Origin of the sequence: Aquabacterium sp., assembly GCF_044226965.1 — a bacterium.
Taxonomy (GTDB): Bacteria; Pseudomonadota; Gammaproteobacteria; order Burkholderiales; family Burkholderiaceae_C; genus Pseudaquabacterium.
Genome location: NZ_JBGAGA010000023.1, coordinates 1 through 56400, shown reverse-complemented (window position 1 = coordinate 56400; position 56400 = coordinate 1). Strand labels below are relative to the sequence as shown.

55 protein-coding genes (1 of these 55 only partly in view) are annotated in these 56400 nt (G+C 70.4%); 34 read left to right on the top strand and 21 right to left on the bottom strand.

Annotation, left to right across the window (positions count from 1 at the left end):
• The 5 genes from ACILR4_RS12710 to ACILR4_RS12690 all read right to left on the bottom strand — a co-directional run.
• Window positions 1-5036: the 5' portion of a PLxRFG domain-containing protein gene (locus ACILR4_RS12710; RefSeq protein WP_395701228.1), read on the bottom strand. The gene continues 4759 nt to the left of window position 1, outside the view; the window shows 5036 of its 9795 coding nt (coding positions 1-5036); it begins with the start codon at window positions 5034-5036; its stop codon lies beyond the left edge, outside the window.
• On the bottom strand, window positions 5036-6295 hold the full coding sequence (locus ACILR4_RS12705) for a hypothetical protein (protein WP_395701227.1): 1260 nt from the start codon (window positions 6293-6295) through the stop codon (window positions 5036-5038). The genes ACILR4_RS12710 and ACILR4_RS12705 overlap by 1 nt, the downstream gene beginning before the upstream one ends.
• The gene (locus tag ACILR4_RS12700; protein WP_395701226.1) at window positions 6292-6894 is read right to left on the bottom strand and encodes a hypothetical protein; all 603 of its coding nucleotides are present in this window, start codon (window positions 6892-6894) and stop codon (window positions 6292-6294) included. The genes ACILR4_RS12705 and ACILR4_RS12700 overlap by 4 nt, the downstream gene beginning before the upstream one ends.
• A gap of 1 nt (window position 6895) precedes the next feature.
• Window positions 6896-7996: a hypothetical protein gene (locus tag ACILR4_RS12695; protein ID WP_395701225.1), complete on the bottom strand. Its 1101-nt coding sequence runs from the start codon at window positions 7994-7996 to the stop codon at window positions 6896-6898.
• A gap of 168 nt (window positions 7997-8164) precedes the next feature.
• On the bottom strand, window positions 8165-8965 hold the full coding sequence (locus ACILR4_RS12690; protein WP_395701224.1) for a hypothetical protein: 801 nt from the start codon (window positions 8963-8965) through the stop codon (window positions 8165-8167).
• 145 nt (window positions 8966-9110) lie between these two features.
• On the opposite strand from ACILR4_RS12690, the gene ACILR4_RS12685 reads away from it, so the two are divergent.
• Window positions 9111-9374, top strand: coding sequence for a hypothetical protein (locus tag ACILR4_RS12685; RefSeq protein ID WP_395701223.1), 264 nt, complete (start codon window positions 9111-9113; stop codon window positions 9372-9374).
• A gap of 404 nt (window positions 9375-9778) precedes the next feature.
• On the opposite strand, the gene ACILR4_RS12680 is transcribed toward ACILR4_RS12685, so the two are convergent.
• The 13 genes from ACILR4_RS12680 to ACILR4_RS12620 all read right to left on the bottom strand — a co-directional run bounded on the left by ACILR4_RS12680 (window position 9779) and on the right by ACILR4_RS12620 (window position 20320).
• On the bottom strand, window positions 9779-10108 hold the full coding sequence (locus tag ACILR4_RS12680) for a hypothetical protein (protein WP_395701222.1): 330 nt from the start codon (window positions 10106-10108) through the stop codon (window positions 9779-9781).
• A 71-nt stretch (window positions 10109-10179) separates the two neighbouring features.
• Complete coding sequence (locus ACILR4_RS12675) at window positions 10180-10407, bottom strand: hypothetical protein (protein WP_395701221.1); 228 nt, start codon at window positions 10405-10407, stop codon at window positions 10180-10182.
• A gap of 208 nt (window positions 10408-10615) precedes the next feature.
• Window positions 10616-11233: a KilA-N domain-containing protein gene (locus tag ACILR4_RS12670; RefSeq protein WP_395701220.1), complete on the bottom strand. Its 618-nt coding sequence runs from the start codon at window positions 11231-11233 to the stop codon at window positions 10616-10618.
• Window positions 11234-11238: 5 nt separating this feature from the next.
• Window positions 11239-11979: a hypothetical protein gene (locus ACILR4_RS12665; RefSeq protein ID WP_395701219.1), complete on the bottom strand. Its 741-nt coding sequence runs from the start codon at window positions 11977-11979 to the stop codon at window positions 11239-11241.
• Window positions 11972-12943 carry a helix-turn-helix domain-containing protein gene (locus ACILR4_RS12660; RefSeq protein WP_395701218.1) on the bottom strand — a complete coding sequence of 324 codons (972 nt, stop codon included), beginning with the start codon at window positions 12941-12943 and terminating at the stop codon, window positions 11972-11974. Before ACILR4_RS12660 ends, ACILR4_RS12665 begins: the two co-directional genes overlap by 8 nt.
• On the bottom strand, window positions 12940-13149 hold the full coding sequence (locus ACILR4_RS12655) for a hypothetical protein (protein ID WP_395701217.1): 210 nt from the start codon (window positions 13147-13149) through the stop codon (window positions 12940-12942). Before ACILR4_RS12655 ends, ACILR4_RS12660 begins: the two co-directional genes overlap by 4 nt.
• Window positions 13146-13475 carry a hypothetical protein gene (locus tag ACILR4_RS12650; protein WP_395701216.1) on the bottom strand — a complete coding sequence of 110 codons (330 nt, stop codon included), beginning with the start codon at window positions 13473-13475 and terminating at the stop codon, window positions 13146-13148. The genes ACILR4_RS12655 and ACILR4_RS12650 overlap by 4 nt, the downstream gene beginning before the upstream one ends.
• A 2-nt stretch (window positions 13476-13477) precedes the next feature.
• Entirely contained in the window at window positions 13478-13846 is a 369-nt protein-coding gene (locus tag ACILR4_RS12645) for a hypothetical protein (RefSeq protein ID WP_395701215.1), read from the bottom strand.
• Complete coding sequence (locus tag ACILR4_RS12640) at window positions 13846-14085, bottom strand: hypothetical protein (protein ID WP_395701214.1); 240 nt, start codon at window positions 14083-14085, stop codon at window positions 13846-13848. Before ACILR4_RS12640 ends, ACILR4_RS12645 begins: the two co-directional genes overlap by 1 nt.
• A 148-nt stretch (window positions 14086-14233) precedes the next feature.
• Complete coding sequence (locus tag ACILR4_RS12635) at window positions 14234-15076, bottom strand: hypothetical protein (RefSeq protein ID WP_395701213.1); 843 nt, start codon at window positions 15074-15076, stop codon at window positions 14234-14236.
• 346 nt (window positions 15077-15422) lie between these two features.
• Window positions 15423-16817, bottom strand: a complete 1395-nt coding sequence (locus ACILR4_RS12630) for a tyrosine-type recombinase/integrase (protein WP_395701212.1) — start codon at window positions 16815-16817, stop codon at window positions 15423-15425.
• Window positions 16818-17142: 325 nt separating this feature from the next.
• Window positions 17143-18528 carry a sigma-54-dependent transcriptional regulator gene (locus tag ACILR4_RS12625; protein WP_395701211.1) on the bottom strand — a complete coding sequence of 462 codons (1386 nt, stop codon included), beginning with the start codon at window positions 18526-18528 and terminating at the stop codon, window positions 17143-17145.
• A 10-nt stretch (window positions 18529-18538) separates the two neighbouring features.
• Entirely contained in the window at window positions 18539-20320 is a 1782-nt protein-coding gene (locus ACILR4_RS12620; protein ID WP_395701210.1) for an ATP-binding protein, read from the bottom strand.
• An 83-nt stretch (window positions 20321-20403) separates the two neighbouring features.
• Here ACILR4_RS12620 and ACILR4_RS12615 point away from each other — a divergent pair, with 83 nt between their 5' ends.
• The 31 genes from ACILR4_RS12615 to ACILR4_RS12465 all read left to right on the top strand — a co-directional run bounded on the left by ACILR4_RS12615 (window position 20404) and on the right by ACILR4_RS12465 (window position 53464).
• On the top strand, window positions 20404-21540 hold the full coding sequence (locus ACILR4_RS12615) for a hypothetical protein (protein ID WP_395701209.1): 1137 nt from the start codon (window positions 20404-20406) through the stop codon (window positions 21538-21540).
• Window positions 21525-21986, top strand: coding sequence for a hypothetical protein (locus ACILR4_RS12610; protein WP_395701208.1), 462 nt, complete (start codon window positions 21525-21527; stop codon window positions 21984-21986). Before ACILR4_RS12615 ends, ACILR4_RS12610 begins: the two co-directional genes overlap by 16 nt.
• 244 nt (window positions 21987-22230) lie before the next feature.
• A complete protein-coding gene (locus tag ACILR4_RS12605) occupies window positions 22231-22458 on the top strand; it encodes a DUF4266 domain-containing protein (RefSeq protein ID WP_395701207.1) in 228 nt (75 codons plus the stop codon).
• On the top strand, window positions 22445-23587 hold the full coding sequence (locus ACILR4_RS12600; RefSeq protein ID WP_395701206.1) for a DUF3570 domain-containing protein: 1143 nt from the start codon (window positions 22445-22447) through the stop codon (window positions 23585-23587). Before ACILR4_RS12605 ends, ACILR4_RS12600 begins: the two co-directional genes overlap by 14 nt.
• Window positions 23588-23612: 25 nt before the next feature.
• Window positions 23613-24815, top strand: coding sequence for an Ig-like domain-containing protein (locus ACILR4_RS12595; protein WP_395701205.1), 1203 nt, complete (start codon window positions 23613-23615; stop codon window positions 24813-24815).
• 39 nt (window positions 24816-24854) lie between these two features.
• Entirely contained in the window at window positions 24855-25391 is a 537-nt protein-coding gene (locus tag ACILR4_RS12590; RefSeq protein ID WP_395701204.1) for a TlpA family protein disulfide reductase, read from the top strand.
• A complete protein-coding gene (gene dsbD, locus ACILR4_RS12585; RefSeq protein ID WP_395701203.1) occupies window positions 25388-27100 on the top strand; it encodes a protein-disulfide reductase DsbD in 1713 nt (570 codons plus the stop codon). The genes ACILR4_RS12590 and dsbD overlap by 4 nt, the downstream gene beginning before the upstream one ends.
• A gap of 242 nt (window positions 27101-27342) precedes the next feature.
• Complete coding sequence (locus ACILR4_RS12580) at window positions 27343-29346, top strand: proton-conducting transporter membrane subunit (protein WP_395701202.1); 2004 nt, start codon at window positions 27343-27345, stop codon at window positions 29344-29346.
• Window positions 29343-30269, top strand: coding sequence for a respiratory chain complex I subunit 1 family protein (locus tag ACILR4_RS12575; RefSeq protein WP_395701201.1), 927 nt, complete (start codon window positions 29343-29345; stop codon window positions 30267-30269). The genes ACILR4_RS12580 and ACILR4_RS12575 overlap by 4 nt, the downstream gene beginning before the upstream one ends.
• A complete protein-coding gene (locus ACILR4_RS12570; protein WP_395701200.1) occupies window positions 30266-30877 on the top strand; it encodes a hypothetical protein in 612 nt (203 codons plus the stop codon). The genes ACILR4_RS12575 and ACILR4_RS12570 overlap by 4 nt, the downstream gene beginning before the upstream one ends.
• Window positions 30874-32307, top strand: coding sequence for a complex I subunit 5 family protein (locus tag ACILR4_RS12565; protein ID WP_395701199.1), 1434 nt, complete (start codon window positions 30874-30876; stop codon window positions 32305-32307). Before ACILR4_RS12570 ends, ACILR4_RS12565 begins: the two co-directional genes overlap by 4 nt.
• Window positions 32304-33794, top strand: coding sequence for a hypothetical protein (locus ACILR4_RS12560; protein WP_395701198.1), 1491 nt, complete (start codon window positions 32304-32306; stop codon window positions 33792-33794). Before ACILR4_RS12565 ends, ACILR4_RS12560 begins: the two co-directional genes overlap by 4 nt.
• An 8-nt stretch (window positions 33795-33802) precedes the next feature.
• Complete coding sequence (locus tag ACILR4_RS12555) at window positions 33803-34552, top strand: 4Fe-4S binding protein (RefSeq protein WP_395701197.1); 750 nt, start codon at window positions 33803-33805, stop codon at window positions 34550-34552.
• Between the two features lie 24 nt (window positions 34553-34576).
• Window positions 34577-35332, top strand: a complete 756-nt coding sequence (locus ACILR4_RS12550) for a transferase (RefSeq protein ID WP_395701196.1) — start codon at window positions 34577-34579, stop codon at window positions 35330-35332.
• 88 nt (window positions 35333-35420) lie between these two features.
• The gene (locus ACILR4_RS12545) at window positions 35421-35657 is read left to right on the top strand and encodes a CopG family transcriptional regulator (protein WP_395701195.1); all 237 of its coding nucleotides are present in this window, start codon (window positions 35421-35423) and stop codon (window positions 35655-35657) included.
• Between the two features lie 51 nt (window positions 35658-35708).
• Entirely contained in the window at window positions 35709-37685 is a 1977-nt protein-coding gene (gene hyfB / locus ACILR4_RS12540; RefSeq protein WP_395701251.1) for a hydrogenase 4 subunit B, read from the top strand.
• On the top strand, window positions 37682-38632 hold the full coding sequence (locus tag ACILR4_RS12535) for a respiratory chain complex I subunit 1 family protein (RefSeq protein ID WP_395701194.1): 951 nt from the start codon (window positions 37682-37684) through the stop codon (window positions 38630-38632). The genes hyfB and ACILR4_RS12535 overlap by 4 nt, the downstream gene beginning before the upstream one ends.
• A 9-nt stretch (window positions 38633-38641) precedes the next feature.
• Window positions 38642-39301, top strand: coding sequence for a formate hydrogenlyase (locus ACILR4_RS12530; RefSeq protein WP_395701193.1), 660 nt, complete (start codon window positions 38642-38644; stop codon window positions 39299-39301).
• Window positions 39294-40775, top strand: coding sequence for a hydrogenase 4 subunit F (locus ACILR4_RS12525; protein WP_395701192.1), 1482 nt, complete (start codon window positions 39294-39296; stop codon window positions 40773-40775). Before ACILR4_RS12530 ends, ACILR4_RS12525 begins: the two co-directional genes overlap by 8 nt.
• 4 nt (window positions 40776-40779) lie before the next feature.
• Window positions 40780-42354 carry a Ni,Fe-hydrogenase III large subunit gene (locus ACILR4_RS12520; RefSeq protein ID WP_395701191.1) on the top strand — a complete coding sequence of 525 codons (1575 nt, stop codon included), beginning with the start codon at window positions 40780-40782 and terminating at the stop codon, window positions 42352-42354.
• Window positions 42355-42361: 7 nt separating this feature from the next.
• Window positions 42362-42889 carry an NADH-quinone oxidoreductase subunit B family protein gene (locus tag ACILR4_RS12515; RefSeq protein WP_395701190.1) on the top strand — a complete coding sequence of 176 codons (528 nt, stop codon included), beginning with the start codon at window positions 42362-42364 and terminating at the stop codon, window positions 42887-42889.
• Between the two features lie 113 nt (window positions 42890-43002).
• On the top strand, window positions 43003-43716 hold the full coding sequence (locus ACILR4_RS12510; RefSeq protein WP_395701189.1) for a carboxypeptidase-like regulatory domain-containing protein: 714 nt from the start codon (window positions 43003-43005) through the stop codon (window positions 43714-43716).
• Window positions 43716-44267: a hypothetical protein gene (locus ACILR4_RS12505; RefSeq protein ID WP_395701188.1), complete on the top strand. Its 552-nt coding sequence runs from the start codon at window positions 43716-43718 to the stop codon at window positions 44265-44267. The genes ACILR4_RS12510 and ACILR4_RS12505 overlap by 1 nt, the downstream gene beginning before the upstream one ends.
• 28 nt (window positions 44268-44295) lie before the next feature.
• Window positions 44296-45504 carry a hypothetical protein gene (locus ACILR4_RS12500; protein ID WP_395701187.1) on the top strand — a complete coding sequence of 403 codons (1209 nt, stop codon included), beginning with the start codon at window positions 44296-44298 and terminating at the stop codon, window positions 45502-45504.
• A gap of 3 nt (window positions 45505-45507) precedes the next feature.
• A complete protein-coding gene (locus ACILR4_RS12495) occupies window positions 45508-46803 on the top strand; it encodes a PepSY domain-containing protein (RefSeq protein ID WP_395701186.1) in 1296 nt (431 codons plus the stop codon).
• A 212-nt stretch (window positions 46804-47015) separates the two neighbouring features.
• Window positions 47016-48806 (top strand): peptide ABC transporter substrate-binding protein, encoded by a 1791-nt coding sequence (locus tag ACILR4_RS12490; RefSeq protein ID WP_395701185.1) that lies wholly within the window; start codon window positions 47016-47018, stop codon window positions 48804-48806.
• A 105-nt stretch (window positions 48807-48911) separates the two neighbouring features.
• The gene (locus tag ACILR4_RS12485; protein ID WP_395701184.1) at window positions 48912-49871 is read left to right on the top strand and encodes an ABC transporter permease; all 960 of its coding nucleotides are present in this window, start codon (window positions 48912-48914) and stop codon (window positions 49869-49871) included.
• A complete protein-coding gene (locus ACILR4_RS12480) occupies window positions 49837-50769 on the top strand; it encodes an ABC transporter permease (RefSeq protein WP_395701183.1) in 933 nt (310 codons plus the stop codon). The genes ACILR4_RS12485 and ACILR4_RS12480 overlap by 35 nt, the downstream gene beginning before the upstream one ends.
• Complete coding sequence (locus ACILR4_RS12475; protein WP_395701182.1) at window positions 50769-51746, top strand: ABC transporter ATP-binding protein; 978 nt, start codon at window positions 50769-50771, stop codon at window positions 51744-51746. The genes ACILR4_RS12480 and ACILR4_RS12475 overlap by 1 nt, the downstream gene beginning before the upstream one ends.
• Before the next feature lie 4 nt (window positions 51747-51750).
• The gene (locus tag ACILR4_RS12470; RefSeq protein WP_395701181.1) at window positions 51751-52728 is read left to right on the top strand and encodes an ABC transporter ATP-binding protein; all 978 of its coding nucleotides are present in this window, start codon (window positions 51751-51753) and stop codon (window positions 52726-52728) included.
• 85 nt (window positions 52729-52813) lie between these two features.
• Window positions 52814-53464 carry a PEP-CTERM sorting domain-containing protein gene (locus ACILR4_RS12465; RefSeq protein WP_395701180.1) on the top strand — a complete coding sequence of 217 codons (651 nt, stop codon included), beginning with the start codon at window positions 52814-52816 and terminating at the stop codon, window positions 53462-53464.
• Here the strand turns inward: ACILR4_RS12465 and ACILR4_RS12460 are convergent.
• The 3 genes from ACILR4_RS12460 to ACILR4_RS12450 form a co-directional block, all read right to left on the bottom strand.
• Window positions 53427-54140, bottom strand: a complete 714-nt coding sequence (locus ACILR4_RS12460) for an alpha/beta fold hydrolase (RefSeq protein ID WP_395701179.1) — start codon at window positions 54138-54140, stop codon at window positions 53427-53429. The genes ACILR4_RS12465 and ACILR4_RS12460 overlap by 38 nt on opposite strands.
• Window positions 54141-54156: 16 nt before the next feature.
• A complete protein-coding gene (locus ACILR4_RS12455) occupies window positions 54157-54570 on the bottom strand; it encodes a hypothetical protein (protein ID WP_395701178.1) in 414 nt (137 codons plus the stop codon).
• Window positions 54571-54653: 83 nt separating this feature from the next.
• Window positions 54654-55103: a CopD family protein gene (locus tag ACILR4_RS12450; protein ID WP_395701177.1), complete on the bottom strand. Its 450-nt coding sequence runs from the start codon at window positions 55101-55103 to the stop codon at window positions 54654-54656.
• Window positions 55104-55203: 100 nt separating this feature from the next.
• Here ACILR4_RS12450 and ACILR4_RS12445 point away from each other — a divergent pair, with 100 nt between their 5' ends.
• Window positions 55204-55878, top strand: a complete 675-nt coding sequence (locus ACILR4_RS12445) for an Asp/Glu/hydantoin racemase (RefSeq protein WP_395701176.1) — start codon at window positions 55204-55206, stop codon at window positions 55876-55878.
• Window positions 55879-55927: 49 nt separating this feature from the next.
• On the top strand, window positions 55928-56400 hold a 473-nt coding region (locus ACILR4_RS12440; RefSeq protein WP_395701175.1), incomplete at its 3' end, for a LysR family transcriptional regulator.

Genomic DNA, 56400 nt, shown 5'->3' with positions numbered 1-56400 from the left:
TAGCTTTCGAAGGCCCGGGCCCACATCTCGGTCGGACGCAGCCAGTAGCCATCGGCGCTCTTGCCCGAGAGCTTCTGCGCCTGCTGCGCGTAGTCGGACTTGCCGCGGGGGTAGGTCGTGTCGTCTGGCGCCGCCTTCACCTCGGCAATCCGGCGCTGCTGCTGCGCCAGCGAGTCGGTGTACACGGCCTTCAGCTTGGGGTCCGTCTCGCGCGCGGCCAGCGCCTGCGTGCGCTCGTGCTGCGCCTGCAAGTCGGCCAGCATCGTCGGCTTGTCGATCGTGCCCTCGAACAGCCGGCGCATCACCCGGTCGATGGCGCTGGCCAGCTCTGGGCGCAGGTTTGCCGGCGCGTCGCGGCCGGTGTAGGAGCGCTGGCCATACCATCCGCTGGCGCCGCGCGCCTTGCCCTGGTAGGCGTCGCTGCGCTCGATCTCGCCCAGGTAGTGGTCCAGCGCGTGGGCCCACTCGTGCGCCAGGCTGCCGGCGCCGCGCAGCTTGGTCATGTTGATCACCAGCTTGCCGGGCTCGTAGTGCGCCGCGAACCGGCCGCCACCGCGGGCCCCGAAAGCCATGCCCAGCGTGCCGTTCAGGCTCAGGGCCTTGCGCGGCACGTTCATGATCTTGGCCAAGTCCGACAGCGCGTCATAGGCCAGGTTCAGGATGCGCTGGCGCTCGTCCTGCGCGCTCCAGTTGCCCCACTCGACCCCGCGGAACCCGAAGGTGTCCAGCAGGTCCTGCGGCGTGGCATCGCGGTCGATCGCCTGGTCCATGCCCTCGCGCACGATCTTGTCCAGGTGCGGGCGCTCGGGTTCGGCCTTCTCGCTGCCCTTGCCCTTGGTCGCTTCGTACAGGGCTTTCGCGGCCTGCTCGGCGTCCGCGCGAGTCGGCAGGTAGGCCTGCGCGCGGCCGGCCTTGTCGCGCACCTCGAAGTAGCCGGCGTGGATCTGCTCGGCCGTCAGCGGCGTGCCGGAAGCGGCCGCGTCGCGCTGGATCAGCTCCAGTCCGCGGTCCGTCACGCCAGCGCCGTCCAATGCACGGATCACGAAGCGCCGCGTCCACGGCTCGATCGAACCGGGGAATCCGTCCTGCACCAGGGCCTTCGCGCGCTGCAGCTCGTTGTAGCCGTACACGAAGGGGTCGCTGCGGCCCTTGTAGACCGAGAACAGCGCGCGGCGCGCGGCCTTCTGGTCCTCAGACAGCTCGCTCAGCCCCATGCGAACGGCGGGAACACCGAGCTCCGCGCGCAGTCGCTGATAGGCGTCCTTGGCCTCCTGCACCGACCTCACCGCGCCGTACACCTTGCGCACCGCCTGCATCGCGCGCACGTAGTCGCGGCGGCCCTGCGGCGTGTTCTGGCGCGGTTTGGCCGCCAGCGAGTCGTACACCACCTTGACCATCGCCGCGGTCACCGGCTCGGCCTGGGCCGCGATGGCCTGGTAGTCCGGCTTCCACACGTTGGCCTTGGTGGCCAACTCGGCGCCCTCTCCTTCGGCCATTGCATCGAGGTCGCTCACGTCGAGACCGCGCTCGGCCCAGCGGTCCTTGCGGGCGCCGCCGATCTTCTCGCCCGCGTCTTCGATCTTCGAAGCGGCGGGCGGCGTCGATTCAGGTTCGCCCGCCTTCTCATCGGCCGCCGACGGGTCGACCTTCACCAGCTCCGCGCGCATCGCGTCGATGCGCTCGGCCACCGCCTGCTTGGCCGCGGCGCTCGCGACACCGGTCTGCAAGGTGCGCGCGAGTTCGGTCCGCAGTTCCGCGGCGCGGCGCATGATGGCGCTGCGGTCGTCCGGCGTCAGATCGACTCGGCCGAGCGAGGTCGTCATCGACCGGCCCGCATTGAGCTCGGCGGCGATGGCCCGGTGCCGATCCAGGCGCTGCCGCAGCGCAGCCGCATCGTTGGCCGGGCTGGCCGATGAGCGCCGCGGGCGACTGGCATCGGCCTGCCGCGGCGGCTCCGCATCAGGCACCGGCGCGCGGTCCTTCTCGCGCAGGAAGTCGGCCAGCTTCGCGGCAGCATCGGCCGGCTCGCCCGCGCTGCGCGCGCTGCTGATCGCCTCCATGGCTTCGGCCGCCGTGATGCGGCCAGCGGCGCGCAGTTCGCGCACGCGGGCCAGGCCCATGTCGACCTCCTGCTGCACCAAGCGGCCCCGCACGCGCTTCGCGGCCCGATCGGGCGCTGCCTTTGTCGTGGGTGCAACCGTGCCGGTGGCCTCGGTTGGAGCGTGCTCCGCTTGGGGCTGTGGTGCCGTCTCGGCTGCGTTGGTGTTCGGCACTGGCGCAGGTTCAGCGCGCGCTGCAGCGGCTGGTGCGGCAGACTCTGGTGCCGCTGGCGCGACGGCGGGCGCAGGCTTCGGCCGCTCGCGCGCCACCTGCAACGCGCGGTCCAGCATCTGGTCGGCCTTGGCTTGGCCGTGCTTCTGCACGAAGCTGACGTACTGCGCTGCCACGTCCTCGCGGCTGCGCTGAGTCAGCTTGACCAGCTCGGCGAGCTTGGCCTTCGGCAGCAGGCCGCCTTGCTCGCCGGCGGCACCGTTCGATGGCCGGCGCGTGGCTTCGACGCGGCGCTGCAGGTCCGTGGCCAGGGGCTTGGTCGTGTCTCCGTCCGCCAGCCACTCCTTGAAGCGGTCGAGTGACATGCGGGTCATTGCCCCCAGGCCTTGCCAGTCCCTGTCGTAGTTCGCCCGGTAGATCGCCTCGGCTTCCTCGCGGGTCTTCGCGCCGAGCACTACCTTGTGTTCATCGTGCGCACGCGTGTCGGGGTCCACCTGGTCGACGACGAACACCGGGCCGTCGAAATCCGAGTCGGTACCCGGCTTCACGAACACGTCGACATGATCGCCGTCGGCGCCGCGGGTCCGCTTGAAGTAACCGTAATGCGCGGCCATCGTGGTGGACCACGGCTTGCCGTTCGGATCGACACCACTGCGCGTCGAGCCGGCCGGGTTCTCGACGCTGATGTCCAGGCCCGAGATACGAATGTGGCCGAGCTGGTAGTTGCCCGCCTTCTTCTGCGCCTCCGTGGGATCGGGCTTCGCATTGGCCAGCGAGGTGGCCGCTTCGTTCGCCTGCCGGTCGATGGCCGTGCGCATGGCCTCGCCGAGTGCCGTCGGTGCCGGGGCCTCGCCCGCGCGCTTCACTGCAGCGATGGCATCCAGCTCGTCGGGCTTGCGCGCCGCGGCCGCCGCCTGGTCGCGTTCAGCGGCTTCGAAAGCGCCGCGCTTGCCGGGCAAGTTCGGCAGCGCCGGCAGCTGGCCCGGCTCGCGGGCGGGCATCGTGCCCGGGGTCAACGTGCCGTCGCCCACCAGCGTGAAGTCGCGCGGCAGCGGCCGGCCTTGCACCTGCTGCTCGAACCCGTCGGGTCGCTTGCGCATCGCATCGACGCGCTGCTTGGTGCTGATCACATCGGCGCGCGTCTCGGGCGCCGCACTGCCGGTGCTGTCGACGCGGATCGCGCCAGTGGGCGCGGTGTCCAGTTCGAGCCTGGGCACGCTGGCCGGCTGGGTCAGCGCCGGGCCGGCGGCCACGCGGGTCGCGCTCGGGCCGGGCTGCGCGGTTTCCAGCGGCTGCGCCACGGCGCGCGACATGATCATCTCGGCCAGGCCCAGCAGCCGCTCCCGGGTCTTCTCCGGCATGTTGATGTCCGGCCGGTCAGCGATGCCGGCGTATTGGGACACCAGCGAGAAGGCCTGCGGGTCCAGCGCGCGCAGCTGGTCTCGGATGCTGGGGTCGGCGAGTTGCTCGCGCAGCGTCAGCACGCGGTCGCCGAAGGGCGCGGTGTCCAACACGCTCGCCGACGCGGCGGCAGTGGGCGGCGGTGCCGGGCTGCGGCGCTGCTCGTCCAGCGACATGGACCGGCCGGCCTGCCGGATGGCGTCCATGTCGCGCTGGGCCTGGCGGTCCAGCGAATCGAGCGCTCGCGCTTCCTGGCCGGCGGACAGGCCACCGGTGAGCGGCACATCGGCCACCTCGTGAGCGCCGGCAATCACCTCGTCGATGGTGGTGCCGCTGGCGAGCTTCTGCATGCCGGTCGGACCGGCCGTCGTTGCGGTCATCGGCACATCGACGGCGGGCGCGAGCGGTTGCTCGGTCGGCGCTGGCGCGAGGCTCTGAGCGGCTGGCGAACGGTGCAGCGAAGCGCCGCCGCCGGCCAGGCCGCCGCCGACAGCGCCCACCGCGGCCGAGTCGATGATGTCGCGCAGGCCCTTGTCGTCGGCGATCGGCTGGCCGGCGCCGTAGTGCTCGATGCCGGTCTGGATGGCTTCGGTCGAGCCTTCGCGGGCCATACCGGCCGGAACCTCTCGTGCGAGCCGGCTTCCGAATGACGCGCCTCGCCCGCCGCGCATGGCGCGGCCGACATTGACACCCTCCATGGCGGTGTCCACCGCCGCTGCCGCCAGCGCGGAGAGCCCGATCCGCATGCGGTCGCCCGCGTCCAGCTCTCGTCCCTGTTGCCGCGCTTCGTCCTCCGCGTCCAGAAAGATCGAGCCCAGCTCCTGGCCGACGTTGTGCGCGCCGGCGCCCGTGATCGCGCCAGAGCGCAGCGCGCGCGTCAGAACCGTCTCAGCTGCATCCAGGCCGACTTGCTTTGCCGCCTCGTGCGCGAGCCCAGCAGCAACGGCACGCTCGGTGGCCGTCTTCGCCGCCTGCATGGCCGCGCCCTTGGCCAGCGTCTTGAAACCCAGCGCGGTCAAGCCGCCGGTGGCGAGCGACTGGACCAGTTGGCCAGCCACATAGCCCGTCGCGTCAGCGAGGAAGTCCGCTGGGCTCACCTTCCCTTCGAGCATCTCGCTGAACGAGGCTGCCGGGTACTTCGCGGCGATGTCCTCTTGCTTGCGTTGAGCGTAGCCCAGCAGTTTGTCCCGCGTGCCGGTCGCGCCCATCGCGTCGGCACCGTAGGCCAGCACACCCGAGCCGACTTCGGGCAGCTCGGCGAAGGACCGCTTCAGTCCGCCCGCCACGCTGTGGCTCGGCCGGTTTGCCGGCTGTTCGGCCTCGTCGGGCGCGGTCAGCCCATACATGTCGAAAAGAGTTGCCATTACTCGCCGCCTCCGATGCGAGGGCCTCGAAACACCGCCTGGTCCGGCGGAATGCCGGTACGGTCAACCGCGGCGCGGTACTCGTCCTTGGCGGCTTCGAGTTCCTGCTGGGCCTGGGCAAAACCACGCGGGTCAGATTGACGCTGACGCGACCCGTAGGTCAAAACCTTGACGTTTGCCTCGCGCACGCGGTCTTCCAGTCGGCGCAGCTCGGCGACATCAGGCGACTCGGATCCGGCCCCTCGGCCCTTGCGGGCCTGGCCCGAGGCCGTGTCCCAACTCGCATTGCCCACGGCCGTCTTCACGCCCGGAAGTTCGACCCGATAGTCCTTCGTTCCCGTCCGCTCGGCGTCAGCGCGGATCGACTGCATCATGTACTCGGGCGATCGGGCGTACTTCAACGCCGGCTCCAGGGCCGCACGGAAGTCACGGGCGTACTTGCTGCCGATGCGATCGGCCTGCGCGACGCTCGCTTCGAGGTCGGGGCCCGTCGGCCCGCTGGCCAGCAGTTGCTCGGCAGCCTCCTTGCCGTCAAGGACCCCTTCGCTGGCCAGCAGCCGCATGCGCTGCAGGCCGATCGCCTGCTGCTGCTTCGCCAAGTACACATAGTTCGCATAGCCCGGTGAGGGCTTGCCGTCCGGGCCCGTCGCGCTAGCGCTCAACGAGCCGTTGGCGATGCCGGTTTCAATGGTCTTCTGCAGCTCGGAGTCCCGGTGCTCGATGCCCCTCAGCTGTTCCTTCCCCGCCTCGCTCATCTTGTCGACGGCACCGGCGCCGGGGCCCTTCAGACCCTCGCGATACGCAGCGAGGCTGGCCTCCGCCGGCGAGAGCCGGGGGCTCTGCGCCACGATCTTGTCGCCCACCGCAAGGACGTTGCCCGGTGGCAGGACATGCGCGGTGTTGTCGCTCTTGGCACGCGTGATCACGCCTTCGGCCGCTGCCTTCGTCGGCGCGGTGCCGGCGGTGATCTGGTTTGCCTGGCTGATCTTCGCTTGGGTCAGCTCGGTGTTCCCGGCCTCCGAGATCTGCTGCTGGACACCTTGATCGAACTCGGCCTGTTTGTCCTTCAGCGCCTCGTCGCGCAGTGCGGCGCGTCGATCCGGCGAGTTCCGCCACTGGTCCATCTGCTGCTCGGACATCAATCGCAAGTCCTCGATGGCCTTCGCCTTGTTGATGGCCAGCTGCTCGTCCAGGTACTTGCCGGCGACCGAGACCATGCCTTCGCCGGCTCCCGCCAGCGCGCGCGCGAAGATGCTCATGCTTGAAAGCCCTCCTGCATGGCTTGTTCTTCCTCGTCCGGTTGGCCAGGCTGCTCGCCGGCTTCCTCGGGTGCTTGAGGTGCTTGACCGGCCGGGGGCCGCGCACCTTGCATGGCATTCGCGGCCGGGATCGCCTGGCGCGCTTCTTCGGGTGTCGCACCGACCGCCTTCGCCGCGACGCCCATGATCTGTTCGTCGCTGTACCCGAGCTTGCGGGCCATCAGCACGAACATCAGCAGCGCGGCCTCGCCGTACTCGGTGCGCGTGACCTTCTGGCCGGCCTCGGTCAACGCATCCGAGGCCTCGCCCAGCAGGTCTAGCGCCGCGGGGAACAGCGCCTCTTCGGGGATGCCGCCGGGCATCTTCTGGTCCAGCGTCAGCATCAGGCCAGTGACCGATTCGGCCAGCTTCTGCGCGATCGGCGCCTTGCTGGCCACCGCGGCTTTCAGCTCATCGCGCATCTGCGGCGAGTACATGATCCGCTGGCCCGCGGCAGAGATGCGCGCCACGATGTCTTCCATGCCCTGCGGGATAAATGGGCGCGCGCCGAGGCGCTTGGCAGGATCGCGCTCACGCGCTTTTTGGGTGATAGCGACCATGTCAGGTACCTCCGCCGAAGGTCAGGCGAACTGGGGAATTGAGGTTCGCGAGCTTGCGGGCGTAGATGGATTTCTTCCAGTCGAGCTCTTCGCTCTCCGGTCCGAATGCGCCGGCCAGCATCTTTCCGCCCACCAGCACGAGGTTGGGGTTCCGCTCGATGAACTGCCCTGTCCGGCTGGCCAGCTCGGCGGCGCGATCCCACAGGGATGGTTGACCACCCGCCGCCGAACCACCACCAGTGCTCATAACGCGACCACCGATCGTCACGCCGCTGGGCCCGATCGGCGCCGCGGCGCCCGGCGATGCATTCATGTCGAGGATCTCGGCGCGCCGGAAGCCGCCGCGGTCCAGCAGGTTCGCCACGCGGTTGTCGCCGCGGCTGACCAGGTTGTTGATCTCGTCTGCTGTCAGGCCACGCGCGCCTTCTGCCACTGCATCGGGCGCGACGCGCATCACCTGGCCGTTGATCGTGACTCCCCCGGGCACGACCGGCTGGCTGTAGATCGAGTTGCTGTTGAGCTCGCCTCGTCGGAACGCTTCCTGCGCCGAGTCGTACAGCGAAGGCTTCACCGCGGCCGAGGCGCTGTTCGCACTGGCCTCGTCGAGGAAGTCGTTCGCGCGCTGGAGTGGATCGATTGCTTCGCCCGCCGCTCCGGCCTTGGCCGCCTGGGCCGTGGCCTGGTCCATGCCAGCGGTTTGCAGGGTTGCCGTTTCGCCTGGGCCGCCGGCCACCGTGCCGGCACTGGCCGCATCGGCGACGACATCACTGCCTGCGCCGCCTGCGGCAGCATCGGCGTGCTCGAAGGCGCGGAAGCCCTCCTGGGCTGCCTGCTCGCTCGCGGCATCGCCCGCCGCCTCACCGGCTGCCTGGCCGGCCGCGGCGTTGCCGAAGCCGCTGATGATGCTGGAGCCCAGGCCCATGAGCGAGCCGACCTTCGTCAGGTCCTTCTTGCCGGTCAGCACGCCAACGGTGGTCAGCGCGGCACCGGCCACCGCAAGGAAGCCGGTCACCGTACCCATGGCGGCGGCGATGCCGCCTGCGGCTGCCACCGCACTCCCGGCGGCGGCGAACGAGGCAACGAGGGGTATGGCTGCAGGCAAAGCGCTCTCCTTGATCGGTGCGCATCGCCGTGCAGAACCAGCCCGGCGAAATGCGGCGCGCCGAGCGTAGATCACGCGGAAACGGGTTCGTGTGGGTTGGCGGATAGTCCCGAAAGAATCGTGCCAGCCGCGAGCCGGCCGTTCGCCTTTTGGCCTAGGCCATGCGCATCAAAACCCAGCCGCCGCTGCGCCAGCCATGAAGTCCGCAAGCGACCCAACGTCGAGCAGGTTCCAGTCCTTCCCGTTGTGCACGATCACGCGGCCGCCGGCGGTGGCCACGTAGTTGCCCGTCTTTGCGTAGTAGCGGTAGGTGTAGCGTTCGAACGTGCCAGCGGTGCCAGGCTTCGGAAAGTAGTCAGGGTAGGCCGCCTCGGCCCAATTGAAGAGGCGATCGGAATCGGTGACCAGCGGATAGCCGACCACGCTGCCCTGGGGGCCCACCGGGTTGAATTCCAGCCGCAGCACGGGATGGAGCTCGATCCCGTTGGGTGCGACGCCGGTCTGGCCGTGGATCGAATCCCAGAAGCCGATGCCGTGGATGCGCACCGGGATCGCCACCGACTTGAACGTCGTGCCAGCCCGCAACTGGGCATCGAACGTTGCGCGAACCGCAGTGATTGCGCCCTTGAATGGGCTTGCCGCTCCAACACAGTCCGGATGCGGCAACTCGGCAATCATTGTCCGGCCAGCGGCGTCGGCCAGCACCAAGTGATAGTCCGAGTCGTCGGTGAAACGGTACTTGATCAGCGTCGCATCGACCACGTAGGTTGTGAGCTCGACCGGCGAGATGCGGGTAGTGGGTGGTAGCGACGCCGGCGCCGGGATGGCCCCCATGGCCGCAACGCTCGACGGGACTGCAGCGCGGGTGTTGACCGCCGAGGCACCAACGTCCGTACCGGTCTTGATCGACCATCGCTCAACCCCGCACGTCGTGGCCGGCAAGGGGGCATAGCACTCACCATCGACCATGGTTGTGCCGGCCGGGCAGGCGCAAGCTGAGCCGTTCCACTCCGCGCCGCCAGCACAGGCTGGTGCCGTCACCGTGACGGTTGTGCTGGCCGTGTTTCCGATGCCACCGGCGTTTGAGCCGCGCACCGAGTAAGTCGTTGTGGCCGTGGGCCTGACCGTGCCGCTGGCCTGGCTCGAGCTGAAATCGGAGTTGGTCCAGATGTACGAGGTGGGCGTCGGCGTGCAGCTTGCGCTGAGCTGGCTGGAGGCGCCGAGGGTGATGGTGGTCGGCAATGCAACCAGGCTGCATGTCGGGGCGGAGGGACCGCTGGACACGCCGCAGGTGCTGCAGGTGCACGACGGGCTCACGGTGCCGTCCTTGCAGTACACACGGCCGTTCGCCGCACAGGAGTTGGAGATGCCACCGTGACTTGAACAGCAGCCGGTGCAGGCGGCACGAGCATTGGCGGTGGCCAGGATCATCCAGCAGGCCACCAAGAACCATCGCACAAGCCGATGGCCTCCGAAACGGTGCAGTTCACGCATGTCAGCCTCCCAACGCTCTTCGGCGTGAGCGGCGATCGTGCCACATGCCGGTTGCAGGGCTTTCCCTCGTTCGGGTGGTCGCCGGCCGGCATCGCGGGGTGGCTGGCTCAGGAGCGGCTCACGCCAAGGTTGAGCTGCCGGATGCGGCCCGCCATGCGAACACGCTGTCGCGCAGCAGTTGCGCTCGCCCGCCCTTGGCAGTGTTCCTGCGCGTTGGCCTCGTCAACTGGCGCGTCAACCGCCGTCAATTTGCGGTCAATCGCCGCAGCGTGTCGGCAGCCGGCCTTGTCAGGCCGCTTCGCGCAGTGGTTCGGGGCTGACAGCGGGCACGGTGCCGGCTTCGATGGCTGCGGCCGAGGGCTTGCACCGGCCGGCGCTCATCATGCATTGGCGCCGCGCCGGAAGGCAGTCGGCGCAGTAGTCGACGCGACCAACCGGCAGCACTTCGAAATAAGTCTCTCGGGCGCCTCGCGTCTTGCCGATGTCGACACGCCGAACCACGCGCTCGCCCGAGCAGTGAGCCGCTGCCAGCCAGTCGCGCCAAGCGGCCTCGGAACTGAAGCAGGCCGGCGCTGGCGGTGCTGTGTCGGCGATCAAGTCGGTGATCAGGTAGCGCATCGTGCACCTCGCGTTCGGCCGCGAAGGTACGGAAGCCCGTGCGTCGCTCGTGTGGGACATCTCTGCGACCGCTACCTTTTCAAGTTACCGGTTACGGCGCGATGGGCCAGGACAACCAGGCGATCGAGCACTGCCGAGGCGCTCAAAGTCGGGTGCGCACGCCGGTGCTCATCGAAGACGCGCAGGGCTTCGTCACTCGGGGTCCAATCGAAGCGTGGGTGCTTGGCACGGAAGCGCGCCACCCTTTCGCGCACGGTGCGATCGGGCCGCTTGGCCGGCTCGCGCTGGGTGTCGGTCATGCTCGTCTCCGTTGGCGGGCGGCACGCGCGCGGCGGGCAACCTGGGCAGAACTGAGCGTCTGCGGCATCGGGCTGCGGCTGTTGTGGTTCCGTGTGATTTCTGTGGTGATCCAGCCGCGGCCCAGGGCTGCACAGCCGGCCTGCTGCGTTAACTCAGTGGTAACCGAACGGGTGGTAACCGCCAAGGCAGCAGACCTGACCCTGGTGCTCACTTCCCTGCGCCCTCGTGATCGGCCGGTGGCCGGCCAATGCTGAATAGGCTGGGCTGCATCGCGTCCTCCAGCTCGGCCCGCCTCGTCGTGAGGCAGGGCAGCATGCGCCGGCGGTCAAGCATCAACCGCGAGCCTGCACTGGCCAGGGCCTTCGACGTTGCATCGTTGGCCTCGAGCTGCAGGCGCTGGTGCCAGAGCTCCCCAACCTCGCGCAGGCGCTGCGCGGTCTCGACACCGGCCCGCTGGCGAAGCAGCGCGTCGATCTGCTCGTCACACCAGACCGCGAAGTCGACGTCCAGCCAGCGCGCGAAGGGCACGGCCAGCTTCGGATGAAGCCACGTCCCCGCGCGGCCGGCGGCGCCGCCACGGGCGGTTCGAGCAAAGTGGGATTTCCCCACTTCAGCCCTTCGGCACAGTGCATCGAGATACCGCTGCGTCTCCGGCAGCCGCAGCCACTCGGCTGGGCGCTTGCCGAACCTGGCTGCCACGGTCGTCGCGTTGAACCAGGCATCGGCCGTGAACTCGACCCGCAGCGATGGCTGGTACTCGCGCGTCAGTGTGCGGGACGGCGAATTGCCGTCGCCGATCCGGCGAATAGTGGAAGGCGGTCGCATGGCGGTCAGCCCTTTCGACCTTCGTACCCAGCGATGCGCTGCTTGATCGCGATCTTGGCGGCAGCTGTTTCGCGCTTGGCCATAGCATCGGCGCTCTCGACTTCACGACTGCGAACAAGGCTTTCGCGCAACTGCAGCAGGCGCTCTCGCACCGCCGTGGCCATACCACTTGCCGGCGCCTCGGGCGGCGGCAGCAGGCCCGCGACATCTGGCGCGCTCAGCAGCCCAGCAGCCAGCGCCGTGTTCAGCACGCGCTCTCTCTGCGCGGTGTCGAAGCCGATCGAGACGGTCCACTTCGCCGGCTGACCAACGGCGCGCGCTGTCGCAACGAGCCGCTGGTACGCCTCCTTGAAGGCCATGCGGGCGCCAACTTCATCGCCGTGGTTTAACACCGGCCGCGCGATCCCATAGGCCTCAGCCATCTCGGCCGACCAGACGATGGTCGACGCCTCATCCCGGCCAAGAAGTACGGTGGCCCACGCCTCTTCAGGACCTGGCCGCCCATCGTTGGCAACCACTGCCTGCAGCTGGGCAACGATGTCGGCCGGCAGAGGAACGAATCGTCCGCGCTGCGGGTCCTTAATGTGCTGATCGAAGGCCTGCCGCACAGCCTCGATGCTCCAAGCTCGCACCGCTCGGAAGAACATTGCGGTGCTGTTCGCGTCGGGGACGTAGGCCCCTCGGCTCAAGAGGGCACAGGTGCCGTCGAGCAGCGCGCTGAACTCGTCGAAATCCGTCTCACGCATCGATGATCTCCGTGTCGTGTAGCTGCGCAGCACCAAAGACCAAGCGCTTCGCCGCCTCGTTCTTTGCTGCGGTCTCGGTGGTTAACGGCGACGTGCCCCTGCGGTCCGCCATTGCACCCTTCGAAAGTTGTGTGTTCAGCTTGTTGGCATCGTTGAGCAGCAGGCCAACGTCGTGGTACCGACGTACATAGAACGGCTCGCTGCTTTGAACGAAGAACCTCGCGATCGCGGGTGCGCGCTCTACGCCGACGGCACGAACGAACTGAACGAGCTGCGCGTTCGCCTTGGCGGCCAGCACCGGCTCCGCGCCGTACCTGGATCGGTACGCCTCGACGTAGGCCTGCCGCGTTGGCGCAGTCGCGACCTGCACCTTTGGCAGCACCGCGGCCTTGGTCCTGGCAGTTGTCCCTTCTGCCCGACCGACTCGCGCCTGCGCCGGCGCCGGCGCCGAGTTGGCGCCGATCAGGTCCATGGGCTTGGCGGCGGATCCACCGGCGCCCTGATGCTTACTTGATGCTTCACTGATGCTTATTGGTGCTTCGGGTGCAGCTGCCGCACTGGTTGATGCGGCAACTGCACTGGTGGTGGTGCGGGAGCTGCACTGGTCCCCTGAAGCATCTGCACTAGTGCGCGTGGTGCACTGGTGATCCTGGTGCACTGGTGCGGCATCTGCACTGGTGCGGCTGGCGCACTGCTTTGCTGCCAACTCGATGCGATCCAATTGCAGCAGCGTGCGGCTGTTCGCACCGATGCGGCGCTCGATCTTCAGGAAGCCCTCGGCCTCAAGCCAGGCCACGGCATCGATCACCGCACGCTTCGACAGGCAGGTCCACTCGGCGATGGCCGCCTGGCTGTGCCAGTCGGCGCCGTCGTCGTGCGCGAAGTCGGCGATGCACATCAAGGTCGACTTCTGCGCCGGCGACATCTTCAGCGGCCGGCAGAGGCTGGTGATCTTGTTGCTCACGACGCGCCCACCTGCTTCGCGAACTGCTCGGCCTCGGCCAGCGAACCCAGTTCGCGGTGGCGCAGCCCGCGGCTGACGATCAGCACGCCGCGGTCGGTGCGCTCAAGGGTGAAGCCCGCAAGCGCCAGGCGGGCCTGCAGGGTCGCAAAGGCCTTGGTGGCGGCATCGGCGCCGCCGTCGACACACGTAGAAGTGGCCGTTGTCACTGCAGCGTCCCCTTGGTGGCCGGCAGCGCCTGCTCTGCGCCCTCAATCACGCCGATGAGGTGCATTGCCATGCGCGGCGGCGCCCCCTCGCCAGGCAGCACCAGGAAGATCGCCGCGCCATCGCAGTGGAGATAGAGCCCATAGACCTTGGCGGCCGCGAGAACCCACGGAAGGTTCTCGCGCAACCAGCTCTCCGCCTTCTCGACAATCGCGGCATGACCGACCGAGTCGGTAGGCTGTTCGCCGAAAGCGCGAAGGGGCGAGGACCAGTGCAGGCCAGGTGCCTCGAATTCGCTCGCTCCGTATACGTCGATGTGAGCGGCCATGATCAGTGCACTCCCGCAGTCGTCAATGCGCCCCCGGCCAGCCACCCACTCGCCTGTACATCCATGGGCATCGAGGCTTGCAGCGTGCGGTCGATCTCGGCAAGGTCTGCCACGCGCTCGAGCTCGACGAAATCGGCAAGGTCACCAACGTGCACCGCCACGGAGCCGGGGGCGATGAACAGGTGGGCGCCGGCCGCGGCGAGGACCAGCGCGAGGTTCGGCACCGCGACTTCCAGTGCCCGGAGTGCCGCATCGACGAGGTGGGCGTGAGCGACGGCGTCGGTGGCTTCGTGGCCCAGGCGGCGGTGAGGCGTGATGCACCGGTCGCGCAGCGCTGCCAGCGCGGTGACCGTGGTGATGTTGGTCGACATCACTCAGCGGCCTTCGCGTCAAGGCCGACCAAGCGGCGGAGGTCGGCCACCCTCCAAGCGAGTCGGCCATTGATGCGAATCGGCCGGATCGGCGCCCGTTGCTCGGTGCAGGCCCAGATTCTCAGCGTCTGGGGTCGACGATTCAGGTAGTACGCCGCTGCGCTGGTATCGACGGTCGGACGCTTGATCGATTCCAGCGGCGGGTATCCATCCGCCGCGCTCTCGGCTGCCTGTTGCATGGGTCACCTCAACGGCGCTCAGCGCCGGTTCTGATGACCCATATCTTGTCGGGGCAATGCCGGCCGCGGCCAAGGGACCGCACCGACGCTAAGTCCCTGCTGCAGTTGAGAATTCTTGGGGCAACAGTTTGCCCCGACCACATGCGCCCTATTTGCCCCGACTTCTGGCCGTTGATACGGCCCTGCGGGCGAACCCCTGGCCGACGAGCGCGTGCCTCTTGATCGTCTCCGCACTCAGCGGGTGTCCGTTCTTGCCTTGAACACCTTCCGCCCTGAACTGTTTTTCGATCTCCTCGGCGACGATCAGAAGCGATGGAAAGAGGCCCCCGGCCTTGCGCTCCTTTCGAATCTGCTTCGCCTTTTCGAGCGCGACGGACTTCCACTTGTCTTCATCTTCGCGCGCGTCTTCATCTTCACGCGCGACTGGCGCCGGCTCGACGTTCGCGGCCTGGGGCTCGGCCGGCGGCGGCTTCGTCTTGTCGCGCGCCGCCTGCAATGCGCGATCGAGCAGCTCGTCGGCCTTCGCGCGTCCGTGCTGCTGCACGAATCCGGCGTACTGCTCGGCCACCTTCTCCCGCGTGCGGCCGGTCAGGCCCACCAGCTCAGCGAGCTTCTCGGTAGGTAGCTGACTCGGTGGGTTCGCGATTCGTCTCTCGTCTGGGGCGGCTACGCTCTCTGTCGTAGTCGTCCTCACCGCCGGCCCGCGCATCGCCGCAAATTTGGGCTCCGGCGCTCCACCAGGCAACCTGGGGTCGACCGAATTGGGCCAATGCTCACGCGCCCATCTTCCGAACTCGGCCAGGCTGAACTGATTGATCGCCATCTCTTCTTGCACGGGCCCGACGGGGCGCAGTGGCGAGGTCCTGTCGAAACCGACGCTGGCGAGCGCAATCTTCAGTCGGAGGCGTAGGTCTTCCCTGCCGTGACCATCAAACCATGGCCGATGGCGCACGTCGCGGATGACTGGCTCCACCGGCTTGGTGCCGCGCATGTCTTCGGTTGGCTCGGTGCCCAGGGACAACGCGACGCACTGCCACAACTCGGCTTTTGGGACGTGCGACCAGTAAGACCAGTCGGCAGGTGGTCGCTGTCGCGCCCTGCCCTCGCTCACGAGACGATCCACCTCAGCCGAGGTCAAGGGTACCGAAACCAATGTCGGATCCTTGCTCCGGCGAGCGCCCGCAACTTGAGCTGCCTCGCAAGCAGCTCGCGCCTCGTCAAGTTGACGATCTCTTGCCATGCGCCCCTCGCGCAGTGCCCCTCGGTGTTCGAAGGTTCCCGCGGGCGTCGCGTCGAGGGGCCGCGACATCGGCCTGGCCGGGCCGCCGCAGGAACGCTTAGGATCGTACCGCCACTCGGCGCGTTGCGCGAGCAGCAGCTTGGCCGCTCGCTTTGGGCTCCAGCGAATCGATCTTCACCACGTTTCCACCCGGTTCTGCCGGGACGAAGACGACCCCCGCCTTGTCGAGGATGAAGTTCTCGATCTGCCCTAAGTAGGGCCGCAGTGCGTCGACGGACCGCGGTTTGTAGCCCTCAGCTACGGCGCTGGGCCGGTGCCCCATCACCTGCGCAATAGCACCGGCAGGCGCGCCGGCAGCCTCGCCCAGCAGCGCGAAGGTTCGCCGCAGGCCATGGATCGAGACGTGCGGGATGCCAGCGGCTTCCAGCAGGGCTTCGTGAGGCGATCTTGGCTCGGTGATCCGGCCCGACTTGCTGGTGGCCGAGGCGAACACGAATGGGTTGCTCTTTCCGCTGACCAGTTTCGCCCGTGGCAATGAGCCGATCAAGTCGGCAAGGTATGGCGTGAGCGGAATGGTGCGCGTGTCACCGACCTTGTCGGCGAGCCTGAGGGTCTTCCATCGGAAGTCGACATCGGCCCAGCGCACAGCGGCCATCTCTTCCCGCCGCGCGCCGGTGAGCACCAACGCCTGAAGGTAGGCGCGAGCAACAGCGCTGGCCAACTTGTCGGTGCCGGCGAACCACGGCTGCAGCTGGTCGATGGCCAGCGCGTCCGTGCGCCGACGCTTCTGCGGCAACACATCGCCCAGCTCGCTGGCGCGCGCGCAATCGCGGTCCACCAAGTCACGGAACTCCTTGCGCGTGCCGCACCAAGCCAGGAAACCCGAGAGCATGGCCACCGCGCGTGCCGCCTGGATCGGCGCACGCTTCGCCTCGCTGGCGTACCAGTCGCGCACCACGTCGCCGTCGATGGCGGCCAAGCGCATCGGCATCAGCGGTGCCAGGTGGCCAGGCTTCGTGAGGCCGCTTCCGCGCTTCCGCTTCTCGCCACCTGGCGCGGCCGCCTTCTCCAGGTCGGCCCGGTACCTTGGCTTCCATGCATCCTTCCGGCGCGGCTTGCCCTCGGCCATGTACACGGCCCAGGCCTCGGCAACGGTGAGGGCTTCGGCACGTTCCTGTCGACGCTGCGCCAGATCAGCCTGGACGGTCTCGGCCTTTACGGCCCGCGGGTCGCGGCCTTCGTCAATCTGGCGCTGCAGCTCGCGGGCACGCTCGCGCGCCTGATCGATGGTCCAGGTCCGCGGCGTGCCGATGGTGATGCGAAGCGTCTGGCCGCCAAAGCGCGACTGGAACACGTAGGCCCGGGCAGCCTTGGGCGTCACACGCAACGCAAGGCCCGGCGCGCCGGTGTCCCATAGGAAGGCTTGGCTCGCGCCAGCAGGGCACTGGAAGGCCTTGACTCGCCCCGCGGTGAAGTTGACCCGTTCCCCCATGCGCACCCCTTGCAGCGGCAGCCCGTGTAAGCAGCCATGTAAGCAGTTTGGCCGAACATCGATCAACGTTCATGAACAACCCAGCGCGAGCGACTGGAGCTAAGTTGTTGATTTCAGTTGATTTCCGTGGGAGTCTATCAACACTGCCGAATGCGGGCAAATACTAGTTCCCGCGCATTCGTAATGCGAAGGTCGGGAGTTCGACTCTCTTCACCGGCACCACTCATTCAAGGGCTCAGACGCGTCAACGCTTCTGAGCCCTTTCGTCTTTCCGCCTGCCCGCCGACAGCGGCACGCCTGCGCCGCATGGCAGCCGTGAACCTGCTCAGTTCACGCGATATTTCTTCAGCTTGTACCAGAGCGCCCGCTCGCTGATGTCCAGCAGCGCCGCGGCGCGCGGCTTGCTGCCCTCGCTGAGCTGCAACGCACGTTCGATCAGCCGCGCTTCCAGCGCTTCGACCGCGGCGTTCAGCGGCCCGGGCGGCGGCAGCGCCTGCGTGCCGGGGTCGGCCGCCACCGGCGCCGCTGGCGCAGCGGCCGGCGCCGCCGCGGCATCCAGCCGCAGGTGGGCCAGCTGCAGCTGCCCGGGGCCGGCGAGGATCAGCGCGCGCTCGATCACGTTTTCCAGCTCGCGCACGTTGCCGGGCCAGGCATAGCCCTGCAGCCGTTCGAGCACCTGGGGATCGATCTCGCCGGGCGTCACGCGCCGGTGGCCGTGCTTGGCGATGAAGTGCGCCACCAGGCCGGGGATGTCGTCGCGCCGCTCGCGCAGCGGCGGCAGGTCGATCGTGAACACGTTGACGCGGTAGTACAGGTCCTCGCGCAGCTTGCCCTGCGCGATGGCCTCGCGCGGCGAGCGGTTGGTGGCGGCGATGACGCGGATGTCCAGCGCGATGCGGCGGTTGCCGCCCAGCCGCTCGATGGTGTTCTCCTGCAGCGCGCGCAGCAGCTTGGCCTGCATCTCGATCGGCATCTCGGTCAGTTCGTCCAGGAACAGCGTGCCCTCGTTGGCCAGCTCGAACTTGCCGATGCGTTCCTTCACCGCGCCGGTGAAGGCGCCCTTCTCGTAGCCGAACAGCTCGCTCTCCAGCATCTCGGCCGGGATGGCGGCGCAGTTCACGGGGACGAACAGCCGGTCCGCGCGCGGCGAGGCCATGTGCACCGCGCGCGCGGCCAGTTCCTTGCCGGTGCCGGTCTCGCCGACGATCATCACCGCGGCCTTGGTCGGCGCCACCTTGCGGATCAGCTCGCCCACCTGCTGCATCGGCAGGCTCTGGCCCACCGCGTCGCCCCAGCCGCGCTCGAGTTCCTGGCGCAGGAAACGGTTGTGGCGCGACACGTCGGCGCCGCGCAGCGTGCGCTCCACCGCCAGCTCCAGCACGTCCAGGTCGAAGGGGCGCAGCAGGTATTCGCTGGCGCCCTGCTTCATCGCCTCCACCGCGCTCTCGACCGAGCCGTGCGCGGTGATCACGATCACCGGCACGTCGAACTCCATCGCCCGCAGGTGGCGCAGCAATGCCAGCCCGTCCATCACCGGCATGCGCAGGTCGGTGATCACCAGGTCCACCGCGCCGGCCTGCACGATGTCGGCGGCCTCGCGGCCGTTGCCGGCCACCAGCACGCGGTGGCCCATCTTGCGCAGGGCAATCTCCAGCACGCGGCGCATGTGGGGCTCGTCGTCGGCCACGAGCACGCTCTTCTCGGTCGTCATGGGGTGTCCGTCATGGGGTGTCCCGCCTGCGGCGCGGCAACGTCAGCCGGAACAGCGCGCCGCCCAGTTCGCTTTCCTGGGCCTCGATCTGCCCGCCATGGGCCTGCACGATCTTCTGCACCACCGCCAGGCCCAGGCCGATGCCGCCTTCGCGCTGGAAGTAGAAGGCCTCGAAGATGCGCTGCCGCGCCTCCGGCGCGATGCCCGGGCCGTCGTCGCCGATCTCGATCACCAGCTGCTCGCCTTCGTCGCGCGTGCCGACCCGGATGCGCCCACCGTTCGTCAGGATCTGCAGCCCGTTGACGATCAGGTTCAGCAGCACCTGCGTCATCTGCTCGGCATCGCAGTCGAAGGCCTCGTCGCGCGAGCGCAGGTCCAGCTCCACCCTGACGCCCTGGCGCTCGGCCTGCGCCGCCAGCAGGCCCACCGCGTGGCGGACCAGTTCGCCCAGGGCCACCGGCGCGAACTTCGGCTCGCGTGGCCGCGTACTTTCCAGCATCGAGGAGACCAGCCGGTTCAGCCGCGTGGTCTCGCTCTCGATGAAGCCGACCAGCTCGCGGCCTTCGTCGCTGAGCTGGCCCTCGCGCTTGAGGATCTGCGCCGAGGACAGCAGGATGCCCAGCGGCGTGCGCACCTCGTGCGCGATGACGGCCGACATCTCGCCCACCGCGGCCAGCGCCGACGCGCGCGCCAGCTGCTGCTGCTGCTGTTCGATCTCGCGCACCATCTGCACGAAGGCATCGCGCAGTTCGCGCAGCTCGCCGCCCTGCATCGGCGGGGCCGGTGGCGCCGTCTTGTCGAGCCGGTAGTTGCGGCTGAACCGCGTCAGCGCCACGATCGGCCGGCCGATCGCCTGCGCCACGCCGCCCGAGACGAACACGGTGACCACCACCACCACGGCCACCAGCACGCCGAAGATCGCGCCCATCGCCCGCACCGGGGCCAGCGCGTCCTGCTGCGGCACCAGCACCAGCACGCGCCAGCCGAAGCCGCCGAAGCCGGCAAAGGCGCGGTTGTGGCCCACGCCCAGCAGCAGCGGCTGCTCCGGCAGCGGCGCGCGGCCGCGCACCAGGGCCGACAGCTCCACGCCGCTGTCCGCCGTGCGGGCCCACTCGGCCAGCGCCGTGCTCATGCGCGGCAGCCGCGCCAGCAGGCGCTGCGAGCCAGCCACCACCCGCCCCTCGGCGTCCACCAGGGCCAGCATGCGGCCGCCGGTGGCGGCCTGGTCCAGCAGCCGGTCCACCTGCGTCCAGTCGAAGGCCAGGCGCAGCTCGCCCAGCGTGCGGTCGCCAAAGGCCGAGGCGATCGGCGTGCGCAGCGTCAGCTCGGTGCCGGCGCCGCCGCCCAGCTCGCGCGGCAGGTCCAGCGTGATCGTCGCGTCGCCCAGCATCAGCACCTGCCAGGGCCGCTGCGTGTCCGCCAGCTGGCCGATGTCGGCCGTGTCGCTGCTGGCCACCACGCGGCCATGGTCGTTCACCGCGGCCAGCTCGCGGTACAGCCCGCCGTAGCCCGCCGCCAGGCGCTGCAGAAAGCCCGACAGGCGCTTGTCCACGTCGCCCACCTGCAGGTCCTGCATCAGCTCGATGCGGCGCCAGGTGGCGGCGTTCTGCAGCCGCTCGTACATCAGCTTGGTCACGTCGGACTGCAGCGCATCGGCCTGCGCCGCCAGGCCCTGCTCGATCTCGCCCTGCAGCGCATGGCTGGCGCGCTCGAAGGCCATCAGCGCCAGCACCACCGCCGGCGTCACGCCCACGAGCAGAAAGGCCAGCAGCAGGGTCTTGCGGATCGTCAAGGTCGGGTCCGTCTCGGCGGGCGACGGCGCCGCCCTCGGCATACTTGTTGCAATTCGCAGGCCGGAGACAAACCCTGTTCGAGATGAGAAACCGCTCCCGCAGCGATGCCGGGCCGATTATCGGCGCCCTGCTCGTCGGCCTGCTGCTGGCCGCCGCGCCGGCCCGCGCCGAAGAAACACCCGCACCCGAGGCCGGCAGCGGCGGCTACGAGTTCGGCCGCGGCCTGCGCCTGGGCGACAGCGGCTTCACGCTGGGCGGCTACCTCACCGGCGAATACCGGCGCCAGGCGCCGATGCACGCGCAGCTGCGCGCCAGCCACGCCAGCGTGTTCCTGTGGTGGGAAGGCCTGGAGCGCTTCAAGGTGTTCGGCGAGCTCGACCTCGAGAACCTGCTGGCGCGCCACCGCGACGCCTACGACAACGACGGCGATGCCGACCGCCGCGCCTCGCTGGAACGCCTGTACCTGGACTGGGCCGTGCACGACCGGGTGACGCTGCGCGTCGGCAAGTTCCTGACGCCGATCGGCCGCTGGAACCTGGTGCATGCCGATCCGCTGGTGTGGACGACCAGCCGGCCGCTGCTGACGCAATCGGCCTTCCCGCACAACGCCACCGGGTTGATGGCCACCGGCACGCTGCCGGCGGACGCGTATTCGGTGAGTTATTCGTTCTACGCCTCGAATGGCGCCGAATGGGCGGTGGACGACCGCCAGGACCCCTTCAGCACCGTGCGCGGCGGACGGCTGGTGCTGCCCGTCGGCACCGACTGGCAGCTGGGTGCCTCCTACGCCAGGTACCAGCAGCAGGGCTCGCGCGGCGAGCCGCGCACGCTGACCGGGCTGGACCTGCTGTGGACCCACCAGGGCTACGAGCTGATGGCCGAGTGGCTGCGCACCAGCAGCGACCAGCCCGGCCCGGCCGTGCGCCCCGAGCCGGACGAGGGCTACGGCCCCGGCAGCCGCGGCCTGGCGCGCTCCGTGCCCACGCATGGCCTGTACGTGCAGGGCGTGGCGCCGATCGCCGGTGCGCTGTACGCGGTGGCGCGCGTCGAATGGTTCCGTGACACCTGGACCACCGGCACGCAGCGCCAGTCGACCCTGGGCCTGGCCTGGCGGCCGCACCCGGCCCTGTCGCTGAAGCTCGAGGTGCAGCACCCGGGCAGCGTCAACGGGCCGAACCGGGCCAACACCTGGCTGGCCTCGGCGTGCATCCTGTTCTGACGCCGTTGCGCCGCCGGCTGCTGGCCCTGCTGCTGGGCGCCGGCCTGGCCCAGGCCACGGCCGGCGACACCGGCGTGGCGGTGATCGTGGCGGCCGACGCCCACACCGCCCCGCTCAGTGCCGAGCAGCTGGCGCTGATCTACCGGCGGCAGCAGCAATACCTGGGCGGCCGGCGCGTGCAGCCGATCAACCTGCCGGCCGCCCACCCGCTGCGGCGCTGGTTCTCGCAGCAGGTGCTGGGCCAGCCACCGGAGGCGCTGGAGGCCTACTGGCGCGACCAGTATTTCAACGGCGTGGTGCCCCCCTTCGTGCTGGGCTCCGAAGAGGCGGTGATCCGCTTCGTCGCGACGACGCCGGGCGCCATCGGCTACGTCTCGCGCTGCCTGGTGGACCGCCGCGTGAAGGTGCTGCTGCCGCTGGAAGGCGGACCGGCCTGCAGCCGCTGAACGGCGCGGCGCGCTTCAGCGCCACTGCAAATTTTGTCGTCAATCGCTGCAGCGGCGCCGGCCGCACTGCAAGCTTCTGCAGGCCCCACCGGCCGGCGCCGCGCCGGCCGCAGCGGCCACGTTCACGAGGGGCTCGCGAGGGAAAACCGCGGCCCGGCCCGCCGGCCGTGACCGATGGCACATGGCTTGCGGTGACAGGCCCGAAGCCAGCCCGCCCCGGGCCGGCGCCGACCAGGAGCCTGCCTTGCGACCCTTCCCCCTTCTTGCCGCGTTGGCGACCCTGTCGGGCGCGCTGGCCGGCTGCAGCGCGCTGAAGCCGGTGCAACCATGGGAAAAGGGCCTGCTCGCCAAGCCGGCGATGACCTTCGAAGGCGATGCGCTGGAGCAGCGCTTCACCGAGCACATCTACAGCAGCAAGGAAGCGGCGGCCGGCGGCAGCGGCGTGGGGGGCGGCGGCTGTGGCTGCAACTGAGCGCGCCGCCGCGGCCGCGGCGCCCGCCCCGCTGGCCGCCACGCTGATGGCCGCCGCGCTGTGCCTGCCGGGCCTGCAGGCGGCGCATGCCGAATCCGCGCCCGAGCAGGGCGTGGTCGCCTTCAAGCTGCTGGACTACCGCGAGAGCCAGCCCGATGCGCAGCGCATCCGCGTGCGCGCGCCCTCGCTGATGGTGATGACACCGCTGGGCAGCGACTGGTCGGTCAGCGGCACCGTCACCGCCGATGCGATCTCGGGCGCTTCGCCCGCGTACCACACCTCGGGCCTGGGCACCATGCACGACGAGCGGCATGCGCTGGACCTGAACGCCACCCGCTACTTCAGCCGTGGCACGCTGGCGCTGGGCGCCAGCGTCTCGAGGGAATCGGACTACCTCTCGCGCGGGCTGTCGCTGCAGGGCAGCCTCGACAGCGAGGACAAGAACACCACCTGGACGCTCGGTTTGGGCGGTAGCAGCGACGCCATCAATCCCACCAACCATGTGGTGACGAACGAGCACAAGCGCACGCTCGACCTGCTGGCCGGCGTGACGCAGGTGCTCAGCACGCACGACATCGTGCAGCTGAACCTGGGCTATGCGCGCGGCCGTGGCTACTTCTCCGACCCCTACAAGATCTTCGACAGCCGCCCTCGCGAGCACGACCGCCGCACGCTGCAGCTGCGCTGGAACCACTTCCTCGACACCACCGGCGGCACGCTGCGCACCAGCTACCGCTGGTACGCCGACAACTACGCGATCCGCGCCCACACGCTGGGCGTGGAGTACGTGCAGCCGCTGCCGCAGGGCTGGACCGTGACGCCGCTGCTGCGGCTGTACTCGCAGAACGCCGCGAAGTTCTACATCCCGGCCGACATCAGCGGCTCGCCCTTCCCGCCCAACCCGCCCGAAGACGCCACCACCTACACCGAAGACCAGCGCCTGTCGGCCTTCGGCGCGCGCACCTTCGGGCTGAAGGCCGCCAAGTCCTTTGCCGGCGGCTGGCTGGCCGACATCAAGCTCGAGCAGTACATGCAGCGCGCGGCCTGGAAGTGGGGCGGTGGCGGCAGCGCAGGCCTGGCGCCGTTCCGCGCCCGCAGCCTGCAGCTCGGCCTGTCCAGGACCTTCTGATCACCGATTCACCGGAGCACCCCGCATGGCCAACTACACCGGCACCGCCAACAACGACGCGTGGACCGTCGTCAACCCCGGCACCTTCTCGCTCGACGGCCTGGGCGGCACCGACACGCTGTACCTGGGCACCTCGCTGCGCTCGAGCTACTCGATCACCCGCAGCGCCGACGGCGCGGTGCACGTCGACTCGATCTCGGGCGCCAGCGGCGCACTGCACGCGACGCTGTTCAACATGGAGAAGCTGGTCTTCAACAACCGCAGCGACGTGCTGGACCTCACCACCTACTTCGGCGACACCACCGCACCGACGCTGGTGTCCGAGAGCCCCACCAACCAGGCCGCCGCGGTGCCGGTGGACAGCAACGTGGTCTTCAACTTCAGCGAGCCGATCGCGCGCGGCAACGGCACCATCGTGATCCGCAACGACGGCGGCGGCGCGGTGGCCAGCTTCGACGCGGCCAGCAGCAGCGCGCTCAGCATCTCGGGCAACGTGCTGACCATCGACCCCAGCGCCAACCTGCCGGCCGCCACGCACTTCACCTTCGAGTTCGCCAGCGGCGCCATCAAGGACCTGGCCGGCAATGCCTACGCCGGCGGCGGCGTCTACGGCTTCACCACCGCGGCGGCCACCACCCAGCTCACCGGCACCGCCGGCAACGACACCCTCAGCCCCGGCACCGGCAACGCGACGATCGACGGCCTGGCCGGCATCGACACGCTGGTGCTCGGCCAGTCGCACAGCGCCTACTCCCTGAGCAAGACCGCCACCGGCTACCAGCTGTCGGCCACCAACGGCAGTGCCACCGACCAGCTGGTCAATGTCGAGCGCCTGCAGTTCACCGACGCCAGGCTGGCGCTGGACCTCGACGGCCACGCCGGCGAGGTGGCACGCCTGCTGGGCGCGGTGTTCGGCCCGGCGGCCGTGTCGAATGCCAGTTATGCCGGCATCGGCCTGCAGAAGCTGGACGGCGGCATGAGCTACAGCGCGCTGGCCGAGCTGGCCATGGGCGTCACCGGCAAGACCAGCCACGACGACATCGTGACCCTGCTGTGGACCCACGTGGTCGGCAGCGCACCCACGGCCGCGCAGAAGGCGCCCTTCGTCGCGATGCTGGACCAGGGCACCAGCGTCGGTGCGCTGGTCACGATGGCCGCCGACACCGACCTGAATGCCGCGCAGATCGACCTGGTAGGCCTGCAGCAGCACGGCCTGGGCTTCGCCTGAAGACCGACCCGCTCCCCGATGTCAACGATGGAGGTGACGATGAAGCAAGAACCCACCTGGATGCGGCGCATGGCCGCCCTGCTGCTGCTGGGGGTGGCGGCCGCCCCCGGCCTGGCCGCCGCCGCCGAGCCCGGCCAGCCGCTGCAGGACCTGGTGCTGCCCGGTGCCGGCCGGCTGCAGACCCTGGGCGACCTGAAGGGCAAGCTGGTCTACCTGGACTTCTGGGCCTCGTGGTGCGGGCCCTGCAAGCAGTCGTTCCCGTGGATGAACGAGATGCAGCGCAAGTACGCCGCCCGCGGGCTGCAGGTGCTGGCGGTGAACCTCGACGCGCAGCGCGCCGATGCCGATGCCTTTCTCAGCGAGCACCCGGCCCGCTTCGCGCTGGCCTTCGACAGCCAGGGCGACACCGCGCGCCGCATCGGCCTGAAGGGCATGCCCACTGCGCTGCTGGTGGGCCCGGACGGCAAGGTGCTGCTGGTACACCAGGGCTTCCGCGGCGAAGACCGCAGCGCGCTCGAAGCCCGCCTGGTCAGCGCGCTGGACAGCCTGCCCACCGCCGGCGGACGCGCGCCATGAAGCCCGGGCGCGCGATCGTGCCGACCGTACCGATAGGCCGCGCGGCCCGCTGGCAGCGGCGCTGGCTGATGGTGTGCTGGGTGATGTGGGCCGCCTCGCTGGCGTCGCTGCTGATCCTCGCGATGGCGCCGGCCAGCGCGGCCGAGTCCGAAGGCTTCCTGGATCCCGAAGCGGCCTTCGGCTTCCAGTTGCAGCGCCCGGACGAGGGCCACCTGCTGCTGCTGCTGAACGTGGCGCATGGCTACCACCTGTACCGCGACCGCCTGCACCTGGACACCGACCCGCCCGGCCAGCTGGCGGCCGACGCCACGCTGCCGGCCGGCCAGCGTGAATTCGACCCCGGCCTGCAGGAAACCGTGACCGTGTTCCGCGACCGGCTCGAGATCCGGCTGCCCTTGCGCGCGGGAGCGCCCAGGACGCTGAACTTGAAGATTAGCTACCAGGGCTGCGCCGACGATGGCTTGTGCTACCCGCCGGCCCGGCGCACGCTGGCGCCGGGGGCGGACGCACCGGCCGCACAGCCCGCCGCCCTGGCCAGCCCCGACCCCAGCCTCGGCGGCAGCCTCAACACCAGCGCCGTGCCGGCCGACAACGACACCGGCCGCTTCGCCGCCGCGCTGGCCTCGCGCCGGCTGCCGCTGGTGGGCGGGCTGTTCCTGCTGGCCGGGCTGCTGCTGTCGTTCACGCCCTGCGTGCTGCCGATGATCCCGATCCTGAGCTCGATCATCCTCGGCCAGGGGGGTCCGGTGTCGCGCGGCCGCGGCCTCGGGCTGGCCGCCGCCTATTCGCTGGGCATGGCGCTGGTCTACACCGCGCTGGGCGTGGCCGCGGGCCTGGCCGGCGTGGGTCTGGCCGCCAGCCTGCAGAACCCCTGGGTGCTGGGCAGCTTCGCGCTGGTGCTGGTGCTGCTGGCGCTGTCGATGTTCGGGTTCTACGAGCTGCAGATGCCCTCGGCCGTGCAGAGCCGCCTGAGCACGGTGTCCTCGCGGCTGCAGGGCGGGCGGCATGTGGCGGTGTTCGTGATGGGGGGCCTGTCCGCGCTGATCGTCGGGCCCTGCGTCGCCGCGCCCCTGGCCGGCGCGCTGGTGTACATCAGCCGCACGCAGGACGCCGCGCTCGGCGGCTTCGCGCTGTTCAGCCTGGCCGCCGGCATGAGCGTGCCGCTGCTGCTGATGGGCGCCTCGGCGCAGGCCCTGCTGCCGCGCGCGGGGCGCTGGATGGAGCGCGTGAAGCATGTGTTCGGCGTGCTGCTGATCGGCGTGGCGGTGTGGATGGTGTGGCCGCTGCTGCCCGGCGCGGGCGGCGCCGCGGTCGACGAGGATGCGCTGGTGTTCGAGGCCGTCGAAGGCCTGCCCGACCTCGACGTGGCGGTGCGGCAGTCGACCAAGCCGGTGCTGGTGGACCTGTACGCCGACTGGTGCACGGCCTGCAAGGAGCTCGAGGCCTTCACGCTGCGGGACGCCGCGGTGCGCCAGCAGCTGGCGCAGTTCCGGCTGCTGCGGGTGGACGTCACCGCCAACACCGCGCAACACCAGGCGCTGATGCGGCGCTACGGCCTGTTCGGCCCGCCGGCGATGCTGTTCTTCCCGCCGGCCGGCGCCGAGCTGGCCGACTGGCGGGTCATCGGCTACCAGGACGCACGCCGCTTCGGCGCCCACCTGCAGCGGCTGGCCGCGGCCGCCTTGCCCGGGACGGCGCCGCGCCGCTGAGGCCGCCGAGGCCGCTGCATCGGGCCCGCGGCGGATGTCATTTTCATTAACATAGTAGTATCATCCGATGCATCTTCCCTAGACCTCCCCTGCGGTGAACGCGCCTGCCCGCTTCGCGGGATTCCGTGTCCGGTTCGTGCCCGATGAAACCTTCGGGGCGGGTCTTCGCGGGTGCCGCGCATGAGACGCCGGGCCGCCCCAAGGCTCATAGCCCCGCAGCGCGCAGCGCGGAGGGACGTCCAGTGAGCCTGTTGCTGGCCACGCAGTGGGTGCTGTTGCTGGGGGCCGCGCTTTGCCTGCTGCCGCTGCCCAACACGTACCGCGCCTCCCTCGGCATCGCGGCGCAGGCGCTGGCGGTGGTGCTGGTCTGGATGGCCGTGGCGCCGGTGCTGGCCGGCGGTGCGCCGCTGGTGGGCGACCTGCCGTGGGCCCATCCGGTGGGCACGCTGCGCATCCGGCTCGACGGGCTGGGCGCCTTCTTCCTGGCCTGGTCGGTGCCGATGACGCTGCTGGGCAGCGTCTATGCCGCGGGCTACCTGCGCCCGCACTTCGCCACCCGGCGCCATGTGGGGGTGCACTACGCGCTGCTGAACCTCACCGCGCTGTCCTTCGTGCTGGTCTACAGCGCCGACCACGCGCTGGTGTTCCTGCTCGGCTGGGAGATCGCGGCGCTGGCGGCCTGGCTGCTGGTGATCTGGGACTACACCAACCAGAAGGTGCGCTTCGCCGGCTTCAACTACCTGGTGTCCACGCATGTCGGCCTGATCTTCCTGGTGGCCGGCTTCATGATCCTGTACACCCACGCCGGGTCGTGGGACCTCGGCAGCTTCGGGCTCTGGCTGCGCACGCACCCGGGCGCCGAGCGCAACCTGGTCTTCCTGCTGCTGCTCACCAGCTTCGCGCTGAAGTCCGCGTTCTTCCCGTTCCACTCGTGGCTGCCGCGCGCCCATGCCGCGGCGCCGGCGCATGTCTCGGCGCTGATGTCGGGCGTGATCCACAAGGCCGGCCTGTACGCGCTGGTGCGCCTGCTGCTGATGATGGGGCGGCCGGACGAGTGGATGGGATGGTTCCTGCTCGGCTTCGGCGCGCTGTCGGCCGCGATGGGCGCGCTCTACACGGTCAGCCAGCGCGACCTGAAGCGGCTGCTGGGCTATTCGTCGACCGAGAACGTCGGCATCGCCGCGATGGGCCTGGGCGTCGGCAGCCTGGGCCTGGCCTGGCAGCAGCCGGTGCTGGTGGCGCTGGGCTTTGCCAGCGGGCTGATGCACGTGCTGAACCACGCCTTCTTCAAGTGCCAGCTGTTCTACGCCGCCGGTGCGGTGTACCAGGCCGCGCACGGCGTGGACATGGAAAAGCTCGGCGGCCTGGCCCGGCTGATGCCGTGGACCGCGCTGAGCTTCCTGGTCGGCGGCATCGCGATCTCGGCGCTGCCGCCGTTCAACGGCTTCACCAGCGAGTTCCCGCTGTACTCGGGCCTGTTCACCGACCAGCCGGTGCCGGTGTGGGCGAAGGTGGCGCTGGCCGCGGCGGGCGCGGTGCTGGCCTTCGTCGGCGCGCTGTCGGCGCTGAGCATCACGCGCGCCTTCGGCGTGGTGTTCCTCGGCAGCCCGCGCGACGCGTCCGCCACGCATGCCACGGAGGTCGGCTGGTGCATGCGCGCGCCGCTGCTGCTGCATGGCCTGGGCGTGGTCGTGCTCGGGCTGGTGCCGGCGCTCGGGCTGGCGCTGGTGCAGGCCACCACCGCGCTGGCGCTGGCCGAGGTGCCGGCCGCCACCGGGCATGAACTGGCCGCGGTGGGCGGCACGCTGGGCCGCATCGGCGCGCTGTCGGGCCTGCTGGTGGGGGCCGCCGCCGCGCTGTGGGGGCTGCGCCGCATGCTGGCGCGCGCGCCCGGCGCATCGCATGTCACCTGGGGCTGCGGCTACACGGCCGTCGGCCCGCGCATGCAGTACACCGGCTCCAGCTTCTCGTGGGACTTCGCGCAGCGCTTCCGCAGGCTGATGGTGCTGCTGCATCGCCACAAGGCGCCGCAGGCCTACTTCCCGACCGATGCCTATGTGGTGACCGACTGCGTCGATGCCGTCGAGCGGCGCCTCTACGCGGTCATCGGCCACGGCGACAGCTCCGCCGCCGACCTGTCGCGCCAGCTGCGCGAGGACGATCCGCGCCCGGCCTTCGCCGCCGGGCTGATCGCGCTGGTGGTGATCGCCGGCCTGATCGTCATCTCCGGAGGGGCCTTGCGGTGAGGCCGCTGCTGATCGCCGTGCACCTGCTGCTGGTGCTGGCCATGCCGGTCGTGATGGTCGGGCTGGTCAACCGCACCAAGTCCTGGTGGGGCGGCCGCCGCGGGCCGCCCATCACCCAGTTGGCCTGGGACCTGCTGCGCCTGCTGCGCAAGCGGCCGGTGGTGAGCCAGGTCACCACGCCGCTGTTCAAGGCCGGTGCGTGGGTGGTGCTGGCCGCCTCGCTGCTGGCCGCGATGATCGCGCCGATGCTGGGGCCGCTGGCGCCGCTGCAGTTCGGCCGCGACTTCATCGTCTTCGCCTACACGCTGGGCCTGGCGCGCCTGGGCCTGATGCTCTCGGCGCTGGACACCGGCAGCCCCTTCGAAGGCATGGGCAGCGCGCGCGAGGCCTCGTTCACCGCCTTCATCGAGCCGGCGCTGTTCCTGCTGGTCGGCACGGCCGCGGTCGTCACCGGGCAGGCCAGCCTGGCCGACCTGGTCGGCCGCCTGGCCTATCACGACGCGTACGCGTGGCTGGTGCTGCCGGTGCTGGCGGTGCTGTTCGTGCTGCTGCAGGCCGAGGCCGCCCGCGTGCCGGTGGACGACCCGCTCACCCACCTCGAGCTGACGATGGTCCACGAGGTGATGGTGCTCGACCACAGCGGCCCGGAGCTGGCGGCGATGCAGTACGCGGCGGCCGTCAAGCTGACGCTGTACGCCGGCCTGATCGCGACCCTGCTCAACCCCTTCGACCTGCTGCGCCAGCCGCTGCCGGCCGTGGCCGCGGCCGTGGCGCTGATGATGGGCGTGGCGGTGGCGCAGGGCTGTGTCGAGTCGCTGGTGGCCCGGCTGCGCATGAAGCGGGTGCCGCAGTACCTGCTGCTGGCCACCGCGGTGGCCGCTGCGGCGCTGCTGGCCGCCGGCGCGATGGCGAGGGCCGCATGACGCTGCCGATCACGCTGTTCCTGGTGGCGGTGGTGGTGCCGGTGTTCTTCGGCAAGGTGCGCTCAGCCCCCGTCTGGCTGCTGCTGCAGGCGCTGGCACTGGGCTGGAGCGGCTTCGTGCAGCATCCGCAGGCCTCGCCGCACGCGCTGGCCGCGCTGGCCGAGGTGATCGCGGTGCGCGCGCTGCTGGCGCCCTGGCTGCTGCGGCGGGCGATCCGCGCGCGCGGCGAGCCCGACCTCGACCTGATGCCCTCCAACCTGTTCGCCTGGGCGGTGGCGGTGGCGCTGATCGTGCTGGCCTTCGAGTTCGGCGCGCCGGCGGCCGAGGCACGCCACGCCATGGCGCTGGGCGCGGTGGCCGCCACCGTAGCCGTCTCGCTGCTGCTGCTGGCCACCAATGCCGCGCCGCCGGCCCAGCTGGTGGCCGTGCTGTACATGGAAAACGCGCTCGGCCTGTTCGAGACCCTGCTGCCCGAGCCCTGGCCGCTGCCGGTGCATCTGGCGCTGGGACTGATCTACCTCGGCACCGTGGGGCTGGGCGGCTGGCTGATCGGCACGCCGGACGAAGCCCGGCCGGCGCCCCTGCCCCCCGAAGGCGGCCGCGCATGACGACGCCCGCGCTCGCCAGCACCCCGCCGCCGCGCGCCGCCGCGGCCGGCGCCTGGGCCGGCCCGGTGCTGGTGGCGCTGGCCCTGGCGCTGCTGGTCGGCTGGTCGGCCACCTATGCCCGGCTCGGCCTGGGCGGGCTGCCGCTGTACTTCGCGCAGCGCTTCCTGGTGCTGGACGCCACCGCGATGTTGTTCCTGCTGGTGGTCAACGCGGTGTTCCTCGGCATCAGCGTCTACATGTCCTCGCGCGCCAGCACCTCGCGCATGCTGGCCGAGAACATGCTGCCGCGCAGCGCGCTGACGCTGGCCTTCATGGCGGCCATGAACCTGGGGCTGATGGCCAACCACCTGCTGCTGCTGTGGGCCTTCATCGAGCTCACCACGCTGTGCCTGGCCCCGCTGGTGGCGCAGGGCGACGCGCTGGCGCCGCGCCGCGTGGCCTGGCACTACCTGCTGTACTCCAGCATGTCGCTGGCGCTCACCTTCCTCGGCATCCTGTGCCTCACGCGCTCGGCCGCCACGCAGGGCCTGGCCACCAGCTTCATGCTCGACGAGATGGCCCGCACGCTGCCGACCACGGGCGACGGCTGGCAGCGCCTGGGCCTGGCGCTGATGCTGTTCGGCCTGGGCAGCAAGCTCGGCCTGGTCCCGCTGTATGCCTGGCTGCCCGAGACCTACGAGGCCGCGCCCACCAGCACCAGTGCGCTGCTGGCGGCGGTGCAGTTCAACATCAGCATCGTCGCGGTGCTGCGCATCCTGCAGGTGTTCCAGGGGCACGAGCTCGGCTTCGTGCAGCACGAACTGCTGATCCTCGGCTGCCTGACGCTGACCGTCGCCGCGGTCCAGGTCATGGCCGCGCGCAACTACAAGCGGCTGATCGCCTATGCCAGCATGGCCTCCTCGGGGGTGATCGCCATCGGCCTGTCGGTGGGCCGCGCGGCGGCCTACGGCGTGCTGCTGTACGTCGTCAGCAACGCCTTCGTGAAGGCGCTGCTGTTCCTCACCGCCGGCCGGCTGCGCGCGGTCTACCGCACGAATGAAACCGCGCCGCTGGCCGGCGTGGTGCGGGTGCTGCCGTTCTCCGGCGCGCTGTTCGCGGTGGGCACCTTCGCGCTGCTGGGCTTTCCGCCGTTCGGCAGCTTCATGGCCGAGATGCTCATCCTCTCGGGCATCGTGCAGGCCGGCAACCTCATCGCCTTCACGCTGATGTGCACGATGCTGACGATCATCTTCGTCGCCACCGGCCGCGCGGTGTTCCCGATGCTGTGGAACCCGCCGGGCCAGCACCGGCCGCCGGTGCGCGAGACCTGGGTCACCGCACTGCCCAAGCTGGGCTTCGTCACCGTGCTGGTGCTGCTGGGCGTGTACACCCCGGCGCCGATCAGCGAGCTGCTGCTGCAGGTGGCGCAGTCGATCGGGGGCCGTGGATGAGCGCGCTGCCGGAACCCGCCAAGGCCGTGGCCCTGCGGTTCACGCGCGAGCTGACGCCGCTGGCGCTGGGCGCCTGGGCCGCGCAGTGCGAGCAGGCGCTGGCAGGCGGCGCACGCCTGCTGTCGCTGTTCGGGCGCCGCGACGGGGACGATGTCATCGTCACCGCCGTGCTGCTGCCCGCCGCAGGCCCGATGGACATCCTGCGCGGGCGCGGCCCCGCGGCCGAGGGCTACCCGGCACTGACCGCGCGCTTCCCGTCGGCCCAGGTGTTCGAGCGCGAGCTGTGGGAGCAGACCGGCATCGCCCTGCACGACCACCCCTGGCTGAAGCCGGTGCGCTTCGAGGGCGCGCGCCAGACTCGCCTGCACGAGTACCCGTTCTTCCAGGTGCGCGGGCAGGAGGTGCACGAGGTCGGCGTCGGCCCCATCCACGCCAGCGTGATCGAGCCGGGCCACTTCCGCTTCATGTGCCACGGCGAGACGGTGCACCACCTCGAGATCCAGCTCGGCTACCAGCACCGCGGCGTCGAGGCGCTGATGCTCGCGCGCGGCCCGCAGGCGATGGCCGGCCTGGCCGAGACGATTGCCGGGGACAGCAGCATTGCCCACGCCTGGGCCTGCTGCGCGGCGCTGGAGGCCCTGGGCGGCGCGCCGCTGGCGCCGGAGGTGGACCGCGTGCGCGGCGTGGCGCTGGAGCTCGAGCGCATCGCGATGCACCTGGCCGCGCTCACCGGCCTGGCCACCGACATCGCCTTCCTGCAGGGCGGTGCCACCTATGGCCGGCTGCGCACCGCGATCATCAACGCGACGATGCGCGTCTGCGGCAGCCGCTTCGGCCGTGGCTGGCTGCGGCCCGGCGGCGTGCGCTTCGGCATCACGCCGGCGCTGCGCACGGACCTGCTGCAGACCCTGTCCGACTTCGGCCGCGACTTCCACCAGGTCAACGCGCTGATGCGCTGCGCGCGCACGGTGCGCGCACGCTTCCAGGGCGTGGGACTGGTCAGCCCGGAGGCGGCGCGCGACATCGGCCTGGTCGGCGTGGCCGCGCGGGCCAGTGGCATGGCCTTCGACACGCGCGAGCGCCTGCCGGGCCTGCTGTACAGCCAGCACCCGGTGGCGGTGCAGGCCGAAGCCGACGGCGACTGCTGGTCGCGGCTGGTGCTGCGCATGCGCGAGATCGACGCCTCGCTGCAGTGGCTGCAGGCCCTGCTGGCCGCGCCGGACCTGGCCCTGGAAGCACCTGCCCTGCGCCCGCCGGGGCCGCTGTACCACGACACCCTGTGCGTGAGCCTGCGCGAGGGCTTCCGCGGCCCGGTGCTGCACGCCTTGGAAACCGGTGCCGACGGGCAGCTGCTGCAGGTCAAGCTGCAGGACCCGTCGCTGCCCAACTGGTTCGGCCTGGCGCTGGCGGTGCGCGACAACGAGATCTCCGACTTCCCGATCTGCAACAAGAGCTTCGACCTCTCCTATTGCGGGAACGACCTGTAGGCCACGCCATGTTCAAGTCGATCGCCGTCCGCCGCGCCCAGGGCAGCCAGTTCATCCCCGACCCGCGCCGCGCCGCGCCCGCCGGCTTCCGCGGCCGGCCGGTCATCGGCCCCGGCGCCTGCGACAGCGGCTGCCAGGCCTGTGCCCAGGCCTGCCCCACCGGCGCCATCGTGGCCGCGCCGCTGGCCATCGACCTCGGCCGCTGCACGCAGTGCGGCGACTGCGCCCCGGCCTGCCCGGCCTCGAGGCTGGGCTACGCCAACGACGTGCAGCTGGCCGCCACCGACCGGGCCGGCCTGGTGATCGGCGTGGACCGCCCGGCGCCCGACCCGGTGCGGGTCTCGGCCGCGCTGAAGCAGCGCTTCGGCCGCTCGCTGAAGCTGCGCTCGGTCTCGGCCGGGGGCTGCAATGCCTGCGAGCTGGAGGTCAACGCACTGACCAACGTCAACTTCGACATCGGCCGCTACGGCATCGACATCGTCGCCTCGCCGCGCCATGCCGACGGCCTGGTGCTGACCGGCCCGATCACCCGCAACATGGCCGACGCGCTGCAGCTGTGCTGGGACGCGATGCCCGAGCCCAAGCTGGTGATCGCGGTGGGCGCCTGCGCGATCTCGGGCAGCCCGTTCGAGGGCTCCGGCGCGCTGGACCGGCGCTTCCTCGATCGCATCCAGCCCACGCTGTACGTGCCCGGCTGCCCGGCGCATCCGCTGACCTTCGTCTGCGGCATCCTGGACCTGCTGGGCATCCCGTCCTGACCCGCGCCGCTGCGCCACCGCCCCATGCCCGAGACCACCGACCCCGCGCAGCACGTCAAGCCCTTCGTCCACGAATCGCTGACGCGCAAGACGCTGCAGTTCTCGCTGTGCGAGATCCAGAGCCGGATGGACGTGCGCGACCCGCACGCGCTGGACCTGGAATACACGCGCACGATGATGGGCTTCCTGCTGTTCCTGCCGCAGCCCCGGCACCTGTCGATGATCGGGCTGGGCGGCGGCTCGCTGGCCAAGTTCTGCCACCGCCACCTGCCCGACACGCGGCTGCACGTGATCGAGATCAATCCGCACGTGATCGCGCTGCGCGACGAGTTCCACGTGCCGCCGGACAGCGAGCGCTTCCGCGTCATCGCCGGTGATGGCGCTCACTATGTTCGTTATCGATCGGCGCGCTGCGACGTGCTGATGGTCGATGGCTTCGACTACAACGGCCAGCCGGGGTCGCTGTGCTCGCAGCGCTTCTACGACGACTGCCACGAGCTGCTGCAGCCCGGCGGCATGCTGGTGGTCAACCTGCACTTCGGGCACCCGGACCACCTGCGGCACGTGGAGCGCATCCGCCGCAGCTTCAGCGGCGCGGTGCTGGTCGTCGACGACGAGGAGTGCAGCAACAGCATCGTGTTCGCCTGCAAGGGGCCGGGCATCGCGCGCCTGGCCGCCGGCACGGCCGGCCTGCCCAAGGGCTTGTCGCGCGACGGCGCCCGCCAGCTGATGTCCGCGTTCTCGCTCGTCACCTCGGCCTGGCAGGCGCAGTACGGCTGACGCCGCGCAGCCCCTTCCCGCACGCAGGACCGCGGAGTACGATGTGCATGCGATGAGCATTCAATTTTCATACTGAGGATCAGGGTCCATGGAGCTGAAGACCGCACGCCTGACGCTGCTGATCGATCCCAACAAGAAGGCGGCCTTCGAGCGCCTGTGCGCGCAGCAGGACCTGACGCCCTCGCAGGTGGTGCGCCAGCTGATCCGCGACTACCTGGCCCACCACGGCGTGGGCTACCAGCCCAGCGGCGCCGGCGCCGGCGACGACGAAGGCGCCGCGCCCGAGGCGGCGGCGCGGCGCGGACCGCGCCCCCGGAAGGGATGAACCGTGGGGCCGTGGTCGGCGCCGGCCGGCTGGCTCGCCATCGACGGCACGATGGCGGTGTGCATGGGCTGGCTGCTGCTGGGCGTGGCCGGCGTCGCGGCGCTGCACCGGCTGGCCTTCGTGGCCCAGGTGCTGTTCCCGCTCGGCGGCGTGCTCGGCCTGGCGCTGGCCGCCGTGGCGGCCTGGGCGCTGGCAGGCACGCCCGAGGTGGCGGTGCTGCCCATCGGCCTGCCCAGCCTGCCGCTGCACCTGCGGCTGGACAGCCTGGCGGCGTACTTCCTGCTGGTCATCGGCGCGGCCTCGGCCGGCATCTCCTTCTTCGCCGCGGGCTACTTCCGCCAGGGTGAAGGCACGCCGCCGGGCCTGCTGTGCCTGGCGTACCACCTGTTCCTGGCCAGCATGGCTGGCGTGGTGCTCGCCGACGATGCCTACGGCTTCATGGTGATGTGGGAGACCATGGCGCTGAGCTCGTACTTCCTCGTCACCGCCAACCACCGCGTGGCCGAGGTGCGCAGCGCGGGCTACCTGTACATCACGATGGCGCGGGTGGGCGCCATCGCCATCCTGATGTGCTTCGGCGTGCTGCAGGCCAACACCGGCGACTACACCTTCGCCAACATGCGCGCGCAGCAGCTGTCGCCGTTCTGGGCCTCGGTGGGCTTCCTGCTGGCGCTGTTCGGCTTCGGCGCCAAGGCCGGCATCCTGCCGCTGCACGTGTGGCTGCCCGAGGCCCACCCGGCCGCGCCCTCGCCGGTCTCGGCCCTGATGAGCGGCGTGATGCTCAACACCGCCCTGTACGGCCTGCTGCGCGTGGCGATGGACCTGCTGCAGCTGCGCCTGTGGTGGTGGGGCGCGCTGCTGCTGGCCGCCGGCCTGGCCACCGCGCTGTACGGCGTGATCTTCGCCGCCGTGCAGACCGACATGAAGCGCCTGCTGGCCTACTCGTCGATCGAGAACATGGGCCTGCTGTTCGTCGGCATGGGGCTGGCGCTGATCTTCTCCGGCTACGGCATGGCGCCGATGGCGGCACTGGCGCTCACCGCCATGCTCTACCACGTGGCCAGCCACGCCTTCTTCAAGAGCCTGCTGTTCCTGGGCACCGGCAGCGTGCTGCACGCCACCGCCGAGCGCAGCCTGGGCAAGCTGGGCGGGCTGATCCACAGCATGCCCTGGGTCGGCTGGTTCACGCTGCTGGGCGTGCTGGCCAGCGCCGGCCTGCCGCCGCTGGGCGGCTTCGTCTCGGAATGGCTGCTGCTGCAGAGCTTCCTGTTCACGCCGGGGCTGCCGGTGCCGCTGCTGACCATGCTGATCCCGGTGGTGGCCGCCCTCATCGCGCTGGTGGCCGCGCTGGCCGGCTACACGATGGTCAAGTTCTTCGGCGTCATCTTCCTCGGCCAGCCGCGCGAGGAGCGCCTGGCCCATGCGCACGATGCCGGCCTGCGCGAGCGCATCGGCATGGGCTGGCTGGTGGCCGGCTGCCTGGCGCTGGGCCTGCTGCCGGTGCCCGTGATCGGCCTGATCGACCCGGTGACGCGCCAGCTCGCCGGCGCCGGCCTGGGCGAGCGCGTGGCTGCCGGCGGCTGGCTGCTGGTGCCCAATGCGATGGAGCAGGCCAGCTACGGGCCGGTGATCGTGCTGCTGGGCATCCTGGCCAGCTTCGCGCTCGCCTACCTGCTGGTGCGCCGGCTCTACCACGGGCGGCTGCGCCGCGGCATCGCCTGGGCCTGCGGCTTCCCGGGGGGCACGCCGCGCATGCAGGACACGGCCGAAGGCTTCGGCCAGCCGATCCGCCAGATCTTCGAGCCCTTCTTCCAGATGCAGCGCGAGCTGCCCACGCCCTTCGACGAGCAGCCGCGCTACCGCGTCGTCGTCGAGGACCACTTCTGGCGCTGGATGTACCTGCCCATCGCCGCGCTGGCCGCCCGGCTGGCGCGGCTGATCGGCCTGATGCAGCAGGGCCGCATCGCGGTGTACCTGCTGTACAGCTTCCTCACGCTGGTGGCCACGCTGCTGGCGGTGATGCGATGAACTGGACCGGCGCGCTCTCCCAGGGGCTCGAGATCGTGCTGGCCATCCTGCTGGCGCCGGCGCTCACCGGCTGGGTCAACCAGTGGCGCGCCTGGCTGCAGAACCGCTCGGCCCCCAGCCTGTGGCAGCCCTACCGCCAGCTGCACAAGCTGTTCGTCAAGCAATCGGTGGTGGCCGACCAGGCCTCGCGGCTGTTCCGCACCGCGCCCTACGTGGTGTTCGGCTGCATGGTGCTGGCCTGCGGCATCATCCCCACGCTGTCCACCGACCTGCCGCTGGCGCCGGCGGCCGATGCGATCGCGCTGGTCGGCCTGTTCGCGCTGGCCCGCGTGTTCATCTCGCTGGCGGCGATGGACGTGGGCACCGCGTTCGGCACGCTGGGGGCGCGGCGCGAGATGCTGATCGGCTTCCTGGCCGAACCGGCGCTGCTGATGGTGCTGTTCTCGGCCTCGCTGATCTCGCAGTCGACCTCGCTGACCACCATCGTCGAGACGCTGGCCCACCGCGAACTGGCCATCTACCCGGGCCTGGCCTTCGCCGGCGTGGCGTTCACGATGGTGTCGCTGGCCGAGAACGCGCGCGTGCCGGTGGACAACCCGGCCACGCACCTCGAGCTCACGATGATCCACGAGGCGCTGATCCTCGAATACTCCGGCCGACACCTGGCGCTGATCGAATGGGCGGCCAGCCTGAAGCTGTTCGCCTACTCGTGCATGGGCCTGGCGCTGTTCCTGCCCTGGGGCGTGGCCGAGGCCCAGGCGCCGCTGGCCATGCTGCTGGCGCTGCCGGTGCTGGTGCTCAAGCTGGCGCTCGGCGGCTGCCTGCTCGCGCTGCTGGAAACCCTGTCGGCCAAGATGCGCATCTTCCGCGTGCCCGAGTTCCTGGCCGCGGCCTTCCTGCTGGCGGTGATCGGCATGCTGGTGCACATCCTGCTCGCGCCGCGCTGAGGCAAGACCATGACCGCGCTGCTCACCCAGTTCGTCAACCTGCTCGGCGCGCTGCTGCTGATCCTGGCCTTCGCGATGATCGCGCAGCGGCGCATCCTGTCGCTGATCCACCTGTTCACGATGCAGGGTGCCACGCTGGTGCTGGCCACGGTGGTGGTGGGCTACGTCACGCACCAGCCGCACCTGTACCTGTCGGCGGGCGTGACCTTCCTGCTGAAGGTGCTGCTGATCCCCTGGCTGCTGCACCGCGTGGTGCGGCGCCTGGACATCCGCTGGGAGCTGGAGAGCCTGATCAACATCCCCACCACCATGCTCATCGGCATCGGCGTGGTGATCTTCGCCTTCAACCTGGCGCTGCCGATCTCGCGCCTGTCGCACACGCTGGCCAGCGGCACGCTGGGCATCGCGCTGGCCTGCGTGATGCTGTCGTTCCTGATGATGATCACCCGCGCCAAGGCGGTGCCGCAGGTGATCGGCTTCCTGTCGATGGAGAACGGCCTGTTCTTCGCCGCCACCTCGGCCACCTACGGCATGCCGATGATCGTGGAGCTGGGCATCGCGCTGGACGTGCTGATCGGCGTGCTGATCCTGGGCGTGTTCATGTTCCAGATCCGCGAGCAGTTCGACAGCCTGGACATCCGCCACCTCGAGAAGCTGAAGGATGACTGACCCCCTGCTCGCCCTGGCATTCCTGCTGGCCGTGCCGCTGCTGGGCGGCGTCGTGCTCGGGCTGTTCGGGCACCGCGACGGCGCGCGCGACATCAACGTCGCCTTCAGCGCCACCACCTTCGCCTGTGCCTGCGTGCTGACGGCCGAAGTGATCGGCCAGGGGCCGCTGCTGCTGTGGGACCGCCACTTCTACATCGACGCGCTGAACGTCTTCCTGGTCACGCTCACCGCCTTCGTCGGGCTCACCACCTCGATCTTCTCGCGCCCCTACATGCGGGTGGAACGCGACCACGGCAAGATGACGCCGCCGCGGCTGCGCCTGTACCACAGCATGTACCAGCTGTTCAACTTCACGATGCTGCTGGCGCTGACGACCAACAACCTCGGCATCGTGTGGGTGGCGATGGAGGCGGCCACGCTGTCCACCGTGCTGCTGGTCAGCGTGTACCGCAGCGCGGCCAGCCTGGAGGCGGCGTGGAAGTACTTCATCCTCTGCGGCGTGGGCATCGCGCAGGCGCTGTTCGGCACCGTGCTGCTGTACATGGCCGCCGAGAAGGTGATCGGCCCCGAGATGGGCGGATCCGGCGGCGCGCTGCTGTGGACCAACCTGGACGCGGTGAAGGCCCGGCTCGACCCGCACATCATCACGCTGGCCTGGGCCTTCCTGTTCATCGGCTACGGCACCAAGGTGGGCCTGGTGCCGGTGCACAACTGGCTGCCCGACGCGCATGCCGAAGGTCCCACCCCGGTGTCGGCGGTGCTCTCGGGCCTGCTGCTGAACGTGGCGCTGTACGCGGTGCTGCGCTGCAAGGTGCTGACCGACGGCGCGCTGGGCGGCAACGCGCTCACCGGCGCGCTGATGATGGGCTTCGGCCTGGTCTCGGTGGTGGCGGCGGTGTTCTTCATCATCCGCCAGCGCGACGTCAAGCGCATGTTCGCGTACTCGTCGATCGAGCACATGGGCCTGATGACCTTCGCCTTCGGCATGGGCGGGCCGATCGCCAGCTTTGCCGGGCTGCTGCACATGACCGTGCACTCGCTGATCAAGTCGGCCATCTTCTTCGCGGTCGGCCATGCCACGCAGAAGGCCGGCTCTCAGATCATGGACGAGATCCGCGGCCTCATCCGCGTCAGCCCGACGGTGGGCTGGGGCCTGATGCTGGGCGCGCTGGCCATCCTGGGCATGCCGCCCTTCGGCGTCTTCGCCAGCGAGTTCCTCATCGTCACCACCGCGATGCGCGAGCACCCCTGGGCCACGCCCTTCCTGCTGATCGCGCTGGGCCTGGCCTTCGCCTCGGTGTTCAGCCGCGTGCAGCCGATGGTGTTCGGCGACACCGTGCTGAAGCCGCTGGCGCATCCGCCCGCGCTGATCCCGGTGTTCGTGCACCTGGGCCTGGGCCTGATGCTGGGCCTGTACATCCCACCCTACCTCGACGCCTGGTACCGGCAGGCGGCGGCCATGCTGGGAGGCTGAGGCCATGCCGATCAGCAGCCTGGGCCTGGACGCCGCGCGCCTGAGCGCGCCGCTGCCGATCTGGCATGCCGCGGTGGACCGCGCGGCCTGGTCGGCCAGCGCCAGCAGGGTCGCCGCGGCCGGCGGGCGGCTGGTCGCGCTGTGGGCCACGCGGCTGCCCGCGCCGGCGGCCGCCGCCGAAGCCCCGACCAACACCCCGGCCAGCGCCACGATCAACGCCGTGCTCGGCGGCGACTTCGGCCTGGTGTGGATCGCGCTGCCGCTGGCGGCCGACCAGCCCTACCCCGACCTGGCGCCCAGCTTCGCCTGCGCGCCGCGCCTGCAGCGCGCCGCGGCCGACCTGAGCGGCACGCAGGCCGAGGGCGCACGCGACCGGCGGCCGTGGCTCGACCACGGGCTGTGGCGCGACGGCCCGCCGCTGGCGGCCGATGCCACGCCGCGCGGCGCCGAGGCGCAGACCCTGCCGGCGGACTACCCGTTCGTGCGCGTGGAGGGCGACGGCGTGCACGAGATCGCGGTCGGCCCGGTGCATGCCGGCATCATCGAGCCGGGCCACTTCCGCTTCTCGGTGGTGGGCGAGAAGGTGCTGCGGCTCGAGCAGCGCCTGGGCTACGTGCACAAGGGCATCGAGCGCCGCTTCACCACCCTGCCCGCGCTGGAAGGCCACCGCCTGGCCGGGCGCGTCAGCGGCGACTCCACCGTGGCCCATGCCTGGGCCTACTGCATGGCGCTGGAATCGGCCGCCGGCATCGAACTGCCCGAGCGCGCCGCCTGGCTGCGCGCGCTGCTGCTCGAGCGCGAGCGCGTCGCCAACCACCTGGGCGACCTCGGCGCGCTGGGCAACGACGCCGCGCTGGCCTTCGGCCTGGCGCAGTTCTCGCGGCTGCGCGAGGACTGGCAGCGCCTGTCGCACGAGCTCTTCGGCCACCGCCTGCTGATGGACCGCGTGGTGCCCGGCGGCGTGGCCACCGACATCGACCTGCCCGCGCGTGACGCGCTGCGCCGCCAGTGCGACGGCATCGAGCGCGAGGTGCGCACGCTGCGCGGCATCTACGACGAGCACGCCGGCCTGCAGGACCGCTTCATGACCACCGGCCGCGTGCCGCGCGAGCTGGCGCTGCGGCTGGGCCTGACCGGGCTGGCCGCGCGCGCCAGTGGCGTGGCGCAGGACGCGCGCGTGGCGCCCTCGTTCGAACCGTACCGGCTGCTGACGCCCAAGATGAGCGTGCAGGGCGCCGGCGACGTGGCCGCCCGCGTGGCGCTGCGTTTCGACGAGGTGTTCGAATCGCTGCGGCTGATCCGCGAACTCTGCGCCCGCCTGCCGATGGGCCCGGTGCGCAGCGAGCCGCGGCTGCCCGCCGAGCACCGGCGCGGCCTGGGCTGGGTGGAAGGCTGGCGCGGCGAGGTCACGCTGGCGCTGGAGCTCGGGCCGGACGGTCGCGTGCTGCGCTGCCATCCGCACGACCCTTCGTGGCAGAACTGGCCGGTGCTGGAGCACGCGGTGATCGGCAACATCGTTCCGGACTTCCCGCTCATCAACAAGTCCTTCAACCTCAGCTACTCGGGGCACGACCTCTGATCCGGCCATGTGGCACATCCTGCGTCAGATCACCCGCACCGGCATCGTCAGCGAGCCGCCACCGCGCGTGGACGAGGCCCTGCGGGCCGAGGCCGGCCGCATCCACGACGAGATCCTCGCCACGCTGGGCCAGGCGCTGGCCATTCGCGCGGTGGACGCGGGCTCGTGCAACGGCTGCGAGCTCGAGATCCACGCGCTCAACAACCCCTACTACAACCTCGAAGGCCTGGGCATCCGCTTCGTCGCCAGCCCGCGCCATGCCGACCTGCTGCTGGTGACCGGCCCGGTCTCGCGCCACATGGCCGAGGCGCTGCGGCGCACCTACGACGCCACGCCCGAGCCGCGGCTGGTGGTCGCCGTCGGCGACTGCGGCTGCACCGGCGGCCTGTTCGGCGAGAGCTATGCCAGCTGCGGGCGCGTGGCCGAGGTCATCCCGGTGGACCTGGCCGTGCCCGGCTGCCCGCCGCCGCCGATCGAGATCCTGCGCGGCATCCTCGGTGTCGTGAAGCGCGATGCCGGCGCGCCGCGCCGGTGATGCGGCCGCCGCCCGCCATTGGCCGAACGTCACCCCCGGGCCGACACCCCCGGCGCTAACATCCCCGGCCATCGACGATCACGACGCGGCCTGCGGCCGCAGGAGCGATGCAGGTGGCGGGTTCGAGACGGCCCATTCCGACAGGTGCCGAGCAGCCTTCGAGGCTGCTCGACGAGGCCACGCCGCCTTTCGCGCTGCGCCTGCCCGGACCGGTGCTGCCCGATGCGCCGCCCGCGCCGCTGCCCGGCCCCGAGTGGATCGACATCCTGCTGGCGCTGCCCGATGGCGCCGGCGGCCGGATCGAGCGCTTCCCGCGCCAGCTGCGCATCGCGCGCAACCGCGCGCCGGACAACGCCGCGCTGGCCACCGAGCAGCGCATCGAGGTCACCAGCGCGCCGCAGGCGCGCATGCTGACGCTGGAACTGCTGGCCTACCCCGAGGCCATCGCCCGCCTGGTGGCGCTGCGCGATGGCGGCGACCCGCTGGACCTGGCCGAGTGGTTGCAGGCGCAGCTGCTGGCCGGCGCGCTGCTGCTGTTCCTGCGGCCGATGCCCGGGCGCGGCGCGCAGCCGCCGAAGAAGCCCAAGGGCGACGGCCCGGCGCCGCCGCCGAAGGCCGACGACACCACGCACTGGATCGAGGTGGTGCTGCTGGACGAGCGCGGCAAGCCGGTGCCCAACCGCGCCTGCGAGATCATCACGCCGGACAAGGCGCGCCACACCGGCACCACCGACAAGAAGGGCCGCGTGCGGCTGGACGGCATCCCGCCCGGGCCCTGCCAGGTGTCGTTCCCCGAGCTGGACGACGACGAGTGGAAGAAGGGCTGATGCGTGATGCGGCCACCCTGCTGCTGCTTGCTGCACTGGCCGGGGCGCTGCCCTGCGCGGCGGGCCCGGCCGCGCAAGGTGCGGCCGTGAGCAGCGCTGCGCCGCCGCCTGCCACCAGCTCGGCCGATAACCCGGCCGAGAGCCCGGCCGCGCGCCTGGCCGCACAGGTGCTGGCGCTGAAGCAGCTGCCGCTGCCCGACGCCTGGTACCCGGCGCGCGGCGCGACGGTGGCCGAGCGCTTCGCCGCCACCTGGCGCGCCATGCCCGCCGGCCCCGACAAGCCCGCGTCGGTGGATGCGCTGATGGCGCGTTATGACAACGGTGGCCGACCCTTCATCCACAGCGTGTGGTTCAACCGCCCGCTGCGCTGCGCCCACTGCAACGAAGGCGGTGCCGACGGCTTCACCACCGTGGTCTCGGTGCGGGCCGGCGTGGTGCTGACGCTGACCGCGCGCGAGCTGCACGAGGCGCAGGCCCACGGCATCGACTTTCCGGCGGACAAGCGCACGGTGCTGCAGCGCCTGCTCGCGGCGCCGCCGGCCCGCCCCTGATTCGAAGCATCCGCCCCGAGGCGCCCCGATGGCCACCGCCCCTCCCAAATCCATCACCTCGCCCACCGACAAGGAGCACAAGTTCACCGTGCTCGACCCGCAGTTCACGCTGAAGTGGAGCCGCGACTGGGTGATCCCGAAGAACGTGCTGCAGCCCGGCGACGTGGTGGCCGAGATGGTGGTCGACGCCACCATCCCGAAGAACAAGGCCAAGTCGCCCTTGCGCGTCACCAAGGCCTGGAACGGCAAGTCCGTGGCCAAGGTCGAGGTGCCCGAGGTCTCGCTGAAGGCCGGCCAGGTGGTGCAGGCCGACGGCAAGCGCCCGCCGCAGCAGTTCACGCTCGACAACGAGATCTACGACCCCTACGACAAGCTGCGCTACGACTTCTACTGCACGATCTCCGGCGTCGAGAAGAAGGTGCCGAAGTCGCTGCTGGTGCGGCGCTGGCATGTGCAGGCGCTGGACAACAGCGACAACAACGCCGCCAACCCCAACAACATCTACCAGGCCTTCCGCCTCACCGAGGGCGCGAACTTCCGCGGCGCCTTCACCAGCGGCGACGACCTGGCGCACACCTGGACCTTCAACGCCAACAGCACCGGCTTCGCCGGCTTTGGCGAGAAGATGACCAACAGCTACACCTTCGTCTACACCGGCCATGGTGCGGTGATGTGCCGCACCTGCCTGGCCATGTGGGACGGCCTGCCGGCCAATCCGCTGACGCCGGCGCAGGTGGCCGCGGGCATCCCGCAGCCCACGGGGTCCGACGCCGAGTTCGGCCGCTGGACCTGCTGCTCCACCGTGGGCTGCAGCGGCAGCCCGCGCAGCACGCACTGCATCGGCGGCTGGCAGCCAGCGGGCTCGGCCTCGTTCATGGACAGCACCCACGTGGCCGACAGCGCGGTGTGCCCCACCACGCCGAAGTACCTGATGTTCTCGGTGTGCTGCGGCGGCGCCTTCGAGACCAGCCTGTACGACGCCTACATCGGCCGCGGGACGAAGTACGCGGTGGGCTTCAAGAAGTCCACCCGCTGCGACTGGGCGCGCGACTACGCCAAGAGCTTCTTCGACACCTGGGCCCAGACCCACAACTGCAACCCGGACAAGATCCCCGACGTGTTCAGCGGCCTGCAGAGCACCTGGGAGACCAAGCTCGAGCCCAGCATCTTCGGCAAATACCTGGGCCTGGGCTCCAAGGTGCGCAACCTCGGCCGCAAGCTGGCCGACCTGTTCTGAACCATGGCCGAACCGACGATCGATCCTGCCCGCCGCGCGCAACTGGCCGCGCAGGCCACCGCCTTCGCCGAGCGCCTGGGCGCTGCCGCCCTGGGCGAGACAGTGGTCGCCGAGCTGCTGCACCAGCGCCTGGCCTGGAGCCAGTTCCGCCACCAGTGCCAGCACCACCTGCGCCTGCTGCAACGGGTGACCACGGTGGCCGTCGTGCTCGATGCCGACGACCCGGCGCGCGTGCTGGGCTGGCTGGTCGACAAGCGCAAGAACGACAGCGCCGACCGCCAGCTGTCCGACGACCAGTTGATCGCCAAGGCCCGCGCGCTGCCGCAGATCGGCCCCGACCTGCCGGTGATGGGCCTGCGCGCGCAGCCGCTGGACGCGAAGCGTTCCTGCAGCGTGCTGCGCTTCGGCGAGGTCGCCGACGCGCTGACGCAGCGCGACGTGTGGCTCAACCACACCAGCGGCGAGGTGATCTGCGTGCTGCCGCTTCCGCAGGGCACGCCGACGCCGCTGAACCTGGGGCCGGGTGCCAGCGCGCAGGAAGCCGCGCTGCGCGAGGCCGGCCTGGCCCAGGCCTGGCAGCTGCTGGAGAGCGCGCTGGCGCCGCGCGCCGATGCCGAGGCGATGGCGCTGCTGCGCGAGATCTTCCAGTTCCGGCCCGGCGACGCCGTGCGCGACGGCGCCGGCCGCGCGGTGCTGCAGTTCCCGCTGTGGCGCCAGTACTCCACGGTGGACGTGAGCCTGGCGCCGCACGACGGCCACCTGCAGAGCTGGTACTGCGAGGCGCTGCAGGCCGATGCACCGCAGCAGCGCATCAGCGCCGCGCAGGCCACGCAGCTGGCGCAGCCGCACCTGCAGCCGGGCCCCGGGCTGGCCGGGCCGCAGGTGACCTTCGGCGACATCGGCGGCGAACAGAAGGCCACCGTGCACTGGTGGCACATGGAGGGCGGCTTCAACATCGAGGGCGACCAGGCCACCGTGCTGCTGAACGCCAGCACCGGCGCGGTGTTCTCGATGTCGCGCAAGTGGCGGCCGATCGACCCCGCGCTGCTGGCGCCACCGCGCATCAGCGAGGCCCAGGCCCTGGCCGCCGCGGCGGCCGCGCATGGCCAGGCCAGCGACGGCCCCGGCCGCATCATCGGCCGCAGCGTCATCGAGCTGGCCGACGAGGAACGCGAGCCCCCGGCGGTGCGCGACGTGCCGGTGTGGCGCGTGGGCTACCGCGAGGCCGGCGGCATGGGCTTCACCGAGCTGGCGGTGGACTGCCGCAGCGGTGAGGTGGTGCGCGTCACCGGCTGGTAGCCCGCCCGCCGCCGGTGCCCGGCATCCGTGCAATCCCGAAGGGCGGCGGCCGTTCAGGGCCCTACCGCGGGTATTTGCCAGGGCCTGGTTGGCGCGAGTATTGCGTGCTCTCGGTGCGTACCCTGATGGGCGCTTCGTGTCCAGGCGATAGCATGATTTCGCCAGCCCACGAGGCTTGCGCCCATCCCGCTGACCCCGCCTGGAGAACAAGCATGCAAGAGAAGGAACTGCGCACCCTGATCGAAGAAGTGCGCGAAGGGACGCTGCCGCGCCGCGGCTTCATCCAGAAGATGGTGGGCGCCGGCCTCACCGTACCGATGGCCTCGATGCTGCTGATGAGCGCCGGCATCGCGCAGGCCCAGCCCGCGCCGGCCTACAAGCCCACCAAGCGCGGTGGCGGCGGCACGCTCAAGACCCTGTGGTGGCAGGGCGCCACGCTGCTGCAGCCGCACTTCGCCAACGGCACGAAGGACCAGGAAGGCTCGCGCATCTTCTACGAGCCGCTGGCCGTGTGGGACAACGACGGCAACCTGGTGCCCATCCTCGCCGCCGAGATCCCCAGCCGCGAGAACGGCGGCCTCTCGGCCGACGGCAAGAGCGTGACCTGGAAGCTCAAGAAGGGCGTCACCTGGCACGACGGCAAGCCCTTCAGCGCCGACGACTGCGTGTTCACCTGGCAGTTCGTCACCGACCCCGCCACCGCGGCGGTGACCAGCGGCGTCTACAAGGACGTCAAGGTCGAGAAGATCGATTCGCACACCATCAAGGTCAGCTTCTCCAAGCCCACGCCGTTCTGGGCCACCGCCTTCTGCGCGGCCGAGGGCATGATCATCCCGAAGCACCTGTTCGCCGACTACATCGGCGCCAAGTCGCGCGAGGCGCCCACCAACCTCAAGCCGGTGGGCACCGGCCCCTACAAGTTCGTCGACTTCAAGCCCGGCGACATGGTGCGCGGCGAGATCAACACCAACTACCACATCCCGAACCGGCCCTACTTCGACGCGATCGAGATGAAGGGCGGCGGTGACGCCACCTCGGCCGCCCGCGCCGTGCTGCAGACCGGCGAATACGACTACGCCTGGAACCTGCAGGTCGAGGACGAGGTGCTCAAGCGCATGGAAGCCGGCGGCAAGGGCCGCGCGCAGATCGTGGCTTCCGGCGACATCGAGTTCATCCAGCTCAACCCCACCGACCCCAACACCGAGGTCGATGGCGAGCGCTCCAGCATCAAGACCACGCACTTCGCGTTCACCGACCCGAAGGTGCGCGAGGCGATGGCGCTGCTGGCCGACCGCCAGGGCATCCAGGAATTCGTCTACGGCCGCACCGGCGTGGCCACCGGCATCTTCCTGAACAACCCGCCGCGCTTCAAGTCGCCGAACAACAGGTTCGAGTTCAACGTCGACAAGGCCAACGCCATCCTCGACGCCGCGGGCTGGAAGAAGGGCTCCGACGGCATCCGCGAAAAAGGCGGCAAGAAGATGAAGTTCGTCTTCCAGACCTCGATCAACGGCATCCGGCAGAAGGAGCAGGCCATCATCAAGCAGGCCTGCCAGAAGGCCGGCATCGACCTGGAACTGAAGTCCGTCACCGCCTCGGTGTTCTTCTCGTCGGACGTGGCCAACCCGGACACCTACGGCAAGTTCTACTGCGACATGCAGATGTACACCACCACGATGACGCAGCCCGATGCCGAGCGCTTCATGGACCAGTACCGCACCAGCGAGGTCTCGTCCAAGGCCAACAAATGGCAGGGCCGCAACATCTGCCGCTACCGCAACCCCGAGTACGACAAGCTCTACGCCATGGGCGAGGCCGAGCTCGACCCGGTCAAGCGCGCGGCGCTGTTCATCCAGATGAACGACCTCGTCATCAAGGACGGCTACATCGTGCCGCTGATCAGCCGCCCGCGCGTGCGCGGCTCGGCCCTGAAGCTGGTGAACCCGCTGACCGGCTGGGACCTGGACTTCTCCCAGCTGCACAACTGGTACCGCGACGCCTGATGTCCGGCCGGCACCGCCGCGCCCGTCGCCCCTGATCCCGCAGCCGGCGGCGCGGCGCGCCGGCTGCGGCCCTTCCACCCTGCCTCGACCACAAGAGCCCTTGCCTTGGGTGCCTACATCCTTCGCCGCCTGTTGATCGCGCTGCCCAGCCTGCTGGGCATCAGCGCGGTGCTGTTCACCGTGTTCGCGCTGGCCCCGGGCGACCCCTTCTCCGAGCTGGTGCAGAACCCCAACGTGCCGCCCGAGGTGGTGGCCTCGCTGCGCCAGAAGTTCGGCCTTGACGACCCCGTGTGGCAGCGCTACTTCCACTGGCTGCTGGCCATGCTGCATGGCGACTGGGGCTTCTCGTTCATCAGCCGCGTCAATGTCGACACGCTCATCCTGCAGCGCATGCCGGTCACGCTGGCCGTCATCGGCGCCTCGCAGCTGCTGGCGCTGTGCGTGGCGCTGCCGGTGGGGGTGTACTCCGCCGTCAAGCCCTACTCGTGGTTCGACCGCATCGCCAGCACGCTGGCCTTCGTCGGCTTCTCGCTGCCCACCTTCTTCACCGGCGTGCTGCTGATCCTGGTGTTCTCGATCAAGCTCGACTGGCTGCCCTTCGTGTTCCGCGCCGACCTGTCGTCCACCGGCTGGCAGTGGTGGTGGGAGCACATCAAGCAGTCGATCATGCCGGTCACCGTGCTCGGGCTGTTCCAGGGCGCCAGCTGGACGCGCTACGTGCGTTCGGCCGTGCTGGACGTGGTGCGGCTGGACTTCGTCACCACCGCGCGCAGCAAGGGCCTGCAGGAGCGCATGGTGGTCATCAAGCACGTGGTGCGCAACGCGCTGATCCCGGTGGTCACGCTGGTGGCGCTGCAGATGCCGGCGGTGTTCGGCGGCGCCATCGTCACCGAGCAGATCTTCCGCATCCCCGGCATCGGCAGCCTGCTGATCGACGCCATCCTGCGCAACGACACGCCGGTGATCATGGCGGTGACCTTCGTGTTCGCCTGCCTGGTGATCCTCTTCAACCTGATTGCGGACCTGCTGTATGGCTGGCTCGACCCTCGCATCTCCTTCCGCTGACGCGGCGCCGCGGCGCAGCAGCAGCACCTCGCCCTGGGCCGAGGCCTGGCGGCGCTTCCGGCGCCACAGGCTGGCGCTGGTGAGCCTGTTCGTGCTGGCCCTGCTGGTCCTGTTCGTGGTGGCCGGGCCCTGGCTGTGGCCGCTCACCGTCAGCGATATCGACTTCCGCTCCCGCCTGGCCCCGCCCTCGGCCACGCACCCCTTCGGCACCGACGACCTCGGCCGCGACCTGCTGGCGCGCATGATCTACGGCGGCCGCATCTCGCTGGCCGTGGGCCTGGCCGCGATGCTGATGGCGCTGACCGTGGGCGTGATCATCGGCGCACTGGCCGGCATCTCGCGCGGTGCGGTCGATGCCGCGCTGATGTGGCTGACCGACCTGTTCCTCTCGCTGCCGCAGCTGCCGCTGCTGCTGCTGCTGATCTACCTGTTCCGCGACATCCTGAAGAACACCTTCGGCCCCGAGGTGGGCGTGTTCATCCTGATCGTGCTGGTGATCGGCGGCTTCCGCTGGATGCCGGTGGCGCGCCTGGTGCGCGCGCAGTTCTTCAGCCTGCGCGAGAAGGAATTCGTCGAGGCCGCGCGCGCGCTCGGCGCCTCGGTGCCGCGCCAGGTGATGCGGCACATCCTGCCCAACTCGCTGGGCCCGGTGATCGTGGCCGGCACCATCGACGTGGCCGCGGCCATCATCGCCGAGAGCACGCTGTCCTTCCTGGGCCTGGGCTTCCCGCCCGACATTCCCACCTGGGGCCGCATCCTGTTCGACGCGAAAGACTACCTCGACATCGCCGCGCACTGGGCGATGTTCCCCGGCGCGGCGATCTTCATCACCGTGCTGACGATCAACTTCATCGGCGACGGCCTGCGCGATGCGCTGGACCCACGCCGCGTCCTGTGATGGCCCTGCTCGAGATCCAGGGTCTGAAGACCCACTTCAAGACCGACGACGGCTGGCTGCATGCGGTCGACGGCGTCGACATCAGCGTCAATGCCGGCGAGACGGTGTGCGTGGTCGGCGAATCGGGCTGCGGCAAGTCGGTCACCGCGATGTCGGTGCTCAAGCTGCTGCCGATGCCGCCGGGCCGCATCGTCGCCGGCCGCATGCTGTGGCAGGGCCGCGACCTGGTGCCGCTGTCGGCCGAAGAGATGCGCGCGATCCGCATGAAGGAGATCGCCATCGTCTTCCAGGAGCCGATGACCTCGCTGAACCCGGTGTACACCGTTGGCGAGCAGATCGGCGAAGGCCTGCGCCTGCACGAGGGCCTGAGCAAGCCGCAGGCGCGCGAGCGCGCGATCGAGATGCTGCGCCGCGTGCACATCCCGATGGCCGAGCGCCGCGTCGACGACTACCCGCACCAGTTCTCCGGGGGCATGCGCCAGCGCGTGATGATCGCGATGGCGCTGTCCTGCCGCCCGAAGCTGCTGATCGCCGACGAGCCCACCACCGCGCTGGACGTCACCATCCAGGCGCAGATCCTCGACCTGCTGGCCGAGCTGAAGGCCGAGATGGGCATGGCGGTGATGCTGATCACCCACGCGATGGGCGTGGTGGCCGAGGTGGCGCAGCGCGTGGTCGTGATGTACGCCGGCAAGGTGGTGGAGGAAGCGCCGGTGGTCGAGCTGTTCGCGCACCCGCGGCATCCGTACTCGCAGGGCCTGATCCGCTCGATCCCGCGCATCGACACAAGCGTCGCGAAGAAGACGCGGCTCGAAGCCATTCCCGGCAGCGTGCCCAAGCTGATCGCGCCCAAGCCCGGCTGCCGCTTCGCCGGCCGCTGCAAGCACGCCAAGTCCTCGTGCAGCGAAGCCGACCCGCCGCTGCGCGAAGTCTCCCCCGGCCACAAGGTGGCCTGCTTCTTCGACATCAGCGCCTGACACCATGACGACCAACCCTCCTCTGCTGAAGGTCGACAAGCTCGTCAAGCACTTCAACATCAAGGGCGGCTTCCTGCAGCGCAGCGTCGAGAAGCTGCATGCGGTGGACGGCGTGAGCTTCAGCGTCGAGGCCGGCGAGACGCTGGGCGTCGTCGGCGAGTCGGGCTGCGGCAAGAGCACCACCGGGCGCTGCATCCTGCGGCTGATCGAGCCCACCTCGGGCCAGGTGTGGTTCGAAGGGCGCGAGATCACCGGCCTGAACAAGACCGAGCTGCGCGGCCTGGCGCGCGACATGCAGATCATCTTCCAGGACCCCTTCGCATCGCTGAACCCGCGCATGACGGTGGGCGCGATCGTCGGCGAAGGCCTGGTGATCCACGGCCTGGCCAAGGGTGCCGAGATCGAGCAGCGCGTGGCCCATCTGCTGGAAACCGTGGGGTTGAACGCCGATCACATGCGGCGTTATCCGCACGAGTTCTCCGGCGGCCAGCGCCAGCGCATCGGCATCGCCCGCGCATTGGCGGTCAACCCCAAGCTGCTGGTCTGCGACGAGGCGGTGTCGGCGCTGGACGTGTCGATCCAGGCCCAGGTCATCAACCTCTTGCAGGACCTGCAGCAGCAGTTCGGCCTGACCTACATCTTCATCGCGCACGACCTCTCGGTGGTCGAGCACATCGCCAACCGCGTCGCGGTGATGTACCTGGGCCGCATCGTCGAGCTGGCCACCAGCCGCGAGCTCTACACCACGCCGCGCCACCCCTACACCGAGGCGCTGCTGTCGGCGGTGCCGATCCCCGACCCGACGCTCAAGCGTCAGCGCATCCGCCTGCAGGGCGACGTGCCCAGCCCCATCCACCCGCCGGCGGGCTGCCACTTCCACACCCGCTGCCCGATCGCGCAGAAGGGCCTGTGCGACGTCCAGCGGCCCGAGCTCAAGCAGGTGGGCGAAGGGCAGTGGGTGTCGTGCCACCTGCGTAGCTGACACGGCGCATTGACCGAACGCAATGCCGGCATCCGCCTGGGTGCTAGCGTCGAAAGAGCTCAGCTTTCATTGCGGGAGGTTCGTGATGCTCAACCATTTCGCCGCGAAACTGGCCTCGGCCTGCCTGGCGCCGCTGCTGCTGAGCGCAGCGGCCGTGGCGGCCCCCGTTCGATACCAGCTGACGGACGTCCAGACGATCACCGGCAACTACCAGACCGGTCGATTCGGCGGCAGCGGCAGCCTGCTCGGCTACTTTGTCTTCGACGCCGCAGCGACAGGCATCGGCGAATTCATCATCACCGCCGTCGAGAACAATGCCGTTCAGTTCGAATGGTCCAGCGCGGCCGGCGCGCCACATTCGTCGGTGGCCAGCAGTTTCTTCGACGCCGATACGGGGGCATGGAACCTTCGGTTCAACACCGGGCTCGGCATCAATCACGAAGTGATGCTGGACCTGACGTTCAGACCGTCGGACTTCGACTTCGGCACGGGCACCATTCCTCTCATCACGGGGGTTGGCGGTTTCGGCTCACCCGGCGGCTCGAACTGGTTCGAGGTCGACAACTTCCAGTACGAAGAGTTTGCCGGGGTGACCCGGGGGTCCCTCGCGGTGCCTGAGCCCGCGACCGGTTCGCTGGTCGTCCTGGGCGGGCTCCTGGCCTGGTCCTTGGCGCGACGCCGCGCCGGGCAGCGCGCGATCAACCCGCCCGCAGCAGTTCCAGCAGCACCGCGCTGAAGCGCGCCGGCATCGAGGCCATCGGGCAGTGCCCGGTCGGCAGCTCGACGAGCGTCCAGTCGCCCTGCTCGCGCACGCGCTGGCGCGAGCCGGCGATGGTGGGATAGGCCGGGCTGTTGCAGTCGATGAAGGCCCGGGGCAACGCGCGCCAGCGGTCGAAGTCGAAGGGCATCGGCTCGCGGTAAGGCCCGAACGGGTGCGGCACCTGGCGCCGCAGCAGCCAGTCGCGTTCGGCGCCACTCAAGCCGAAGTCCGCCGGGTCGGGCGGCGGCAGCGCGTTGTCGTTGGCCCTGGCCGCGGCCTGGCGCGCGGCCACCACCTCCGGCGCATGGTTGATGCCCCAGCCTTCGCCCGGCAGCGGCACCATCGCGTCCACGTACACCAGCTGCTTCACGCGGCCGGCCAGCGCATCGGCCGCGCCGGTGATCACCTGGCCACCGTAGCTGTGGCCGACCAGCGCGATGTCCTGCAGCTCCTCGGCCTCGACCAGGCCCACCACGTCGCGGATGTGCGTCTGCAGCGTGATGCCGGCATGGCGCAGGTGGGCCCGCTCGCCATCGCCGGTCAGCGTGACGGCATGCACCTCGTGACCGGCCGCACGCAAGGCCGGCAGCACCGGCCGCCAGATCCAGGCCCCACCCCAGGCGCCATGCACCAGCACCACGCTCGTCGCCATCGCTCGCTCTCCCGTTTCAATCGGCCCGACGGGCGGATGATGCCGCCCGCTGCGCCCGCAGGGCCCCGTACCAGGCCCGACCCGGCCCCTGGAACACCAGCCACATCGCCGCCACCTCCAGCGCGATGCCCACCAGGTTCAGCGGCCCGGCCAGCGACGAGTAGCTGAAGTCGTCCACCAGGCCTTCCAGCGCGAACACCCAGCCCACGCCCAGGTAGGCCAGCATCGCCCAGCGCGACCAGTTGCGGCCGGCATACATCTTGCCGGCCAGCCACACCGTCAGCCCGCCGAACACGCCCACCATCGCCAGCGTGAACCACAGCGGCACCGCCTCTTCGCCCGGCCGCAGGCCGTGCACCGCCGGCAGCAGCTGCGCCAGGCCCAGCACCAGCGAGGCCAGCACCAGCGCGACCGAACGGCTGACGGCCAAAGGACGCGGCAGCGCTCGGGCCGACGGATGGCCCACGGGGGCGGAAGACGGCGCGAAAGGATTCATCACCCAGCGCGTCCGGATCAGCGCGCCGAGACGGCCGCCAGCACCACCAGCCCGCCCAGCACGAGGTTCAGCGCCACCCCCTGCCGCATGCGGTTGAGCACCTGCGCCGCTGCTGGCCAGGCCGCCGCTTCGCAGTGCGCGCGCAGCTTCGGGAACAACGCCGCGTAGAGGTAGGCATACACCGCGGCCATGATCACGCCCAGCGTGGCCATCGCATGCCAGCCCGGCGGCGCGTTGGCGACGCCGACCTGCACGAACATCGTCGTGCCGGTGGCCAGCAGCAGCAGCACCGCCAGCGCCATGTAGCGCAGGAAGCGATCGAAGGTGGCCACCCACAGCGGCAGCCGCTGCGGCGGTGCCAGCACCTGCACCGCGGCCGGCCGCAGGCAGAAGTACGCGAAGAACATGCCGCCCAGCCAGGTGATGGCGGACAGCAAGTGCAGCAGCAGCAGGGTTTGGCGGAGCATGGCGGGGTGCGGCGAGTGGCGTGCCAGCATGCCACAGCCGCCGCGGCCAGGCCCGCACCGGCAGCGCCCAGACGCCCGGGCACTGCGGCACACTGGCACGATGCCCGCCGACCTCGTCTTCCTGCACACCTCACCGGTGCACGTGTCGCGCTTCACGCAGCTGCTGCAGCAGGCCGACCCCGACCGCGCGGCCGCCCACGTCGTCGACGAAGCCCTGCTCGCCGATGCGCAGCACCAGGGCGCCGACGCACCCGCGATCGTGCAGCGCGTGCACGCGGCGATGCAGGCCGCGGCCGCTGCGCATGCGGCGCGCCTGGTCGTCTGCACCTGCTCGACGATCGGCGGCGCGGCCGAGCGCACGCCCACCGGCGGCCGCTTCGAGGCCATGCGCATAGACCGCGCGATGGCCGACCGCGCCGTGCGCCGGGGCCCGCGGCTGCTGCTGGTGGCCGCGCTGCGCAGCACGCTGGCGCCGACGCGCGAGCTCATCGACGAATCGGCCCGGGCGCTCGGCGTCGACGTCCAGCCCACCGAGCACCTGGTGGCCGGGGCCTGGCCGCTGTTCGAGCGCGGCGACACCGCGGCCTACCTGCAGACCGCGGCCGCATCGGTGCGCCAGGCGATGGCGGCCGCCGCGCCGCAGGGCTTCAGCGCGGTGGTGCTGGCCCAGGCCTCGATGGCCGAGGCCGTGCCGCTGCTGGCGGACCTGGGCACCGAGGTGCTGGCCAGCCCGCCGCTCGGGGTGCAGGCCATCGTCGCGGCCCTGCGGCGCTGAGGCGCGTGCCGCGGCCAAGGGCCGGCGCGGGCGCCACAATCGGCCCATCATGTCCATGCACTTCGACCTGGTCGACATGCGCCTGATGGTGCACATCGCCGAAGCCAACAGCCTCACGCGTGGCGCCGAGGCTTCGCACATCTCGCTGCCGGCGGCCAGCACGCGCATCAAGAACCTCGAGGAGAGCATCGGCACCAAGCTGCTGTACCGCACCAGCCAGGGCGTGACCCTGACACCGCCGGGCCAGGCCTTCGTGCTGCATGCGCGTGCGGTGCTGGGCCAGATCGAGCACCTGCGCGGCGACCTGCAGGAATACGCCAAGGGCGTGAAGGGCCACCTGCGCGTGTTCGCCAACACCACCGCGCTCGGCGAGTTCCTGCCGCCGGTGCTGCGCAGCTACCTGCTGGCGCACCCGGACGTGAACATCGACCTGCGCGAGCGACTGTCCAACGACATCATCCGCGCGGTGACCGACGGGCAGACCAACATCGGCATCGTCGCCGGCCTGGTGCGCACCGAGAA

Bases quoted from the DNA above. Each gene is read 5' to 3' on its own strand.
- ACILR4_RS12705 (WP_395701227.1), bottom strand. From the start codon at position 6,295: ATGAGCATCTTCGCGCGCGCGCTGGCGGGAGCCGGCGAAGGCATGGTC.
- ACILR4_RS12700 (WP_395701226.1), bottom strand. From the start codon at position 6,894: ATGGTCGCTATCACCCAAAAAGCGCGTGAGCGCGATCCTGCCAAGCGC.
- ACILR4_RS12690 (WP_395701224.1), bottom strand. From the start codon at position 8,965: ATGGTCGATGGTGAGTGCTATGCCCCCTTGCCGGCCACGACGTGCGGG.
- ACILR4_RS12680 (WP_395701222.1), bottom strand. From the start codon at position 10,108: ATGCGCTACCTGATCACCGACTTGATCGCCGACACAGCACCGCCAGCG.
- ACILR4_RS12675 (WP_395701221.1), bottom strand. From the start codon at position 10,407: ATGACCGACACCCAGCGCGAGCCGGCCAAGCGGCCCGATCGCACCGTG.
- ACILR4_RS12670 (WP_395701220.1), bottom strand. From the start codon at position 11,233: ATGCGACCGCCTTCCACTATTCGCCGGATCGGCGACGGCAATTCGCCG.
- ACILR4_RS12665 (WP_395701219.1), bottom strand. From the start codon at position 11,979: ATGCGTGAGACGGATTTCGACGAGTTCAGCGCGCTGCTCGACGGCACC.
- ACILR4_RS12650 (WP_395701216.1), bottom strand. From the start codon at position 13,475: ATGGCCGCTCACATCGACGTATACGGAGCGAGCGAATTCGAGGCACCT.
- ACILR4_RS12645 (WP_395701215.1), bottom strand. From the start codon at position 13,846: ATGTCGACCAACATCACCACGGTCACCGCGCTGGCAGCGCTGCGCGAC.
- ACILR4_RS12640 (WP_395701214.1), bottom strand. From the start codon at position 14,085: ATGCAACAGGCAGCCGAGAGCGCGGCGGATGGATACCCGCCGCTGGAA.
- ACILR4_RS12635 (WP_395701213.1), bottom strand. From the start codon at position 15,076: ATGCGCGGCACCAAGCCGGTGGAGCCAGTCATCCGCGACGTGCGCCAT.
- ACILR4_RS12630 (WP_395701212.1), bottom strand. From the start codon at position 16,817: ATGGGGGAACGGGTCAACTTCACCGCGGGGCGAGTCAAGGCCTTCCAG.
- ACILR4_RS12625 (WP_395701211.1), bottom strand. From the start codon at position 18,528: ATGACGACCGAGAAGAGCGTGCTCGTGGCCGACGACGAGCCCCACATG.
- ACILR4_RS12615 (WP_395701209.1), top strand. From the start codon at position 20,404: ATGAGAAACCGCTCCCGCAGCGATGCCGGGCCGATTATCGGCGCCCTG.
- ACILR4_RS12595 (WP_395701205.1), top strand. From the start codon at position 23,613: ATGGCCAACTACACCGGCACCGCCAACAACGACGCGTGGACCGTCGTC.
- ACILR4_RS12590 (WP_395701204.1), top strand. From the start codon at position 24,855: ATGAAGCAAGAACCCACCTGGATGCGGCGCATGGCCGCCCTGCTGCTG.
- dsbD (WP_395701203.1), top strand. From the start codon at position 25,388: ATGAAGCCCGGGCGCGCGATCGTGCCGACCGTACCGATAGGCCGCGCG.
- ACILR4_RS12570 (WP_395701200.1), top strand. From the start codon at position 30,266: ATGACGCTGCCGATCACGCTGTTCCTGGTGGCGGTGGTGGTGCCGGTG.
- ACILR4_RS12565 (WP_395701199.1), top strand. From the start codon at position 30,874: ATGACGACGCCCGCGCTCGCCAGCACCCCGCCGCCGCGCGCCGCCGCG.
- ACILR4_RS12560 (WP_395701198.1), top strand. From the start codon at position 32,304: ATGAGCGCGCTGCCGGAACCCGCCAAGGCCGTGGCCCTGCGGTTCACG.
- ACILR4_RS12555 (WP_395701197.1), top strand. From the start codon at position 33,803: ATGTTCAAGTCGATCGCCGTCCGCCGCGCCCAGGGCAGCCAGTTCATC.
- ACILR4_RS12550 (WP_395701196.1), top strand. From the start codon at position 34,577: ATGCCCGAGACCACCGACCCCGCGCAGCACGTCAAGCCCTTCGTCCAC.
- ACILR4_RS12545 (WP_395701195.1), top strand. From the start codon at position 35,421: ATGGAGCTGAAGACCGCACGCCTGACGCTGCTGATCGATCCCAACAAG.
- hyfB (WP_395701251.1), top strand. From the start codon at position 35,709: ATGGCGGTGTGCATGGGCTGGCTGCTGCTGGGCGTGGCCGGCGTCGCG.
- ACILR4_RS12535 (WP_395701194.1), top strand. From the start codon at position 37,682: ATGAACTGGACCGGCGCGCTCTCCCAGGGGCTCGAGATCGTGCTGGCC.
- ACILR4_RS12530 (WP_395701193.1), top strand. From the start codon at position 38,642: ATGACCGCGCTGCTCACCCAGTTCGTCAACCTGCTCGGCGCGCTGCTG.
- ACILR4_RS12525 (WP_395701192.1), top strand. From the start codon at position 39,294: ATGACTGACCCCCTGCTCGCCCTGGCATTCCTGCTGGCCGTGCCGCTG.
- ACILR4_RS12520 (WP_395701191.1), top strand. From the start codon at position 40,780: ATGCCGATCAGCAGCCTGGGCCTGGACGCCGCGCGCCTGAGCGCGCCG.
- ACILR4_RS12515 (WP_395701190.1), top strand. From the start codon at position 42,362: ATGTGGCACATCCTGCGTCAGATCACCCGCACCGGCATCGTCAGCGAG.
- ACILR4_RS12505 (WP_395701188.1), top strand. From the start codon at position 43,716: ATGCGTGATGCGGCCACCCTGCTGCTGCTTGCTGCACTGGCCGGGGCG.
- ACILR4_RS12500 (WP_395701187.1), top strand. From the start codon at position 44,296: ATGGCCACCGCCCCTCCCAAATCCATCACCTCGCCCACCGACAAGGAG.
- ACILR4_RS12495 (WP_395701186.1), top strand. From the start codon at position 45,508: ATGGCCGAACCGACGATCGATCCTGCCCGCCGCGCGCAACTGGCCGCG.
- ACILR4_RS12490 (WP_395701185.1), top strand. From the start codon at position 47,016: ATGCAAGAGAAGGAACTGCGCACCCTGATCGAAGAAGTGCGCGAAGGG.
- ACILR4_RS12480 (WP_395701183.1), top strand. From the start codon at position 49,837: ATGGCTGGCTCGACCCTCGCATCTCCTTCCGCTGACGCGGCGCCGCGG.
- ACILR4_RS12475 (WP_395701182.1), top strand. From the start codon at position 50,769: ATGGCCCTGCTCGAGATCCAGGGTCTGAAGACCCACTTCAAGACCGAC.
- ACILR4_RS12470 (WP_395701181.1), top strand. From the start codon at position 51,751: ATGACGACCAACCCTCCTCTGCTGAAGGTCGACAAGCTCGTCAAGCAC.
- ACILR4_RS12465 (WP_395701180.1), top strand. From the start codon at position 52,814: ATGCTCAACCATTTCGCCGCGAAACTGGCCTCGGCCTGCCTGGCGCCG.
- ACILR4_RS12460 (WP_395701179.1), bottom strand. From the start codon at position 54,140: ATGGCGACGAGCGTGGTGCTGGTGCATGGCGCCTGGGGTGGGGCCTGG.
- ACILR4_RS12450 (WP_395701177.1), bottom strand. From the start codon at position 55,103: ATGCTCCGCCAAACCCTGCTGCTGCTGCACTTGCTGTCCGCCATCACC.
- ACILR4_RS12445 (WP_395701176.1), top strand. From the start codon at position 55,204: ATGCCCGCCGACCTCGTCTTCCTGCACACCTCACCGGTGCACGTGTCG.